This is a genomic window from Paraburkholderia suaedae (assembly GCF_040812055.1).
In the GTDB taxonomy this organism is placed as follows: Bacteria; Pseudomonadota; Gammaproteobacteria; order Burkholderiales; family Burkholderiaceae; genus Paraburkholderia.
In genome coordinates, this window is record NZ_JBFOAH010000036.1 from 1 (window position 1) to 57,671 (window position 57,671).

Annotated in this window: 48 protein-coding genes and 7 pseudogenes (1 of these 55 running past the window's edge); 20 read left to right on the top strand and 35 right to left on the bottom strand. The window is 60.7% G+C overall.

Annotated features, from left to right (window positions below):
* Positions 1-69: 69 nt before the first annotated feature.
* Both ABQJ48_RS32345 and ABQJ48_RS32350 read right to left on the bottom strand, forming a co-directional pair.
* Positions 70-363, bottom strand: coding sequence for a hypothetical protein (locus ABQJ48_RS32345; protein ID WP_367842008.1), 294 nt, complete (start codon positions 361-363; stop codon positions 70-72).
* Positions 364-386: 23 nt separating this feature from the next.
* Positions 387-1,478 (bottom strand): SUMF1/EgtB/PvdO family nonheme iron enzyme, encoded by a 1,092-nt coding sequence (locus tag ABQJ48_RS32350; protein ID WP_367842009.1) that lies wholly within the window; start codon positions 1,476-1,478, stop codon positions 387-389.
* A gap of 837 nt (positions 1,479-2,315) precedes the next feature.
* On the opposite strand from ABQJ48_RS32350, the gene ABQJ48_RS32355 reads away from it, so the two are divergent.
* Complete coding sequence (locus tag ABQJ48_RS32355) at positions 2,316-6,992, top strand: DEAD/DEAH box helicase (RefSeq protein WP_367842010.1); 4,677 nt, start codon at positions 2,316-2,318, stop codon at positions 6,990-6,992.
* A gap of 263 nt (positions 6,993-7,255) precedes the next feature.
* The gene (gene pdeR, locus ABQJ48_RS32360; RefSeq protein WP_367842011.1) at positions 7,256-9,271 is read left to right on the top strand and encodes a cyclic di-GMP phosphodiesterase; all 2,016 of its coding nucleotides are present in this window, start codon (positions 7,256-7,258) and stop codon (positions 9,269-9,271) included.
* A gap of 99 nt (positions 9,272-9,370) precedes the next feature.
* On the opposite strand, the gene ABQJ48_RS32365 is transcribed toward pdeR, so the two are convergent.
* On the bottom strand, positions 9,371-10,474 hold the full coding sequence (locus ABQJ48_RS32365) for a malate/lactate/ureidoglycolate dehydrogenase (protein ID WP_367842012.1): 1,104 nt from the start codon (positions 10,472-10,474) through the stop codon (positions 9,371-9,373).
* 84 nt (positions 10,475-10,558) lie between these two features.
* The gene (locus tag ABQJ48_RS32370; RefSeq protein WP_367842013.1) at positions 10,559-12,022 is read right to left on the bottom strand and encodes a M20 family metallopeptidase; all 1,464 of its coding nucleotides are present in this window, start codon (positions 12,020-12,022) and stop codon (positions 10,559-10,561) included.
* A 170-nt stretch (positions 12,023-12,192) separates the two neighbouring features.
* Here ABQJ48_RS32370 and ABQJ48_RS32375 point away from each other — a divergent pair, with 170 nt between their 5' ends.
* A complete protein-coding gene (locus ABQJ48_RS32375) occupies positions 12,193-12,507 on the top strand; it encodes a superinfection immunity protein (protein WP_367842053.1) in 315 nt (104 codons plus the stop codon).
* Between the two features lie 219 nt (positions 12,508-12,726).
* On the opposite strand, the gene ABQJ48_RS32380 is transcribed toward ABQJ48_RS32375, so the two are convergent.
* The 5 genes from ABQJ48_RS32380 to ABQJ48_RS32400 all read right to left on the bottom strand — a co-directional run bounded on the left by ABQJ48_RS32380 (position 12,727) and on the right by ABQJ48_RS32400 (position 17,283).
* Complete coding sequence (locus ABQJ48_RS32380; RefSeq protein WP_367842054.1) at positions 12,727-12,999, bottom strand: YodC family protein; 273 nt, start codon at positions 12,997-12,999, stop codon at positions 12,727-12,729.
* A 619-nt stretch (positions 13,000-13,618) separates the two neighbouring features.
* Positions 13,619-14,044 carry an OsmC family protein gene (locus tag ABQJ48_RS32385; protein ID WP_367842014.1) on the bottom strand — a complete coding sequence of 142 codons (426 nt, stop codon included), beginning with the start codon at positions 14,042-14,044 and terminating at the stop codon, positions 13,619-13,621.
* A 332-nt stretch (positions 14,045-14,376) separates the two neighbouring features.
* A complete protein-coding gene (locus ABQJ48_RS32390; protein WP_367842055.1) occupies positions 14,377-14,931 on the bottom strand; it encodes a carboxymuconolactone decarboxylase family protein in 555 nt (184 codons plus the stop codon).
* A 25-nt stretch (positions 14,932-14,956) separates the two neighbouring features.
* Positions 14,957-16,294, bottom strand: coding sequence for an aspartate aminotransferase family protein (locus tag ABQJ48_RS32395; protein WP_367842015.1), 1,338 nt, complete (start codon positions 16,292-16,294; stop codon positions 14,957-14,959).
* 134 nt (positions 16,295-16,428) lie between these two features.
* Complete coding sequence (locus ABQJ48_RS32400; RefSeq protein ID WP_367842016.1) at positions 16,429-17,283, bottom strand: MurR/RpiR family transcriptional regulator; 855 nt, start codon at positions 17,281-17,283, stop codon at positions 16,429-16,431.
* 331 nt (positions 17,284-17,614) lie between these two features.
* Here ABQJ48_RS32400 and ABQJ48_RS32405 point away from each other — a divergent pair.
* Positions 17,615-17,770: pseudogene (locus ABQJ48_RS32405) on the top strand (IS256 family transposase); the annotation flags it as partial.
* Between the two features lie 497 nt (positions 17,771-18,267).
* Here ABQJ48_RS32405 and ABQJ48_RS32410 read toward each other — a convergent pair.
* From ABQJ48_RS32410 to ABQJ48_RS37935, 10 genes and pseudogenes are all read right to left on the bottom strand, one after another.
* Complete coding sequence (locus tag ABQJ48_RS32410) at positions 18,268-19,371, bottom strand: porin (protein WP_473094222.1); 1,104 nt, start codon at positions 19,369-19,371, stop codon at positions 18,268-18,270.
* 351 nt (positions 19,372-19,722) lie between these two features.
* Positions 19,723-19,929, bottom strand: coding sequence for an SDR family oxidoreductase (locus tag ABQJ48_RS32415; protein WP_367842018.1), 207 nt, complete (start codon positions 19,927-19,929; stop codon positions 19,723-19,725).
* Positions 19,930-20,016: 87 nt separating this feature from the next.
* Positions 20,017-21,063, bottom strand: a complete 1,047-nt coding sequence (locus ABQJ48_RS32420; protein ID WP_367842019.1) for a PEP/pyruvate-binding domain-containing protein — start codon at positions 21,061-21,063, stop codon at positions 20,017-20,019.
* Between the two features lie 23 nt (positions 21,064-21,086).
* Positions 21,087-22,916, bottom strand: a complete 1,830-nt coding sequence (locus ABQJ48_RS32425) for a PEP-utilizing enzyme (RefSeq protein ID WP_367842020.1) — start codon at positions 22,914-22,916, stop codon at positions 21,087-21,089.
* A gap of 249 nt (positions 22,917-23,165) precedes the next feature.
* Entirely contained in the window at positions 23,166-24,047 is an 882-nt protein-coding gene (locus ABQJ48_RS32430) for an HAD hydrolase-like protein (protein WP_367842021.1), read from the bottom strand.
* Between the two features lie 8 nt (positions 24,048-24,055).
* Positions 24,056-25,549 (bottom strand): hypothetical protein, encoded by a 1,494-nt coding sequence (locus ABQJ48_RS32435; RefSeq protein ID WP_367842022.1) that lies wholly within the window; start codon positions 25,547-25,549, stop codon positions 24,056-24,058.
* Positions 25,546-26,907, bottom strand: coding sequence for an acetyl-CoA carboxylase biotin carboxylase subunit (locus tag ABQJ48_RS32440; protein ID WP_367842023.1), 1,362 nt, complete (start codon positions 26,905-26,907; stop codon positions 25,546-25,548). The genes ABQJ48_RS32435 and ABQJ48_RS32440 overlap by 4 nt, the downstream gene beginning before the upstream one ends.
* Entirely contained in the window at positions 26,904-27,419 is a 516-nt protein-coding gene (accB, locus tag ABQJ48_RS32445; protein ID WP_367842024.1) for an acetyl-CoA carboxylase biotin carboxyl carrier protein, read from the bottom strand. The genes ABQJ48_RS32440 and accB overlap by 4 nt, the downstream gene beginning before the upstream one ends.
* A 162-nt stretch (positions 27,420-27,581) precedes the next feature.
* Positions 27,582-27,961 (bottom strand): annotated as a pseudogene (locus ABQJ48_RS37930) (3-keto-5-aminohexanoate cleavage protein); the annotation flags it as partial.
* Between the two features lie 81 nt (positions 27,962-28,042).
* Positions 28,043-28,606 (bottom strand): annotated as a pseudogene (locus ABQJ48_RS37935) (MFS transporter); the annotation flags it as partial.
* Between the two features lie 369 nt (positions 28,607-28,975).
* Here ABQJ48_RS37935 and ABQJ48_RS32455 point away from each other — a divergent pair.
* The 6 genes from ABQJ48_RS32455 to ABQJ48_RS32480 all read left to right on the top strand — a co-directional run bounded on the left by ABQJ48_RS32455 (position 28,976) and on the right by ABQJ48_RS32480 (position 35,900).
* Positions 28,976-29,410 carry a hypothetical protein gene (locus ABQJ48_RS32455; RefSeq protein WP_367842025.1) on the top strand — a complete coding sequence of 145 codons (435 nt, stop codon included), beginning with the start codon at positions 28,976-28,978 and terminating at the stop codon, positions 29,408-29,410.
* 46 nt (positions 29,411-29,456) lie between these two features.
* Positions 29,457-30,347: a beta-keto acid cleavage family enzyme gene (locus ABQJ48_RS32460; protein WP_367842026.1), complete on the top strand. Its 891-nt coding sequence runs from the start codon at positions 29,457-29,459 to the stop codon at positions 30,345-30,347.
* A 181-nt stretch (positions 30,348-30,528) separates the two neighbouring features.
* Positions 30,529-31,905, top strand: coding sequence for an MFS transporter (locus ABQJ48_RS32465; protein WP_367842027.1), 1,377 nt, complete (start codon positions 30,529-30,531; stop codon positions 31,903-31,905).
* 703 nt (positions 31,906-32,608) lie between these two features.
* Complete coding sequence (locus ABQJ48_RS32470) at positions 32,609-33,370, top strand: SDR family oxidoreductase (protein ID WP_367842028.1); 762 nt, start codon at positions 32,609-32,611, stop codon at positions 33,368-33,370.
* 171 nt (positions 33,371-33,541) lie between these two features.
* A complete protein-coding gene (locus ABQJ48_RS32475) occupies positions 33,542-35,437 on the top strand; it encodes an FAD-binding monooxygenase (RefSeq protein WP_367842029.1) in 1,896 nt (631 codons plus the stop codon).
* 22 nt (positions 35,438-35,459) lie between these two features.
* A complete protein-coding gene (locus ABQJ48_RS32480; RefSeq protein WP_367842030.1) occupies positions 35,460-35,900 on the top strand; it encodes a MarR family winged helix-turn-helix transcriptional regulator in 441 nt (146 codons plus the stop codon).
* A 219-nt stretch (positions 35,901-36,119) separates the two neighbouring features.
* Here the strand turns inward: ABQJ48_RS32480 and ABQJ48_RS32485 are convergent, their stop codons facing one another.
* Entirely contained in the window at positions 36,120-36,533 is a 414-nt protein-coding gene (locus tag ABQJ48_RS32485) for an acyl-CoA thioesterase (protein ID WP_367842031.1), read from the bottom strand.
* 113 nt (positions 36,534-36,646) lie between these two features.
* Here ABQJ48_RS32485 and ABQJ48_RS32490 point away from each other — a divergent pair, with 113 nt between their 5' ends.
* Positions 36,647-37,399 (top strand): Crp/Fnr family transcriptional regulator, encoded by a 753-nt coding sequence (locus ABQJ48_RS32490; RefSeq protein WP_367842032.1) that lies wholly within the window; start codon positions 36,647-36,649, stop codon positions 37,397-37,399.
* On the opposite strand, the gene ABQJ48_RS32495 is transcribed toward ABQJ48_RS32490, so the two are convergent.
* From ABQJ48_RS32495 to ABQJ48_RS32540, 10 genes and pseudogenes are all read right to left on the bottom strand, one after another.
* On the bottom strand, positions 37,380-37,793 hold the full coding sequence (locus ABQJ48_RS32495; RefSeq protein WP_367842033.1) for a hypothetical protein: 414 nt from the start codon (positions 37,791-37,793) through the stop codon (positions 37,380-37,382). The genes ABQJ48_RS32490 and ABQJ48_RS32495 overlap by 20 nt on opposite strands.
* 86 nt (positions 37,794-37,879) lie before the next feature.
* Positions 37,880-38,125, bottom strand: a pseudogene (locus tag ABQJ48_RS32500) (IS6 family transposase); the annotation flags it as partial.
* Positions 38,126-38,589: 464 nt separating this feature from the next.
* Positions 38,590-38,902 (bottom strand): annotated as a pseudogene (locus ABQJ48_RS32505) (transposase); the annotation flags it as partial.
* A gap of 7 nt (positions 38,903-38,909) precedes the next feature.
* A complete protein-coding gene (locus ABQJ48_RS32510) occupies positions 38,910-39,233 on the bottom strand; it encodes an MmgE/PrpD family protein (protein ID WP_367842034.1) in 324 nt (107 codons plus the stop codon).
* A 313-nt stretch (positions 39,234-39,546) separates the two neighbouring features.
* On the bottom strand, positions 39,547-39,882 hold the full coding sequence (locus ABQJ48_RS32515; protein ID WP_367842035.1) for a cupin domain-containing protein: 336 nt from the start codon (positions 39,880-39,882) through the stop codon (positions 39,547-39,549).
* Positions 39,879-40,856 (bottom strand): quinone oxidoreductase family protein, encoded by a 978-nt coding sequence (locus tag ABQJ48_RS32520; RefSeq protein WP_367842036.1) that lies wholly within the window; start codon positions 40,854-40,856, stop codon positions 39,879-39,881. Before ABQJ48_RS32520 ends, ABQJ48_RS32515 begins: the two co-directional genes overlap by 4 nt.
* Positions 40,853-41,404: a gamma carbonic anhydrase family protein gene (locus ABQJ48_RS32525; RefSeq protein ID WP_367842037.1), complete on the bottom strand. Its 552-nt coding sequence runs from the start codon at positions 41,402-41,404 to the stop codon at positions 40,853-40,855. The genes ABQJ48_RS32520 and ABQJ48_RS32525 overlap by 4 nt, the downstream gene beginning before the upstream one ends.
* Positions 41,401-42,282 (bottom strand): beta-keto acid cleavage family enzyme, encoded by an 882-nt coding sequence (locus ABQJ48_RS32530; protein ID WP_367842038.1) that lies wholly within the window; start codon positions 42,280-42,282, stop codon positions 41,401-41,403. Before ABQJ48_RS32530 ends, ABQJ48_RS32525 begins: the two co-directional genes overlap by 4 nt.
* A 50-nt stretch (positions 42,283-42,332) precedes the next feature.
* Entirely contained in the window at positions 42,333-43,085 is a 753-nt protein-coding gene (locus ABQJ48_RS32535) for an SDR family NAD(P)-dependent oxidoreductase (RefSeq protein WP_367842039.1), read from the bottom strand.
* A 14-nt stretch (positions 43,086-43,099) separates the two neighbouring features.
* Complete coding sequence (locus ABQJ48_RS32540; RefSeq protein WP_367842040.1) at positions 43,100-44,014, bottom strand: dioxygenase family protein; 915 nt, start codon at positions 44,012-44,014, stop codon at positions 43,100-43,102.
* 209 nt (positions 44,015-44,223) lie between these two features.
* Between ABQJ48_RS32540 and ABQJ48_RS32545 the strand changes: the two genes are divergently transcribed.
* Entirely contained in the window at positions 44,224-45,174 is a 951-nt protein-coding gene (locus tag ABQJ48_RS32545; RefSeq protein WP_367842041.1) for an ABC transporter substrate-binding protein, read from the top strand.
* An 82-nt stretch (positions 45,175-45,256) separates the two neighbouring features.
* Here ABQJ48_RS32545 and ABQJ48_RS32550 read toward each other — a convergent pair whose 3' ends face one another.
* The gene (locus tag ABQJ48_RS32550; RefSeq protein WP_367842042.1) at positions 45,257-45,760 is read right to left on the bottom strand and encodes a RidA family protein; all 504 of its coding nucleotides are present in this window, start codon (positions 45,758-45,760) and stop codon (positions 45,257-45,259) included.
* Positions 45,761-46,113: 353 nt separating this feature from the next.
* Between ABQJ48_RS32550 and ABQJ48_RS32555 the strand changes: the two genes are divergently transcribed.
* Both ABQJ48_RS32555 and ABQJ48_RS32560 read left to right on the top strand, forming a co-directional pair.
* The gene (locus tag ABQJ48_RS32555; protein ID WP_367842043.1) at positions 46,114-47,412 is read left to right on the top strand and encodes an MFS transporter; all 1,299 of its coding nucleotides are present in this window, start codon (positions 46,114-46,116) and stop codon (positions 47,410-47,412) included.
* 154 nt (positions 47,413-47,566) lie between these two features.
* Positions 47,567-48,658 carry a porin gene (locus ABQJ48_RS32560; protein ID WP_367842044.1) on the top strand — a complete coding sequence of 364 codons (1,092 nt, stop codon included), beginning with the start codon at positions 47,567-47,569 and terminating at the stop codon, positions 48,656-48,658.
* Between the two features lie 102 nt (positions 48,659-48,760).
* Here ABQJ48_RS32560 and ABQJ48_RS32565 read toward each other — a convergent pair whose 3' ends face one another.
* Positions 48,761-49,831 carry a LacI family DNA-binding transcriptional regulator gene (locus ABQJ48_RS32565; RefSeq protein ID WP_367842045.1) on the bottom strand — a complete coding sequence of 357 codons (1,071 nt, stop codon included), beginning with the start codon at positions 49,829-49,831 and terminating at the stop codon, positions 48,761-48,763.
* A 596-nt stretch (positions 49,832-50,427) separates the two neighbouring features.
* Here ABQJ48_RS32565 and ABQJ48_RS32570 point away from each other — a divergent pair.
* On the top strand, positions 50,428-51,936 hold the full coding sequence (locus ABQJ48_RS32570; RefSeq protein ID WP_367842046.1) for an aldehyde dehydrogenase family protein: 1,509 nt from the start codon (positions 50,428-50,430) through the stop codon (positions 51,934-51,936).
* An 87-nt stretch (positions 51,937-52,023) separates the two neighbouring features.
* A complete protein-coding gene (locus tag ABQJ48_RS32575) occupies positions 52,024-53,442 on the top strand; it encodes an amidohydrolase family protein (protein WP_367842047.1) in 1,419 nt (472 codons plus the stop codon).
* A 42-nt stretch (positions 53,443-53,484) separates the two neighbouring features.
* On the opposite strand, the gene ABQJ48_RS32580 is transcribed toward ABQJ48_RS32575, so the two are convergent.
* Positions 53,485-54,396 (bottom strand): LysR substrate-binding domain-containing protein, encoded by a 912-nt coding sequence (locus tag ABQJ48_RS32580; protein ID WP_367842048.1) that lies wholly within the window; start codon positions 54,394-54,396, stop codon positions 53,485-53,487.
* A gap of 133 nt (positions 54,397-54,529) precedes the next feature.
* Between ABQJ48_RS32580 and ABQJ48_RS32585 the strand changes: the two genes are divergently transcribed.
* The 4 genes from ABQJ48_RS32585 (at position 54,530) to ABQJ48_RS32600 (ending at position 56,515) form a co-directional block, all read left to right on the top strand.
* Entirely contained in the window at positions 54,530-55,294 is a 765-nt protein-coding gene (locus ABQJ48_RS32585; protein ID WP_367842049.1) for an isochorismatase family protein, read from the top strand.
* A 140-nt stretch (positions 55,295-55,434) separates the two neighbouring features.
* Positions 55,435-55,644 carry a cysteine hydrolase family protein gene (locus tag ABQJ48_RS32590; RefSeq protein ID WP_367842050.1) on the top strand — a complete coding sequence of 70 codons (210 nt, stop codon included), beginning with the start codon at positions 55,435-55,437 and terminating at the stop codon, positions 55,642-55,644.
* On the top strand, positions 55,641-56,054 hold the full coding sequence (locus ABQJ48_RS32595; protein WP_367842051.1) for an isochorismatase family protein: 414 nt from the start codon (positions 55,641-55,643) through the stop codon (positions 56,052-56,054). Before ABQJ48_RS32590 ends, ABQJ48_RS32595 begins: the two co-directional genes overlap by 4 nt.
* A 128-nt stretch (positions 56,055-56,182) precedes the next feature.
* Entirely contained in the window at positions 56,183-56,515 is a 333-nt protein-coding gene (locus ABQJ48_RS32600) for a DoxX family protein (protein ID WP_367842052.1), read from the top strand.
* A 131-nt stretch (positions 56,516-56,646) separates the two neighbouring features.
* On the opposite strand, the pseudogene ABQJ48_RS32605 reads toward ABQJ48_RS32600, so the two are convergent.
* Positions 56,647-57,367: pseudogene (locus ABQJ48_RS32605) on the bottom strand (IS6 family transposase).
* 202 nt (positions 57,368-57,569) lie between these two features.
* Positions 57,570-57,671, bottom strand: a pseudogene (locus ABQJ48_RS32610) (ABC transporter ATP-binding protein); its annotated part runs 31 nt beyond the window's last position; the annotation flags it as partial.

Sequence of the window (57,671 nt, forward strand, 5' to 3'; positions counted from 1 at the left end):
AAACAGGGGGCGTCGCGGTTCAAAGGCCAGACGACCAACCTGTCGGCCGATTCTCCTGGCTGACTCAGTTCAAGTGGTAAAAGGTCGGCGATCTGAAAACGAGTTGTGCAGACCTTCCCTAGCTAAATCAGTGTTCCAATTCGCCATACTGGTTGCAAATCCGGCGATGCCTGAAAAGGTTTGCGCGAATTCTGATGATTTCAACGCGCTTGCCGCCGCAATGAATGTTGCCCCAGCCTGTTTGACGTCATCCTGACTTGCGTTGCCGCTACTGAATGACTTGATCGTTTGGACAAGAGTGTTCCATGAGCTCAGTGCAGCTGCAACGTTGGAAGTCGTCGCTATAACGGTAATTCCTGACATTTCAAATCTCCTTACGGCCAGTTTCAAAGGTTGGCTGCCAGACGAAAGCCGTAACTACTGTTTCGCGAAGCAGCGGGATTCCCGCTTCGGTATGCAACGCGAACGGCGACAGGAATTGAGGCCCAGCTAGCACCTCTAAGGATATGGCCACGACATGAGCCATCGGACTGCACGGCTGGCGCTAGGTAGACGCTTTCCGAACAATCGGTAACCCATTGCTCAGCATTACCCAGCATGTCGTACAGGCCCCAAAGATTCGGCCTGAAGGAACCGCCCGGCGAAGTCCAGAGGAAACGATCGTTGCAAGGCGCAAATGGGCCATCTGGATCAAATACCCTTGTAGACTCATCGCGCGTATTTTCGTGCTTGCATTGCTCCTGCCGGCTATCGCCCCAGTAGGTCGTCGTTGTTGTCCCGGCACGCGCGGCATACTCCCATTCTTCTTCGGTAGGCAACCGGTAATGATGGGCGTTCGTCCCGCTAAGTTTCGAGTTCAGCCACGCGATATATTGTTGTGCATCGTTCCACGACACACACACGACCGGATCGTTGTCTGTTTGTGCGAAACCGGGGTTCTGCCAGTCAGCATCAGGATCAAATTGCCAGTCTGTACCGTTGCTGAAAATCATCTGCTTGATCTTGTGGCTGCCCGGATAGTATTCGAGTTGCCCCGCATCGACATGTGCGTCTTCCAGCGCTACCCAGACAGCGATCAGGTGGTTGGCCGTGGTCGGCGTCATATAGATTGAGTCGACGTGAGGCGGTTGCTGACTTCCTTTCTCGAAATACAGGCTATTGCAGAGCGCTGGCTGGTACTCAAGCAATTGTTGAAGAATCGAAGCCAGCCGATCCGAGAGCGCAATCTCACGGACGTCGACCATATCGAGATATAGATCGTTGATCTTCATCGGTCGCGTTGCGATCTCATGCGGACTCAGCAGTCCCAGCAAGCTGCGCTCCCCTGTATCGAGCAGGTCCACAGTTACATTCAGAGGTCGTTCCAACTTGCGCAGAGCGATTGAATCGACAATCGCGTCCATCTGTTCCGGCGGGTAAAACTGCGGAAGAACGACAAAACCGTTCTCGTCAAAATTTTGTTTCAGGAGTGAATCCACAAATCGACCTTTCTATGTGCGACGTCTGTCTGGCAGGCAGCACGGCGGTTAATACGTTGTGCGCTGTCGCCTCTTTGCGCCGACTGTAATATCTGTTTAAAAGCTTCACTTTACCGGCGACCGGGAACTGTGCACAACTCGCGTCAATCGCTCTTGACAACATTTTTCAAAAATTACTCAATTCGCATCCGCGTCGCGGGTTATTCGATATCCTTAGGATCATCGCGTTGCGGAAGTGACTTGTCCGTTCCCGTCGCTTAACAAGAATCGCGGCAGTCACAACAGCGCAGAGCAGGATGGCGCGCACCACCGTCACATCAGGCAGGATCGCTCTCATGCCATCCATAGGATTCCTCTATTTTTTAGATGCGGAAACCCGTCGTGGCCAAACAGTATCTAGACATCATGTACGGGTCTGCCGCACCTCAAGGTACTCGGATCAAGCTCGAGGTGCGGCAGGTCCATACCTGATGTCTAGTGGCGCACGCTCGACGAAGCGTCGTTGGCGTTGGTACCCGAAGTTCCTCACGGTTCGCTGAGTGGGGGTGGCACTGGTTGTCAATGACCGCGAACCGCCTGCCTACGAGAAATCGCGATGCTGCCTTCCGGGCTGCCTGGCTCGTCCGGCGGCGCGAGGCTAACGCGGCACCACGCAGCACGAGACGAAACGCGAAACACGCCGCAGTCGCAATCCACTATTCGAAGCGGACAGTGGCGCTCGATCTCCTTGGGCAAAGCCCGCCAAAACCTGCCAGACTGAGTGCTGCCCTTTTTGCTGCCCTTTTTACTGCCCTATTGCTGCCCTTTTGCAACCGGCCGTTTTACCGCCCTCTGGATATGGCACGCCCCGCCCCCATCTACGCCAGCATGACTTCGGCCACGACTTCCGCTGCTCCCGATCCGGCGCCCGGCGCCGCGCCTGACGATCGCGCCGCGAGCCACGCGTTGCCTTCTTCGACACACTCCGCGCTGGACGACTTCCATCCGGCCGTCGCCGGCTGGTTCCTGAAGACCTTCCGCGCCCCCACGGACGCGCAGGCCGCCGCATGGCCCCAGATTCGTCGTGGCCGCTCGACGCTGGTGGCCGCGCCGACCGGTTCGGGCAAGACGCTCACCGCGTTCCTGTCGGCGCTCGACGATCTGGTCCAGCAAGGCCTCGCCAACGGCGGCGCGTTACCCGACGAAACGCTGGTGGTGTACGTGTCGCCGCTAAAGGCGCTGTCCAACGACATCCGCCTGAACCTGCAAATGCCGCTGCAAGGCATCGCCGCCGAACTGAACGCGCGCGGACTGCCGCCGCTCGATATCCGCACGGCGGTGCGCACCGGCGACACCACGCAGCAGGAGCGCAATGCGCTGAAAAAGCGCGCGCCGCATATCCTCGTGACCACGCCCGAATCGCTCTACGTGCTGCTCGGTTCGGACTCGGGCCGGCGCATGCTCTCGACGGTGCGCACCGTGATCGTCGACGAAATTCACGCGCTGGCCGGCAGCAAGCGCGGCAGCCATCTCACACTTAGCCTCGAACGCCTCGACGCGCTATGCGAGCGGCGCTTGCCGCGCATCGGCCTGTCCGCGACGCAAAAGCCGGTGAGCGCGGTGGCGCGGTTTCTGGTGGGCGGCGCGAGCATCGACAGCGCGATTCCCGCGGATTGCGCGGTCATCGACGTGGGCCACGCGCGCGAGCGCGATCTCGCGCTGGAAATCCCGCCGGTGCCGCTCGAAGCGGTCATGCCCAACGAGGTCTGGGAACGTGTGTACGACCGTCTCGCCGAACTCGTTGCGATGCACCGCACGACGCTGGTTTTCGTCAACACGCGGCGCATGGCCGAGCGGGTCGCGCGTCATCTGACCGAGCGACTCGGCAAGGAGGTCGTCGCCGCGCATCACGGCAGCCTCGCGAAGGAACATCGCTTCGACGCCGAACAACGGCTCAAGCGCGGCGAGTTGCGCGTGCTGATCGCGACGGCGTCGCTGGAGCTCGGCATCGACATCGGCGACGTCGATCTGGTGTGCCAGATGGGCTCGCCGCGCGCGATCGCGCCGTTTCTGCAACGCGTCGGGCGCTCGGGCCATCAGGTCGGCGGCATGCCTAAAGGCCGGCTGTTCCCGAACTCGCGCGACGATCTGATCGAATGCGCGGCGCTGCTCGACTGCGTGCAGCGCGGCGAACTCGACGCGCTGCGCATTCCCCGCGCGCCGCTCGACGTGCTCGCGCAACAGATCGTCGCCGAAGTGTCGAGCGTCGAATGGAACGAGGACGCGCTGTTCGCGATGATGCGGCGCGCCGCCCCTTACGCGGACCTGGAGCGCGAGCAGTACGACGCGGTGTTGCGCATGCTCGCCGAGGGCTATACGAGCCGCAACGGTCCGCGCGGCGCCTATGTGCATCGCGACGCGGTGAGCGGCACGCTGCGTGGCCGGCGCGGCGGCAAGCTGGTCGCCGTGACCTCGGGCGGCACGATTCCCGAGAACGCGGACTACGCAGTCGTGCTCGAACCGCAGGCAATCAACATCGGCACGGTCAATGAGGATTTCGCGGTCGAGAGTCTGGCCGGCGACGTGTTTCAGCTGGGCAATGCGTCGTACCGGATCTTGCGCATCGAGAGCGGCCGCGTGCGGGTCGAGGACGCGCAGGGGCAGCCGCCGAACATTCCGTTCTGGCTCGGCGAGGCGCCTGGCCGCAGCGATGAACTGTCGTTTGCGGTGTCGCGCTTGCGCGAGGCGCTTGAACGCGTGCTCGAAGGGCGCGATTGCGAGGCGGAGCAGCCCGCAATCGGGACAGCACATGGCGTGGAGGCGGGAACCAACGCGCCCGCACGAGCAAAGTCGAAGAGCAGAAGCAAAGCCAAAGCCGCAGTCCTGGGCGCGGGCGCGGTGGCGGACACTGCGAGCGGCGCCGTCACCGATGCGCGATGTGCACCCGCGCCCGAGGCGCAATCCCTCGCCGCGCGCATCGATCGCGCGATCGGCTGGCTTATCGACACGGTTCATCTCGACGAAGCCGCCGCGCGCCAGATAGTCGACTATCTCGCTCGCGCCCGCGCGGCGCTCGGCGTGCTCCCCACGCAGAATACGCTGGTCATGGAGCGCTTCTTCGACGAATCCGGCGGCACGCAGCTGGTGATCCACGCGCCCTTCGGCAGCCGCGTGAACCGCGCGTGGGGCCTTGCGTTGCGCAAGCGCTTCTGCCGCAGCTTCAACTTCGAACTGCAAGCCGCGGCCACCGAGGACGCGATCGTGCTGTCGCTGACCGGCAGCCATTCGTTCGTCCTGGACGACGTGTGGCGCTACCTGCATTCGAACAGCGCCGAGCATCTGCTGATCCAGGCATTGCTCGAGGCACCGCTGTTCGGCGTGCGCTGGCGCTGGAACGCGACCACCGCGCTCGGCTTGCCGCGCTACACCGGTGGACGCAAGACCGCGCCGCAAGTGCAGCGCATGCGCAGCGAAGACCTCCTCGCGAGCGTGTTTCCCGAGCAGGCCGCGTGTCTGGAGAACGTGGTCGGCGAACGCGAATTGCCGCGTCATCCGTTAGTGGATCAAACCGTCGACGACTGCTTGCACGACGCCATGGATAGCGAGCGCTGGCTCGCGCTGCTGCGCCGGATCGAACAGGGCGACGTGCGACTGGTGGCGCGCGATCTGCCGGCGCCCTCGCCGCTGGCCGCCGAAGTCCTCACCGCGAAGCCCTACGCCTATCTCGACGACGCGCCCATCGAGGAACGTCGCACGCAAGCCGTATTGAACCGCCGCTGGACCGATCCGACCAGCGCCGACGATCTCGGTGCGCTCGACGCCGACGCGATCGACAGTGTGCGCGACGAGGCGTGGCCAGAGGCGCGCAACGCGGACGAGATGCACGAGGCGCTGACCGGCCTCGCCTGTATCACGCAAGACGAAGCGCAGAGTCGCGAAGGCTGGCCAGCGTGGCTCGCGGCGCTGGCCGCGTCCGGCCGCGCGACCCGCCTGCAACTGACGGACGATGCCGCCCTCTGGTTGCCTGCCGAGCGCGTCACCTGCTTCGAGGCGCTCTACCCCGACGCGCCGCGCACCGCCTACACACCGCAACTCGTCGCACCCAAAGGCTATACCGACAGCTGGAACGCCGGCGACGCGCTGCTCGACGTGCTGCGCGCGCGCCTGACCGGCTTCGGTCCGCTGCCGGTCAGCGAAATCGCGCAAGCGCTGCGACTGCCGCCCGCGTCGGTCGAGCAGGCGCTCACGCGCCTCGAAGCAGAAGGCTACCTGATGCGCGGCCGCTTCACGCCCCAAACCGCCGAAGAACAATGGTGCGAACGCCACCTGCTTGCGCGGATTCACCGCTATACGGTCAAGCGTTTGCGACGCGAGATCGAACCCGTGGAGCGGCACGACTTCATGCGCTTTCTGTTCGAATGGCAGCATCTGAGCCCGGACACGCGCAGCGAGGGCCGCGACGCACTGGCCGCCGTGCTCGACCAGCTCGAAGGCTACCAGGCCGCCGCCGGCGCATGGGAAGAGGAGATCCTGCCCGCGCGCGTGAAGGCCTACACGAATACTTCGCTCGACGAACTGTGCCGCGCCGGCAAGATCGTCTGGACCCGGCTTACCGAGCGCGCGCGCGGCGCGGCGGGTCCGATCCGCAGCACGCCGATCGTGCTGCTGCCGCGCGCGCAGGTGCGCACCTGGCGCGCGTTGCTCGACAACGCCAGGCCGCCGGAATTGTCCGCTCTCGCGCAAAGCGTGTTCGACACGCTTTCGGAACACGGCGCGATGTTCTTCGACGAATTGCTCGCCGAAGTCCACGTGCTGAGGATGGAACTCGAAAGTGCGCTGGGCGAACTCGTCGCCGCCGGCCTCGCGAACTCGGACAGCTTCGCGGGCTTGCGCGCGTTGCTCAAGCCGGTCGCGAAGCGCAATGCGTTTGCGAGCAACCGGCGCGCACGAGCCAGCGCGCTGATCGGCGGGATGGACGACGCGGGCCGCTGGGCGCTCGTGAGCCGGCGCGCCGTTGCGACGCAACCCGAAACCGAAGCGCAGCGCGAGCCGCAGCGCCGCCGGCAGTGGCCGCCCGAGGTGCTGGAGCATGTCGCGATGACGTTGCTGCGCCGCTATGGTGTGGTGTTCTGGCGCCTGCTCGAACGGGAAGCCGAATGGCTGCCGCCTTGGCGCGATCTGCTGCGCGTGTTTCAGCGGCTCGAAGCGCGCGGCACGATTCGCGGCGGGCGCTTCGTGAATGGCCTGGCCGGCGAGCAGTTCGCGTTGCCCGAGGCCATCCCGGTGCTGCGCGAAGTTCGCCGGCATGCGAACGATCGTGCGTTAGTGTGTGTCGCCGCGACTGATCCGTTGAATCTCGCCGGCACGCTGCTGGTCGGCGAGCGGGTGCCGGCTGTCGCCGGAAACCGGCTGTTGTTCCGGGATGGCGTAGTGGTGGCCACGCTCGTCGCCGGAAAATTCTGGTTTGACGCATCGGTGGATGCCGAACCGACCGAAAGGGAACGCGCGCGCGCGTCGCTGGCGCGCAGGTTCTAGCCGGTATGCGCACATCGGCAGGTAAGTGAACGAAGCGTTGCATTGGCACGGCACGTCATGCTCGCGGCCCTCATGGCGCCGCGATCGGTGAGGAAAGCTGCTCGAGCGCCCCTAAAACCCCTAAAGCTATTGGGCAATCGACCGTTAATGTTTATAAGCCCGAATTCCGCGGCTTCGCTACAATGGGCCAGTCTTAAGTATGAAGACTGGATGCCGCCTCGCGCCTTGACGGGGACTACCGGCACACATCGCCCGGGGATCTCATGAACGACGACCAACGCGACCAGGTGCTTTATGCGCGGTTTGGCACAAGCAGGCCTTGCTGGCGTCTGTCGGCCGACAGCAACGCACTCGAACTCACGCCTGTCGCCGGCGCATTGCCTGCCCACGTAGCGCTGGATGCCGCCATTGCGCTCGATCCCCAGCAAGCATCGCAAATCCGCTGCCTCACCGGCGCAAGCTCGCATCTCGTCGTCGACGTACACGTCGCCGGCGAACCGCTGCGCCTGCATCTCGTCGGTAAAAAAATCGACAGCAACACGTGGAGCGGCACGGCGTCGGCTTACGAGGACACGGAGTCCGTCGTCCGCGATCTCGCACAGGCCCTGTCGTTCGCCGAGCAGGTCGTCTCGGAAGTCAATTCGGTCGTGGTCGTCGTCGACAGGCAGGGCCGGATACAGCGCTTTAACCGCGTTGCCGAAGAGTTGAGCGGCATCAAGGAAGAAACCATCATCGGCAGCCCTGCCTGGCCGCTCTTGTTGCCGTCCCGGGACGAGGCGAGCGCCAGCGCGAACTTCGCTCAGGTCTTCGATCGCGGCGTGCCCTACCAGATCGAACAGCGCATTAAAACGGTGCACGGCGAAAGGCTGTTTCTGTTTCGCAACGAGTTCGTCCGCAGCGGCAGCGACGGCGACAAGCAATTCCTGCTCTGCTCGGGCACCGACATCACCGAGCAAAGACTCGCGCAGCAACGGCTCAACGAACTCGCCAACACCGACGAGCTGACCGGCCTGTCCAACCGCAACGCGATTCACGACAAGATCCGCACGGCCATCCAGGAGGCCAGTCCACAGGAAGAAGTCGGCGTGCTGTTCCTCGACCTCGACAACTTCAAAAAGGTCAACGACCACTACGGCCATGTGTTCGGCGACAAGCTGATCCGCGACGTGTCCGCGGCCATCGGCGACTGCCTGAACGACGGCGATGCGCTTGCGCGGCTCGGCGGCGACGAGTTCATCGTGCTCGCGGCAAGCGGCACCTCGCAACAGCTGGAAACCACCGCCCAGCGCATTCTGGAGCGCATGCGTACGCCGTTCGCCGTCGGGCTCGTCGAGGTCTACACGGGTTGCTCGATCGGCATCGCGCGCTATCCGCAGCACGGCGACAGCCTCGAATCGCTGATTCGCTCGGCCGACACCGCGATGTACGTTGCCAAAGACGCGGGCAAGCGCACTCATCGCGTATTCTCGCCGGACATGAACCGCCGGGTCGCCGAGTACATGTGGCTCGACACCAATCTGCGACGCGGTCTCGAAGAGGGCCAACTGACGCTGCATTACCAGCCCAAGCTGTCGCTCGCGAGCGGCACGGTGCAGGGCGCCGAGGCGCTGGTGCGCTGGAATTCGCCGGAACGCGGCCAGATCATGCCGGCGGACTTCATCCGTTATGCGGAAGAGTCGGGGCTGATCGGCGTGCTAGGCCGCTGGGTCATGGACTCCGCCGCGAAGCAGGCCGCCCGCTGGAAAGCGGACGGCTATAACCTGCGCATCGCGATCAACATGTCGGCGCGGCAACTCTCCGACCCCGCCGTGGTCCAGCATTTCACCGAAGCGCTGCACAACGCGGAGCTCGACCCCTGCCTGCTCGACGTCGAACTCACCGAGAGCTGTCTGATCGAGGACGAAGCGGCCGCGATCGAACTCATCACGCAGTTCCGCCAACTCGGCGCCCAGGTGCATCTGGACGATTTCGGCACCGGCTACTCGTCGCTGTCGCAACTGGGCCGCATTCCGCTTGACGTCATCAAGCTCGACCGCAGCTTCGTGCGCTCCATCAACGCCGACAAGAAGGCGCAGGCGCTAGTGCGCTCGATGGTAGCGGTCGCGCAGGAACTCGACTTCGAGGTCGTCGCCGAAGGCATCGAAACCGAGTCGGAAGAACTGTTCATGAAGGGCCTTGGCGTGGACTACGTGCAAGGCTTTCTGTATGGCCGCGCGATGCCCGTCGCCGAATTCGAACGGTGGCTGCTGGACCGGCAGAAGCTCCGGCTGATCGCGTGAGCTCGTGCGCCGTTGCACCTGGCGCGATGGGTCTTGGATGACTTGATGGGCTCACGCGGGCGCAGCGGGCCAGCCGCGCCCGCGCATCGCAGACCGCCTTTATCGCAACAGCGCGCTCCAGCGGGCCGCGCTTTCCTCGCTCATGCCGACGGCCAGCGCAGCGTCGCGAATCTGCGTCCATGTGGCCGGGTCCACCGGAATGCCCTCGGCTTCGCGTTGAGCGCGCGTGACGCGTTCCGGTTCGCCCGGTTCGTAGATACGGTCTGCGCCGGCGGCAAGCGGCGAAGCCTTTACCCACGCGATAAACGCGTCGGCTTCGGCTTGCGCATCGGGCGCGTCGAATGCGGCGGGATCGATGATCACCGACAGCATGCAGTTGATGATCGCGTGCGTCGTGCCGAGCGTGTCCGCGTGCGTCGTGAAGCCGCCCGACAAAGCGCCGCCGAAAATCTCGCACATCGCCGCCAGCCCAAAACCCTTGTGCCCGCCGAATGGCGTGAGCGAGCCGAACGGCGCTTCGTGCATCACCTTCGGTTCGAGCGTGGGGAAGCCTTCGTGATCGATCAACGCACCCGGCGGCACATGTTTGCCCTGGTTGTACGCGACGCGCGTCTTGCCGTAGGCCACCGTGCTGGTCGCGAAGTCGAGCACGAGCGGCGGCTTGCCGGGCCGCGGATACGCCGCGCAAAACGGGTTCGTGCCGATGCGCCGGTCCGCACCGCCAAACGGCGCAACGAGCGGATCCCCCGCGACGTTGACGAAGTGAAACGACACCAGCCCAGCCCGCGCGCACTGTTCGGCCCAATGGCCGATGCGCCCGATGTGATGCGCGCCGCGCAGGCCGAGCGCGCAGATGCCGAGCCGTTTGGCGCGCTCGATGCCCTGCTCCATCGCCTCGAACGCGACCACCTGGCCGAAACCCTTGCCGCCTTCGATTGTCAGTACGGCACCCGCATCCTTGACGACTTCGGCATGCCGGTTCAGTTGGAGTTGCGCATCGGCGAGCGATGCGACATAGCGCGGGATCATCCCCACACCATGCGAATCGTGCCCGGTCAGATTCGACGCGACCAGATGATCCGCGACCAGTTCCGCTTCGCGCGCTGTGCTGCCGGCCTGCTCCCAGATCGCTCTCACGTAGGCATGCAGTGGGTCGGCTGGAATCCGGAGGATAGTGGGTCGGTCAGTCGCGTTATCGGTCATTCAGTGGTGTCCGTGTGTAAGTGACGGGTCTGAACAGCGCATCCGTTCAAGCCCGCGCGAGACATCACGCGCGGGCCATGAAGCTCAAGGCGCGGCGGCGATCACTTCGGCAACCGCGGCGGTGAGCTTTTTGCCGAACGGCACGTGCAGGAACTCGTTCGGTCCGTGCGCATTCGACTTCGGCCCCAGCACCCCGCACACCATGAACTGCGATTTGGGAAAGCCCGCCTGCAGCACGTTCATCAGCGGGATGGTGCCGCCCTGGCCGATGTACGCGACGTCGGCGCCGTAGTGGCGACGCGACGCGTCGTTGAGCGCCGCGCTGAGCCAGGGCGCGAGCTCGGGCGCGTTCCAGCCGTTCGCCGCGCCCGCGTCGGGCCTGAAGGTCACCTTTGCGTTGTATGGCGGATCGAGTTCGAGCAGCGCCTTCAGTTCGGCGACGGCCTTCTGCGCTTCGATAAGCGGCGGCAGACGCAGCGATAGCTTGAACGCGGTGCGCGGGCGCAGCACGTTGCCGGCGTCGGCGAGCGCGGGCAGCCCGGCCGCGCCGGTCACCGACAGCGAAGGACGCCACGTCGAACCGAGCAAGGCTTCCTGCGGATCGGTCGTGGTCGGCAGCACCTGGCGGCCGTCCTGACCGCACGCCCACGGCAGCTTCTTCCAGACGTCGTCGCCAAGAATCTGCGCGGTGGCTTGCGTTTCACGCAGGCGGTCGACGGGCACCGGGCAATGGAAACCCTTTGGCAACAGCGTGCCGTTTGCAGCGTCCTCGAGCCGGTCGAACAGCTGCCGCATGATGCGAAAGCTCGACGGCGCGATGCCGCCGTAGCTGCCTGAGTGAATGCCTTCGTCGAGCACCTGGACTTCGAGGTCGCCCGCGACCAGCCCGCGCAGCGACGTGGTAAGCCACAGTTGATCGTAATTGCCCGCGCCCGAATCCAGGCACACCACGAGGCCCACCGTGCCGAGCCGTTCGCGCAGCGCGTCGACGTAGGGCAGCAGATCGTAGCTGCCCGACTCCTCGCAGGTTTCGATCAGGCCGACGCAACGCGGACGCTCGACGCCTTGCGCGTCGAGCGCGGCGAGCGCCGTGAGGCTCGCGTAGATCGCGTAGCCGTCGTCGGCGCCGCCGCGGCCGTAGAGCTTGCCGTCCTCGAGCTTCGGCGTCCATGGGCCGAGGTCTTTGCGCCAGCCGTCGAATTCGGGCTGCTTGTCGAGGTGGCCGTACAGCACGATGGTTTCTTCGCTGCCGGAACGGGTCGCGGCCGTTTCGAAGAAGATCACCGGCGTGCGGCCGGGCAGACGGATCACTTCGAGTTTCAGGCCGCGCACGGGCTGCTGTTCGGCCCATTGCGCGGCGTCGGTGATGACGCGCTCCAGATAGCCGTGCTTGACCCAGTCGGGATCGAACGCGGGGCTTTTGGCCGGCACCGCGATGTAGTCCGTCAACGCGGGCACGATCTCGTCGTTCCACTTGCGGTCCACGAATTCGCGCAGCGTGTCGGGGTTAAGGCGTTGCGCCTGCTGGGTCGTATCGTCGGAGATCATGATGGCGGTCCTGGCTGTCCTGTTCTGGCGGAACGATCATGATAGTCCCGATGCGGGATCGGCTGAACCCTTTGGGGCCGGCATGCGCGCGGCATGCTTCGGATTGCTGATGCACCGATCCCGCATTCGCGCGACAATCGTGGCATGGATCGCGTATGGGGAGTGGTTTCATGGGTGGTGACGTGATCGCCCAGGTCATCGGCGCGGTGTGCGCGCTGGCGCTGTATTTTCTGCCCGCCATTGTCGCCGACCGCCGCAAGCGTCGCGACGTGCTGACGCTCGCGCTCTTCAATGCGTGCGTCGGCTGGACCGGGCTTGGCTGGCTGCTCGCGCTTTACTGGTCGTTGCAGCCCAACCCGCCGGAGAATATCGCCGGCGAGGTCGTGCAGACGCGCAAACTCGTGCGCATGCGGGCATTTTCGACCGCGTTGATGCTGCGCGTGCAGAAGCGCGCGTCGGCGCAGGACCACCGTCAGGAAAATTGATTGTGCTGGTGTGGCACGGTTGGGCGGTGGCTCGGCGCGCAGCGGTGGGCCAGCGTCAGGCCGGCTTGGGGCCGCTGGAGGCCGTGCGCGACGCCGGACGATTTTCCTTTTACCCCGCTCAAGTTCGATTCAGCCCAAGCGTTCGGCCGCGGCGGTTCGCCAGCAACGCTGGCCGAAGCTCCGGACCGCGTTTCGGCTCATTGCATCTATTCGATAAATTCAAGCGGCGCGGCCCACTCGCTGCCATTGCACGGAGCCGGCAGGAATCGAGCGCGGCTCGGCTCGCACGTTGGCGGGCGAGAACATCTCGCGGCGCAACTCTCCCTGCTCGTCGAACCACTCGCACATGAGCCAGTGTCCCGGATTCAGCGCGACCGGGCCCGCATAGGTCACGGTCATGCGTGGGCCGCCAGCCTTTAACGTAACGACGTCGCCGACGTTGAAGTGGGTCGCTGCGGGTGGGTGCAATGCGTCAATGGTGGCGGTCAGCATCATTATTCCCCTCGAACCGTTGGGCGTTATTTAAAGTCTCCGCGCCGGGTTTCTCGACATTCGACCTACTGGGAGGACTGCAAAGTTCGCAAAGATTAACAACCGAATTTAAATGCGGCAAGCGGTTTTTATTTCTTATTGTTTTGACCGGCAGTGGAATCGCTTTCAATGCCGCGGGGCGAAGTTTGAAACCAGGAATATCCCTGAAACCCGATTCGACGGCTAGGTGCGGCACCGCGAGATGGCACGATTTACTGCGAGCCGGTCCGGGTGCCAGTAAAAAAGCCTGCTGCGTTTCTTCTATCTATGCAGATCAAGGAACAGGCGTTATCTCGAGGCGTTGGGAACTTACCTGTGAACCAAGAACTCATCCGTGAATAACACACCTGCGTGATTTATTAATGCGCTGGGTTCTGTGCGGAAAGCAACAGTTTGGAAACGATTATCGTTGCGAGGCTTTTAAACCGTCTGGGCTCGACGGCCTGTCCCCAGCGCGAACGCACGGTTCCTAAACAGTCGCCGGTCCACCCACGGATGACCGCAGCGGCGCAAAGCCGTCGGCGGGATGGGCTCCCGCCGACGGCCTCATCACGTGGCGCTTGACAACACGCGAGCGCATTCAGCTTTCGAGTTTCGCGTCCATCGTAATTGTCGCGTTCAGGACCTTGGACACGGGACAGCCCGCCTTCGCGTCCGCGGTGGCTTTGTCGAACGCAGCTTTGTCACCGCCGGGGATTTTCACCGCCACGTCCAGATGCACGGCCGTGATCGTGAAGCCGCCGCCGTCCTTGTCGAGTGTCACGGTGGCGGTCGTGCCGATGCGCTCGGGCGTAATACCGGCCTTGCCCAGTTCCGCCGACAAGGCCATCGAGAAACATCCTGCATGCGCAGCGGCAATCAGCTCTTCGGGATTGGTCCCGATGCCGTCCGCGAAGCGCGTCGAAAACGAGTATTGGGTCTCCTTGAGGACGCCGCTGTCGGTGGAAATCGAGCCCTTGCCGTCCTGCAGGCCGCCTTGCCAGACTGCTGATGCCTTGCGCTTCATCGCTCTCTCCTGTGTGCCCTGCTTCGCGCGCTCGACGACCGAAGATGATGTCCGCCGCGACGGTCGCGCCCGGAGGTTCGCGGTTCAGGCATCGGTTCGGGGTCCCCAAGGGGCTTCCTTCGGGCGTCTGTCGCGCGGCGCCGCCGGGGCGGGCGTGGACCGAACTTCATCATAGGCGCTTCCGTGGGCCGGCGTCGTGACGACCCGGCACGCGGACGCCGGCAAAGTGGCGCGCCCGGATTACATCGAACCATTGCGCGCCGCGCGCGAGCGAAGTCGGTTCGTTCAGCAAAAAGCGCTTTCCGGCGCTATGCCCGAGCCACGCGACGCGGCTATTCCGCGAACGGCAAGCTCCGCTGCCCCACCGCGCGCATTTCAAACACGTTCAGCGTCATGGCCACCAGCGCATAGTAGCCAAGCAGGCCCACCAGGTTGATCACCACCTGATGCCCGAATCGCTCCACCGCCTTGGCATACAGCGCGTCCGACACGCGCTTCGTTTCGTAGAGCTCGCTTGCGAAGTCGTGAATCAGCGCGTCGTCGGCATCCGCGAAGGCCGGGCGCCGTCCCTGCCGGATCGCATCGGCGTCGGCTTCGGCCACGCCCGCATTGCGCGCGATCGGATAGTGGATGTACCACTCGGCCTGCGCCTGCCAACGCGCCGCAGTCACCAGAATCGCCAGCTCCGACAGACGTAACGGCAAGCCGGTCCGATAACGGCAGAACGCGCCCAGGCGCTGCGCCTGCTGCGCCAGTTCAGGGCTATGAATCCAGCCGAGAAACGGCCCATTCAGATTGCCGCGCGGGCCGGACAGAATTTCTTGCAGTACGGCTTTCTGTTCGGGCGTGGCGTCGGATGGGTCGAAGTGGGGCAAACGCTCGGTCATCATGGGTCTCGCAGACGGGGTTGGGTCAGCCGGCCTGGATGGCCTTCAGCGCGGCGTCGATCGCGTCGGCGAGCCGGCTGACGATCTCGTCGATATCGCGCTCGGTGCAGATGAACGGCGGCGCCAGCAGCACATGGTCGCCGATCTTGCCGTCGACCGTGCCGCCCATCGGATACACCATCAAGCCGCGCGCGAAGGCTTCGCGCCGAATCGCCGCGTGCAGCCTGAGCGCCGCGTCGAACGGCGATTTGCTCTCGCGATCCCGGACCAGTTCGACGCCGACAAACAGCCCCCGTCCGCGCACGTCGCCGATATGCGGGTGCTGCGCATACTGCTCGCGCAGCCGCCCGCGCAGCTGCTCGCCGCGCGCCAGCACGTTCGGCAACAGCCTGTCTTCCTCGATCACGCGCTGCACTTCGAGCGCGGCCGCGCACGCGGTGGCGTGACCGATATAGGTATGCCCGTGCTGAAAAAAGCCCGAGCCACCGACGATCGTCCGGTAGAGCCTGTCGCTGAGCAGCGTCGCGCCGATAGGCTGATAACCGGCGCCGAGCCCCTTGGCGATGGTCAGCAGGTCCGGCGCCACGCCGTCTTCTTCGCACGCGTACAGGAAGCCGGTGCGGCCCATGCCCGACATGATCTCGTCGAGAATCAACAGGACTCCGTAACGATCACAGACCGCGCGTATCTTGCGAAAGTACTCGCGCACCGGCGGCACGGCGCCCGCTGTCGCACCCACCACCGTTTCGGCGACGAACGCGGCCACCGTGTCCGCTCCGAGTTCGACGATCTTCTGTTCGAGTTCATCGGCAAGACGTTGGGCGAACGCTTCCTCCGTCTCGCCCGCGCACTGCTCGCGGTACGCGTAACACGGGCTGACGTGATGCGCGTCGATCAGGATCGGCAGGAACGGCTCGCGACGCCATGCATTGCCGCCGATCGCCAGCGCTCCCAAGGTGTTGCCGTGATAGCTCTGACGCCGCGCGATGAAGTGGCGGCGCTGCGTTTCGCCGTTCTCGACGAAGTATTGGCGCGCCAGTTTCAGCGCGGCCTCGATCGCCTCCGAACCGCCCGACACGAAGTACACATGTTGGAGTCCGGCCGGCGCGCGCGCCACCAGACGCTCGGCCAGTTCCTCGGCGGGGCCGGTCGTGAAGAACGACGTATGGGCATAGGGCAACTTTTTCGCCTGGCGCTCGATTGCCTCGATCACACGCCGGTTGCTGTGGCCCAGACACGAGACGGCCGCGCCGCCGCACGCGTCGATATAACGCTTGCCGGTGGAATCGATGATTTCGATTCCTTCTCCGCCGACCGCAACCGGCAGCGATTGCTTCGGTAAACGATGAAAAACCGCGGACATGATGTCAATTCCTGATGGTCACGCCGACGTGCTCAGGTGCCGGAGCGCTGCGGCGCTGAGCCGGCGACGACGGTGCGCGAATGCCAGGCATTTGCAGCGCCTGGTCCAGCAAGCCAGCGTCGAGAACGGCTTGCTCACGGCACATAAGCACCCTTCGCGTGCAACGACTGCTCGGCGATCGCAAGCTGTTCGACTGCACCCGCGCCTTCCAGCGCGAGCAGATGCGCGACCAGCGATTCCGCGATCGCGGTGGCCGCCACCAGCGAAGGAAAAAACGATGGACTTTCGTGCGAAAAGATCAGCACCTTGTCCGCGTGCAGCGCAATGGGCGACACCGCGCTGTCGGTGATCGCGATCAGCTTGCTGCCTTTTTCCAGCGCCGCCTCCGCCACGCGCGCCGCTTCGACCGAATACGGCGCGAAACTGATGACGATGGTCGCGCTGTCGCGCTCGACCGAGCGCAGCTGCATCTCCAGCGTGCCGGCCTCGCCGTTGAGCAGCGACACCGACGGCCGGAAAAACCGGTACCCATACACGAGGCCGAACGCCACTGAGTAGCACGAGCGAAAGCCCGCCACATGTACATGCGGCGCGCGCCGCAAAAGCCGTGCGGCTTCCACGATCGCGCGACCGTTATGCGCGGCGGTGACTTCGAGGTTGTGCTGTTGCGCGACGAGCAGATCGTTCGCGAGCGCGTCTTTCGATTTGACCAGTGAACGGGCGCGGCTCGCGAGCGGCTCCGGCCGCGTGCGCACGCGCGCGACGAACAGATTGCGCAATTCGTTCCAGCCGGGAAAACCGAGTTGTTGCGACAGACGCACGAGCGATGCCGGTTGCACTTGCGCGCGCTCAGCCACCTTGCGCATGGAGGACACCGCGACCTCGTCCGGATGATCGAGCAGAAAAGCGGCGCCCGTCTGGAACTGCGGGCTCAGTTCGGAGAAACGTGCGCGGATCAGGGCGGCGAGCTGGTCGAAGCTGTCTGGCATGCGAGGGTCCGGGCGAGCCGCCGATAACGATGACAACAAATGTTACCACCCGGCGCCTCGCATTCAACAGCGCCTGTCGCGCGCTGGTGATTGACAAACGAAACCTGTTCTGTGGCAAACAAACTTGTTCTCGCGATTCTTCGCAACTAAAACTGTTCTGGAAAATCGCGCTCGCCGTCCGACTCCTTACGCCATGAGGGTTTGCAGGCAGCGCCCGTTCCCACGCAAAGCGCGCTTTCACTGCATTGAAAAAATTACCAGCACCCGCCTAGACGACCTCCAAACGCCGGGCGCAAACGCCATCCACTAAGAATCAGACACTTAGCCAAGCGGTCACTTCCCGAGCGACGAAGCCGCCAGCAAACTGCTGTACCTGGCCTTGCGCAACATCGAAAAGGATTGGAAGATGCCACCTATCACCTGGCGGCAAGCCGTCAATCAGTTCGCCATCCTGTTCGGCGAGCGATTCACCGCCGCCATCAGCTGAGATTTCTAACCGACCTCAGCACACGAAATTCCTGACACCTCCGCGCCAGAGGTCGCACCCGCCTTCTCTTCCGCATCCTGAAGATGTTGAGGAAAATTCGGATCCCTCTGCGCGGGTTTGTATCCCGACCTTTCCAACTTTTTCAGATCAACGTTCCTCCTGGCCCTGGCTTCCTTGCGGGCGGCCTTATGTTGCGCCCGCCGCTCCACAGCAGTCGACGAGGCTGTGCCGTGACTCGAGCCGGTTGAAGCGGCGGTCGCTCCGCTTGCACTGTCACTGCCACTGCCACTGCCCTGCGCAGATACTGGTCGCGTAATGGCTAATGCGCCCGCTGTCACGAGGGACAGCACAACCTTGTTGCTTGAAAAGCCTGAATTCATTTTCGTCCTTTGCTTTCACGTGTCCGACACCGCGAGTGAGTGGCCGCTACCGGAATGTCGATGGATAGTGCTTCATCCCCCCGGTGTTCTCCGGCCCTCTTCAATTTGACCAGCTCCTTAGAAGCTCGTCTTAACGCCGATTCGGGCAATAAACTGGCTTGGACCGCTCGAAGTGCCTGTCGGGTCCAGGACTCCGCTAATGAGGGCCTGCGCTCCAGAGTTTGTACGTTGATAGACGCCCTCCACATACACCAGAGTTCGCTTGGAGAGGATGTGGTTCACAATTGCGTCAACCTGATGCGCATGATTGTTGTCAAGGACCTTGTCCCCCTTCATGTACATATAGTTAGCAGCAAGTACCCAGTCCGGAGCCAGTTGATAAGCCGCACCCGCCTCGGCCTGCGCGATGGCGCCACCATTAAAGGTATTTCGTACAGTGGTCACAAGTGCTGTCATCGTCCACTTGCCCAACTGATAATGTGCGCCGATACCCCAATTCCTGATACCGACCTGCGGTTGGCCTTCAGTGAAATATTTGACCTCTGTGTATGCAGCAGCAGCTCCGAAGGGACCATGGTCATAACTCAATCCCGCGCTGACGCTATTGCCAGACCCGAATGAACCAGCAATGCCCCCAAAACCGTATAAAGCACCGAATTTGAATCCGCCGTAATCGTTAGACTGGTACTTGATAGAACCAGGCACGGGATTTCCGCCCGCCATGCGATCCCAGTCGAAGCTCCCAGCGAACGGAGGGTTCCCGGGAATTGCAATCTTGTTGAATGGCCCCGCGCGGAAGTTGTAAAGGCCAACGTTAATCGCCGCATCGTTTTGCCCGAAAAACAGCGAATCAACCATGAAGTCGTATTGATTGCCCAATGTCAATGTACCGAGCTGGTCGCTGGACAACCCCACGTACGCGTTCCGACCGAAGAAGCCCTGACCTGTCAGGATCGTTCCGTTGCCCAGATTGAACTGATTGACCAGTTTGAACGTTGCACGAAGGCCGCCACCAAGATCCTCGGTCCCACTGATACCCCACAAGTTTGGAACGAATATCCCGTCATCAAATTTGACATTATGATGGCCGCCCTCGTTGCTAACATACGAAATTCCGGCGTCTATCAGACCATACAACGTTACGCTGCTTCCGCTTCCAGCCGATTGCGCATAGGCGGGAATTTGCGCCCCTATGAGGAAAAGAAGGACAGACCCAGACAGCACTCGACGTTTCATTCTATTGTCTCCAGAAACCAACAAATATGATTTATTTACGTTGTACTAACTGTATTGAGTTTGGCATTGAACATGAGATTTCCTTGGTGCGTGTACACGCGCTGCGGTACGTTTACTGCCTTCCATGTTGACATCAAAACCGCATCGACATCGGCCTCAGAATGAATCCAGCAGCGATGCCGGAATCTTTCTGACCGGTGGCCCAGGCTGGTACGAACCACCATCCCACGATCGGTCTGGTTTGGGATGCAGCATATTGCCCCGCCTCCATATGATCAAACCGCACCCGGGAGGATTCAGAACGATTCAGGACCTGGGTTACGGTGCAGGCGCGATTCAATGGGCTGTTTGGCCACCATCTACGATAAGAGTCTGGTTGGTAGCGCAGCTTGCCATCGGTGAACACAGAAAAAGCACCATGCCGGCGGTTTCCTCGGGCTGAGCGGCACGTCCCATCAGCGGTCCGGCAAGCACGACGGGCGCCATGAAGGGATCATCCAGCCAGCGTTGCGTCAAGGGCGTGCTGTCCAGGCCTTGGCGCATGTGCATTGATCCGGATGCCACTTTTGGCGTAATTATCTCCCGTAGACGCAGGGTGAGGCCCACCGTATTGGGTGGAGGAACGGGCCGTCAGCGTGCTGCCGACATTACGCTGGAAGCAAATTGCATCAAGGCATCACGCGGTGCGTTCGCTTGCGGGGCATGCGAGGGAAGCACGGTGATGGGCCGGCATTGCAGCAAGACGATGTTGTCACCGGACGGCAAATCCCGATCGATTGCAAATTCAACGTCCTGCGGCGATTGATGCATGCGCTCGAGACGTTTGCCGATCTTGGCTAACGCAAGAACTTCGGCATCGTCCATGCATAAGCACGCGCGGCGCGCGGCATCGACCGGCGTCGGAACATCGTTAGTCAAGTACTCCCTATGCTTATCCCCGACTACACGCTCCAGCACTTGCCCCTCAATCTTGGCAACAACAAACCTGTCGGGTGTCACGTCACCACCAACTACACCAAGACCCAAGCCATAGGACGCCTCGATCACGACGCGCGAACGGTCTCCGGTGACGGGGCTGACGGTGAACATCACTCCGGCGGCTCTGGCGTTGACAGTTTTCTGAACGGCTACCGCCATGTCCACGGCCATAGGATCGATGTGATTTTTCCACGCATAGGACAAAGCTCGGGGGGAAAATGCGCTGGCCCAACATCGACGCAGGTGCAACTCGACTTCCTGAATACCGCGCATGCCGACAAAAGTTTCATATTCGCCAGCGAAACTGGCACCCGCAGAGTCTTCAGCGGTAGCGCTCGAGCGTACCGCTACCGAAACATTCGGCACCCGAACCGCGGTGCACAGGCCGTTGTAGGCCTCGGTCACCGCCAGCATCAGGTCGTCGGACAAAATGACTTCGTCAAACCATGCTTCGATGCAACGCGCGGCTTCGTCCAACGCATCAATGGAGTTGCGGTCCACGGTCGCAAGCACCCCACGAATGCGGTTGTGCAAGCCGCTGTGCTCAAGATACTGTCTGTAAGTGTCGGTGGTTACCGCAAATCCCGGCGATACGGCAATCCCTGCCTGCGTCATGACCGCCAGACCATGCGCCTTGCCTCCCACCAATCGCTTTTCCAAAGCCAGTTGATGCTCAAACGACACTATCAACATGCTCATCTCTGTCTCCTAGCTTGCGCCGTTCAGGCATTCAGCACGATAACCGTGCCTTTATGGCCATCAATGCGGATACGCTGTCCATTTTCAAGGCGTGCGGTGGCAAAGCCTGTGCTGACCACCGCAGGCATACCGTATTCGCGACACACAATGGCCGCGTGGCTCATCATGCCGCCGATGTCGGTGACCACACCCGAAACCACAGAAAAAGCCGATGCCCAGGAAGGCGCTGTAATCGCCGCCACGAGAATCTCACCAGGCTGCAACTCGCTGAGCTCATTCTCATGACGGATCACGCGCACAAATCCTTCGACCACACCAGGAGACGCGGGGATACCTTGCAGGCGCCCATTGCCGCCATCGCCGCTGGCCTGGCTTAGCCATTCCTGCACCCGCTCGGTTGTCACACCGTAGTTCATGATGGCGAAGGGGTCCGTCACTTCTGCTGGTGGCAACCCGTACGCGGGCGTCGCTGTGCGCGCGCGTAGCGCACTCATGATCTTGCGGCGCCGGGCGATTTCCTTCCGCCAATGCTCTATACCGCGAGGCGGCACACCTATGGCCCAGGACTCCACCAGATCGTGCAACGCCTGATCGAGTTCAAAACGGTTCAGATAGTACAGATCGCTCTCCGCCTCGAAGAAGCCGGCCTTCACGAATACGTCTGCTAACTCGCGGACCTTCTCCCAAAGCACCGAATGGGTCCAGTGCTCCACGTAGATATTGTGTTCTTCGATGTACGGAAAGACGTTTCGTGACAGCGCCAGCGCCTCATCAAACCGGACAGCCTCGGATGGCTCCAGCAATGAGCGGTACTCGAAGGCGATCTCGTCACGTTCTTCATGCAGCTTGCTGACTGGCCGATCGATTTGCTGGCCGGCCATAAGCAGCTCGATGTAACGGGCAATGCCTCGCAGCGGAATCGACAGGTTCTGATTCCAGGTTTCCTGGTCATGCAAGAACCCGTATTCGGCAAAGTAGTTGAACCAAGGTTCACGGACCGCCTCAAACTCGGCGAGCCAGAGTTCGCCATCAGGCTGCGAGCGGACATGCGCGAGAATGTCATCGGCACTTGCGCGGGTGAAAAGCGCTTCATGCAATTTCAGTTCGACCGCCCGTTTAGCCAGACGACGCAGTTCGTCATCTGGGCGGAACGCGATACCCTCTACACCTGCCACCATGCGGGCGATCGTCTGGTCCTGGATCTCAGGAAAGGCACGCTTGCAGAGGTCGAAGAACACCAGATAGGCCCCGTACCCGAGACCCAGCATCTCGAAGTGGTACTGCCAGACGACGAAAAATTCGTTAATGAGGCGATGGTAGTTCTCCACCAGATCCCACGATACTGAACGGCCGCGGCCTTCCAGCACTACCGCGACCGGTTCCACTTCAGGCAGCGAGTTGAACTTCAGCGACTTCATGCATTGCACGCTGGCAGTCATCTTGTCCTTCCAATTTGCGTACAATTGGTCCCAGTTCTTGTAATAGAATCCGGCGCGCTCTTGAAACAGTTTCAGTCTTTTTTCAACTTCTCCCAGGTCCGTTACCGGCAATGGACAAATGTAGACGTAGCCATTCACGATGCGCACGTCCAGACCGAGTGCTGTCGGCAGGACGATGCCGCGTGTACTGTTGACGCCGACACCGTAATACACGGCTTCCGCCCCAACGCTATCGAAGGGATGCACTGCACGCGACCAGTGCATCGAGTCCACGAACCAGAAGCGCTCATCCTCCGAGGTGCGGCCTTCTGGCTGCGACGTCAGGAAATATGGATACATGTGTTCCCAGCCTTCGGCACCTTCGGGGGCATCGGCCTCGTGGAAAAACTCGAAACGGTTCGATTGATGATTCATGGCTTTGTCTCCTGATATTTTGCGATCCGCTTAAAACTTCAGACGGAGGTGCACCACCCAACTGGCGGTCGAACCTGTTTGATTCTGTGGCGAAGCTGGAGTCTCCTGTTGATCGATTGATGCTTTCGGTAGCCAGATCACAATCACAGATGTCGTGATCAATCCCAAGGCGCGTGGTTGCTCGTTCTCATTTGATGAGAGGTTCTGCTGCAACGGCGCGTACCATTGCTTTACTTACATTCGCTACCCTCACGGCTGGATGGATTTCAGTTGCCGTATCAGCGCCCCTACATCGCGGCCGAACCAGTCGGGGCGTTGCTCCTGCGGAAGATCAGGTAGCGCGGTTTCCGGGGTGCCTCCGCTCAATACCAATACGCCCAGCGCGTCCATTTGGTGAGCAAGCTGTATTTCGATCGACGCCATATCCCCCACCACGACAAGGCGACGACCGGCGCCGCCGAGTCGTCGGCGCAACACTTCACCAATAGCGAACGAAGGCTTGCCGCACACCTTAGGCGCGACGCCAGTGACATGGGCGATCGCAGCCGCGATGGCGGACGAAGAAGCAATGGAGCGTTTGATGCCGCCGTGGAACCAGGGCGTGTCGACCGATACATACAAGGGAGCCCCGTGATCCACAATCGACAGGCAGGCGCCGTTAAGGGTCGTTGACTGGTAGCTGTCGGCTGCACCCACAACCACCACATCGGCGTTGGTGGCATCGGATGCAGCGAGCGTCAAGCCTTTTTCTTGCAAAGCCTCTTGCAAACCCGTATCACCGACCGCCAAAACCTTTCCACCCGGGTGATGCGTTGCGATATAGTCGGCGGCGGCGGTGGCCGCAGTCATCATTTCGTGATCACTGATGTCGAGTCCAATCTCACGCAGGTGACCGGCATAGGTACGTACAGGGCGCTGCGATGCATTGGTGCAGACCACAAAGCCCTTGCCATGACGACGCAGCCAGGCTAGTAGCTCGGCTGCGCCTTCGATGGCCTCGCCACCCGCGCCACCGGCCGTGCCGGTGCGCACCAGGCAGCCATCCACATCGAGTACCCAGCCGTCGGCCTGAACGAGTTGCTGGACCACGTTACGCGATGAAACAGGGGAGCTCTGCATATCCATCTTCATATTTCCTCTTATCGAGTTTCAACACGGCGGCCCGTCATCTCAAACGTGGCGCCCCCACAGTGGATGGAAATGGACAAGGGACCCTGTGGCGCGCTGAGAGCCGTCGCCAGTTCGCGTAGTCCGGATGAGCCGCCCGCTGAGACTGCGCGTTTCGCGCTAGCGCGTTCCGCCACCATCGCGGCGACCTGATCAGCCGGCATAAGCGCGCGCAGAAGCAGATCCTCATCACTGATGTCGCCACCAAAGCGGCGGCGCAATTCATCAAGCGAAGGCGGCTCACTCTCAGCGCTGGACTGACGATTACGCGCACGTGGCAATTGATGCACGCGGTCCAGCAATTGCGCGTTCACGATGCCAGGCATTGGGCCCCAGGCACCCAATAACATGTCGACCACTTCGTCGCTGATCTGTTTGTAGCGTTCGCCCGACATGACATTGAGCGCTGCCTGCGTGACGATGTACTGCGCGAACGGCGTAACGACGATAGGCCAGCCCAGATCGGCGCGGACTTGCTGCGCCTCCTCGATCACGGCTGGCATCAGATGAGCTTTACCCATCTCGGACAGCTGCCGCTTCGTCGTACTCAGTACACCACCGGGTATCGTGTTCCGATAATAGCTCTCGTCATAGACAGCAGGCTTTCCGGCAGGCAAGCCACGTAACGTCGCCTCGCGCTGCAGGCAATCGGAGGCTCGCTGCATCGCCTCCAGATCGACGTCGACCCGGTGACCGCGGGAACGCAGATTGGTCACCAGCTGAATGCCTGACGCATGCGATGGGCCGTCTGCTAGCGGCGGGAGCGCGCAATGCAGATGGGTGATGCCCATATCCGCCGCGCTCAGCAGGGTTAACGGCGCCAGACCGGTGTTGCAATGGGTATGCAGTTCACAGATCGGCTTGTGCCGGAGCCGCCCGCGTAGGGTGGGCACAAGCGTTTGCAAACGCTCCGGTGTCAGCAGACCGGCCGGATCCTTGATATAGATCGAATCGATCGCATCGCATTTGTCGAACTGCGCCACCTTTTCAGCGAAGTACGCATCGGTGTGCACGGGGCTTACCGTGTAGCAAATTCCGCCTATGACCTCTTCAAAGCCTGCGCGCTTCGCCATGCGCGCAGTCTCCATCGCCGACTCCATGTCGTGCATCGGATCAATGATCCACATGCGCGTGACGCCGTGACGACGCAGCAGGTCAAATGCCAGCTGGAACAGGTTAGCCGGGGTGCGCGAGAAGCTGATGAAGCGTTTGCCGGTGGTGAGAAAGCCCAGCCGGGTATCGGGCGCGCCGGCCCGCATCGCATCGAGTCGCACCCACGGATCCTCCTTCTGGTACCGCACCGCCGTCGCCAGCAAAGTGCTGGTAGCCACCTCGGCGGTGTGGTAGCCCACTGCGTTCATGAGCGGTGCGATGCGCTGAACCGTACTGGTACGTACACCTACTGCACCCCATAAGCTCTGGTTGCCATCGCGCAGGCTCACGTCGATCAGCTGAATCGCAGTCATGACTCACTCCCACAAAGTCGCGGCAAAGCATCTTCCAGCCACCGGGTCGTCACACGGTTGTTCACCACTTCTGGTGCGCTCAGGAGGGCCTTGAGCAAAGGCACGTTAGTTATTGGGCCTTCCACTTCGAGCCGCTCCAACGTGCGGCGCAGGCGTTCAAGGGCGGCAATGCGATCAGGCCCATAAGCGATCACCTTGGCCATCAGCGCGTCGTAGTACGGTGGGAACAGGTAGCCCTCGTACAGGTGGGTGTCCCAGCGCACGCCGCCCAAGGCCGGGGGACGCCATCTTGTCAGTCGTCCAGGCGACGGGCGTAGATACCGGGTCGGATCCTGCGCGGTGATCCGCAATTCCACCGCATGCCCGTCAATCGACACATCTTCCTGGCGAAGCCTCAGGGGCTCACCAAAGGCAATCAGCAGTTGTTCCCGCACCAGGTCCACGCCAGTGACCGCTTCCGTGACCGGGTGTTCGACCTGTACCCGCGGGTTCACTTCCAGGAAACACATGTCGCCCCGTTCGACGTCGTAGAGAAACTCCACCGTACCGAGGCTCACATAGCCAATCTGCCCGGCAATGCGCACTGCGTAGCCATGTAGTCGAGCCCGCGCATCGTCGGACAGGGCAGTACAAGGTGCCTCTTCGATCACTTTTTGGTAGCGATACTGGACCGAACACTCGCGCTCGCCCAGATGAATGCAGTGGCCGTGCGTATCACCGAGAATCTGGACTTCGACGTGCTTGGCGTTTTCCACGAAACGCTCGATGAACACCGTGCCGTCGCCAAAGGAGGATGCAGCTTCAGACGAGGCCAGTTCCCACGCCGCCATTAATTCAGAGGCGGCTTGCACGAGTTTCATACCGCGCCCGCCGCCGCCAAAGGCGGCTTTCACCAGTACCGGATAGCCGATGCGCGCGGCCAGTTCCAGCGCCTGCGCGCCGCTAGTCGTTTCTCCCCCGGGAGAAACCGGTACACCAGCGAGTTCGGCGACTCGACGGGCGCTCAATTTGTCGCCCAGAATCTCCAGATGCTCCGGGCGCGGGCCTACGAAAATCAAGCCATTCTCGCTGCACAGGCGTGCAAAATCCGCCCGCTCGGAGAGGAACCCGTAGCCCGGATGAACCGCGGTACACCCAGTGGCGACCGCCGCGTGCACCACGGATTCGGTGCACAGATAGCTCTCTGGCGCACGCGCAGGACCCAAAACTACTGTGCGCCCGGCACGGCGGGTTGCCAAGGTGTCGCGATCGGCCTCGGACACGCCTAGCACGGTATCGACGCTCAGCCGATCGCACGCCTCGATGATGCGCAAGGCAATTTCGCCCCGGTTTGCCACGAATACCTTGTGGCGGCTCATCGCGCCGCCTCTTCGCGAATGCTAAAAAGCAGCTGACCGAATTCGACCAGTTCCCCATCGTTGGCATGCACCCCCACGACGACGCCGTGTACACCCGCATGGACGGAGTTCATCAGCTTCATGACCTCGACGATACACAAGACCGTGTCGGGCTCTACCCGGTCGCCGACGCTTACGAATGCCCGTTCGCCCGGCTTGGGTGTGGTGTAGAACGTGCCCAGCATGGGTGCCTTGATCGCCACGGCGCCAGCGACAGGCGTCTGTGCGATGCTCTCCTCTGAGCGCGTTGTCGCCGGAGCCGCAGCGACGGTCGGAAGGGTAGCTGTCGCTGCGGCAGGCGGTACAGGCGCATTGGATAGGGTCGACGACATCGGCTGTGCGGATGCGTCCGGGCCAACGCCGCCACGGCGCACGTCAATGCGCACATCGCCCTTTTCGTAGCGGAACTGGGTGAAGTCCGCTTCTTTCAGAAGAGTCACTAGTGCGGCCAGCTCTGCAAAATCTATGTCCATGTATCGCCTCTGAATATCAACTCGGCAACTTACCGATGTGGTTTGCTTTATTCTTTCGGGGCAGTTTTGCCAGGAGGCGCAGTCGAGGCGAGTATGTGTCTCAACCCTCGCCAACGACGCCCCGCCGACAACTGCAGTGCCTACGCCCGCTTTGCTCCTGGTTTAGCCCGCCAGGCAGGCAGCGCTGACCTCTTCCCGCAGCGGGCGCAGCCCGATGATCTCCCGCGCCTCGGCCGGGGTGGCTGGTTCGTAGCCCATCTCACGCACCAGGCGGACGAGCCGCTCGACGAGTTGCACGTTGGTAGCCAGTTGCCCCTGCCTGTAGTACAGGTTGTCTTCCGGCCCCACGCGCACATGCCCCCCAGCAACAGCGAATTCATCGCGGCCGGTAGCTGTGCCGCGCCGATTGCGCTGACGTTGAAGACTGTGCGTGGCGGAAGGTGGTCGCCCATGGTCTGCAGCAGGCGTGGCGTATATGGCAATGCGCCCTGAAAGGCGTTCGCGCCTACGACAATATTGATGAAGTGTGAGTTGTCCGGAAGCATCCGGTAGAGAAAAGATCCCAGCAAAACGGTCGACAGTCCTTCGACGATGAGCATCTGCTGGCAGCCATGCATGACGTCGAGGCCTTCCATGTCGCTCATGATCATCCCCGACGGTTGACCTCCCAGAAGACACGTGGTCGGCATGCCGAACAGGAACAATTCCGTCACGCGGGTGCGACGCTGGCTCGGATAACAGTACGTGAGGTACAGGATGATTGCGGGGAAGAAGCCTCCCTCGAAGAGGCCCAGCATCAGTCGGATTCCCCTGACCTGCCAGGCTTCAGTGAGGAAAGCAGTCGCGGCGGACGTGAGACCCCAAAGCGCTATGGTCCTCAAGAAAGTGGGCCGCGCACCAAACTTTTCCAGCAACAGGTTGCCGGGCACCTCGAACTTCAGATAGGTGACGAAGAAGATACCGGCAACCAGCCCATACACAGTATCGGAGAACGTCAGGTCCTGCTTCATCTGGTGATGCGCGTACCCGATATTAATGCGGTCGAGAGACGCGAAGACGCAGGCGATCGGCCCGACCGGTATCACGTGCCAGCTGATTTCTTTGCAAACGCCGCTTTGCGCCGATCGGTGTGGCGAACTGCCGATGCCTGCGGTGGCGACTGCAGGCACCGTACGAGCAGGATTCATCGCGTGTCTCCTCGTCTTGTATGACACGCATTATTTCGGGTGCCCGCGTACACGACTGTCGCTAGAACGACAATTAGTGTCAGCGTAAACGCCAAGTCGTGGCCGCCCCTCCCGCAAGGGTGCAATACGGAGGCACCGTTGCGCCTGTTTCCCGTCACTGCGGGAGCCCGTATCACAGGCTGTCAGCGACCTCCTGGCGTTGGCTTGCTGGCCGTTCGGTGATTGCGCCTCTGGCGCAGTCGCCCGGACTCGCCACGGATTGCCCAAACGCCATGATGTTTACCCTGACCCCAACTGTCGGCCTATCGACAGTGACTTCCGTGGCGTCCAGAAATAATGTAGCCATGGCCATCACGACAGAGCCGCCCGATGAACCGCGCTCGCAGCGCTGCCCGCAAAGGCGGAAGGCACACGCTGTCCGCCGGCTCGTTTTGCAGAAGACACCGTCATCGCAAGATCAGCTGGCGTGCGCTGCCTGTCGTGCTGGGCGCATACGTGTTTGTACAGCTTGAACGCATCAATTTCGGCGATGCGCAAGCGCAGATGAGGGAGGATCTGGCCGTCTCAAATGCCATCTGTGAGTTCGGAGGCAGCATCCTCTTCTCAATCTGTTTCCCGTTCAGGCAAACCAGCAAGCCGCTGCCCGGCGAAGCAGCGCCGCAGGTTGGGGATTTGGCCTGGACCGTACGGACCATAGGCGGTATGCAGATGCTCCTTGCCCGGTCGAAGGGCGTAGTTTGGTTTGCCCACGAGAGGGGGCTGCCGCACACTAGCCGGAATACCGTAGCCGATTGTCCTACTTGAAGACACCACACTTTCTTGCTTCTTTCCTCCGCTGGAGATTGCAATCATGAGCACACCAAAAGTCATTGTGACCGTCGCCCCGACCGGCGGCATGGCCAACAAGAAGATGAATCCGAACCTGCCGACTCAACCGCAGGAGATCGCCGACGATACCTACCGTTGTTACAACGCTGGTGCCAGTGTTGTTGCAGTCCACGCGCGGCGCCCCGACGACGAAGCCACCTGCGAACCCGCAATTTACAGCCGCATCAACCGCCTGATCCGCGAGAAGTGCGACATTATCCTGAACAATTCCACTGGCGGCGGCATCAACGGCGACATGGTGCGCGAGTTAGATAACGGCCTGTGGGAGATCCAGTGGGAAGAGCGCCTGAAAGGCATGCAGGGTGATGGCGTCGAAATGTGCACACTCGATGCCCAGACGGTGATCGCCAGCTTCGGGGGCAAGGAGATTCTGGTAGCGACCCCACCCTCGCGCATTCGTCAGATTGCCGAAATGATGAAGACGCGAGGCATTAAGCCAGAGTGGGAAGTGTTTGGCCTCGCCGACATCGTCCAGGATGTTCAGCGGGCGATTAATGAGGGGCTCGACGACGCGCCGCACTTCATCAATATCGTCATAGGTGCCAACGCCTTTCAGGGCGCGTTGCCCTACACACCTCGCCTGTTACAGACAATGGTGGACCACCTGCCGCGCAACACGGTTTTCAATGTGAGCGCAATCGGCGCGGCGCAGCTCCCGGCCGCGATGAATTCGCTCCTTCTGGGCGGCCATGTGCGCGTCGGTCTCGAAGACAATCTGTATTACAGGCAGGGTGAACTGGCCACCAATGTTCAACTGGTCGAGCGGCTCGTTCGCCTGGTACGCGAGATGGGCTACGAGCCGGCAACCGCTACCGAGGCGCGCGAGATCATCGGGCTGCCGCAGTTGCGATAACCGTGCACTGTACATGAAGGAATGCTGCCCGGTGCGCTCCCTGCATAGACGCAGATTCGTCGCGTAAGGCAGACAAGATCAGTGTTGGCCCCTAAAAAACAAACAATGCATCGGGGCAAACATCCTATGGAGATAAAGTGGAGCGCGTGCCGGCCCGGACGGGCTCCCTGGAGGACTAGACATGAACGAAACTACCCTGCGTTCAGGCGGCCCTGCCTGCCCGATCGCGAAAATTGAAGACGCAACGTTTGCACGGATCACACGGCGGATCATCCCGCTCGTCTTTATTGCGTATCTGCTCGCCTATCTGGACCGGATCAACATCGGTTACGCCCAGTTGCAGATGAAAAGCGCACTCGACTTTTCGGACGCGGTGTACGGCTTTGGCGCAGGCGTGTTCTTCATCAGCTATCTGTTGCTCGAAATTCCCAGCAATCTGCTGTTCGAGCGGATCGGTGCCCGGCTCTCTTTCCTGCGCATCATGGTGCTCTGGGGCGCAGCATCCGTGGCGATGATGTTTGTACGCACGCCAATGCATTTCTATATCCTGCGCTTTCTTCTCGGCGTATTCGAAGCCGGGTTTTTCCCCGGCGTCATTCTTTACCTGAGCTACTGGTATCCAAGCGCCCAGCGCGCAAAGGTAACCGGTCTCTTCCTCTTCTCGCTGCCAGTCGCCGGTGTGCTGGGCGGCCCATTGTCCGGCTGGGTCCTCGGAAATATGAATGGCCTCGGGGGACTGGGTGGCTGGCAGTGGTTGTTTCTGCTTGAGGGGCTGCCCTCCATCGTATTTGGCATCGTCTGGTACTACCTGTCGTCGAATGGTCCCAACGACGCGCGCTGGCTGAGCGCCGAAGAGAAGCAGATCGTCACTGCATCGCTTTCAGCCGATGAAGCCGCATCGACTGGTCACGGTCGCCTGAAAGACGCATTTGCGGATAAGCGCGTTTATGTTCTCGGTATGATCTTCTTCACCAACTTTTGCGGCGTGTACACGTTCAGCTTCTGGTTACCCACCATCATCAAATCGATGGGCGTGAGCGACGTGGCACATATCGGTGCACTGTCGCTGATTCCTTACGCATTCGGTGCGCTGGGCATGCTGCTGATCTCTCGCAGTTCCGACGTATCTCGCGAGCGCCGCCTGCACATCGCGCTTCCGAGCATTGTTGGCGCACTTGCGCTATCGGGCAGCACCGTCATTTCAACATCATTGACGCTTTCATTGATCATGCTGTGCGTCGCAGCGTTTAGCATCATGGGCGCAGCCACCGCGTTCTGGGCGGTACCGCCGACCTATCTCACGAACAAGGCCCGTGCGCCGGGCATTGCGCTCATCAGCTCGCTCGGCGCGCTCGGTGGCTTCGTCAGCCCGACGCTGATTGGCATTGTCAGGACCTATACCGGCAGCCTGACTAACGGCCTGTATTTCATGAGTTTTCTGCTTTGCGTCGGCGCGCTGATGGCGCTGGTTGCATTGCCGGCGGACGCGCTGCGCGTTGGACGGCTTCCGGACAGCAAAGGCGAACCGCTCCCGCATACCGACGGACTGGCCGGATAGTGGCGACCTATTACCACAACGGATCGTGAACCCTACGTGCTCTTGCACATCGCGACGACACTCAAAGACAGGATCTTTCGACATGACGACCGGCTAGTTGTCGGCTATGCGCGGTTCGCCGCAATCGCAAACCTGGTCGACGAGGCGTTCTGGTGGCGCGGCCGGGTGTGAGCGAGCTTGCGCTGCTACCTGCAAGCAGGCGGGTGGCCGCGGAGCGACGGTCGCACTGTGCAACTTGAAAAACACGGGAGCCCGCCTCCGGGCGCGCTCGAAGGAGACATCATGAACGCTGGATCCACGCTTCACTTTCCCCCCGCAATTCGCATCGTCGAGCGTGGCAAGATCGTTTCGGCCCGTGAGGCAGTCCGCCTGGTCCGCCCGGCACGCGTATTCGGAGATGGTCACCTGGCTGGTGAACAACCTGTATGCCGGCGTCACCCGATACGCGACAAGCAGCTTCCTCAGACTGAAGCTTGGCGACGCGGTCTTTCGCCACATATCTACGACAGTCCGAAGGAAGCATGCGAACACGCCGGGCGTCAGCGGCCTTCGAACGACGATATACCGGGCAAACGCGAACAGTAGCGTGGCGAGTCCGGCAAGAACGTATGAGCAGCGTGCCCCGTTGCCACTCACGGCGAAGGTCGGGCAACTACATTCACACGGCAGCTCATTGACGACCATTAACTAAGGAAACGACGAAATGATCAAGCAACGGGTTTTGGTTACGGCCGGCGCCGGAGGCATTGGGAGAGCCGTCACTCATGCGTTCGCATCGAGGGGGGCCGAGGTGTTCGTTTGCGATATTGACGCGACCGGTCTTGATGCGCTTGCGCTAGAGATCAATGGCGTAAGGACCGCAGTGTGCGATATGTCCATCCGCGAGGACATCGAGAAGATGATGTCCGTGGCCACCCAGGCGCTGGGTGGACTCGACGTGCTGGTCAATAACGCCGGGATCTCTGGGCCGACGGCATCAACAGACTCGCTCAGCCCCGAAGACTGGGACCGCGTCTTGCGCGTGAATCTCACCGGCACTTTCGAAGTGACTCGCCTGGCCATTCCTCATCTGAAGAAGTCGTCGGCAGGAGCGATCATCAACATGTCGTCCGCGGCAGGCCGGTTCGGCTACCCGAACCGGATCGCCTATTCGACGACGAAGTGGGGGCTCATCGGTTTTACCAAAACGCTTTCGATGGAATTGGGCGCTGACGGCATTTGCGTCAACGCAATCCTGCCGGGTGCGGTGGACGGCCCACGCTTTCAGCAAGTCCTCGCAGGCCGTGCGCAACAGGCGGGCCAAACGCTCGCGGAAGCGACGACCGCCGCATTGTCAAAGCAGTCGATCAAGCGCCTTGTCAATCCTGAACACATTGCCGATCTGGCGGTGTTTCTAGCCTCCGAAAGCGGGCGATCAATTTCGGGTCAAACGCTGCCGATCGATTGTGATCTGCAAAGTAACTGAAGGAAAGCAGGCGTGAGGAGGGTCGGCTGCCTCACACGTACTACCGCATCCAATACGAACCGTAAGCACCCCAGGGTAAACAGCCACACGCCCTCTAAACTCTTCATAATAGTTGGTGTACGGAGTATATTTGTACTCAAGCTGACATGACCCAGAACGGAGGAAGACATCATGCAATTTCATCTCAACGGTTTCCGCGCCGGTGACCCCTCGATCGATCCTGTTGCCGACCGCGTGCACGGCCCGGAGATGCCTGAAACGGTCGACGTCCTGATCGCCGGCAGCGGTCCCGCGGGACTCGTGCTTGCCGCCCAGTTATCGCAATTCCCGGCAATCACGACCCGCATCGTGGAGCGCCGCGCCGGGCCACTCCTGATGGGGCAGGCAGATGGAGTCGCATGCCGCACCGTCGAGATGTTCAACGCGTTCGGACTCAGCGAGCGTTTGCTGCGCGAAGCATACTGGGTCAACGAGACCGTCTTCTGGCGACCGGACGCTGACGATCGCGGCGCGATCAAGCGTACAGGACGTGTTCAGGATACCGAAACGGGTCTTTCAGAATTCCCGCATGTCATCGTCAATCAGGCACGTATCCAGGACTATCTGCTGGATGTGATGCGTCAGTCCGCTCGCCGGCTCGAGCCGGATTATGACCTTGAAGTCGTGGCCGTCGAACGCGACGATGTAGGCGAGTATCCTGTGCGGGTCACATTGCGCCGCACCGATGCGCCGCAGCTCGGCGAAGAAGTCACCCTGCGCGCCCGCTACGTAGTGGGTTGCGACGGCGCCCGCAGTCAGGTACGGACCGCCATCGGGCAAACGTTGCGCGGCGATGCAGCCAATCATGCATGGGGCGTGATGGACGTGCTTGCCGTCACCAACTTCCCTGATATTCGACTCAAAGCGGCCATTCAGTCTGCCAGCGAGGGCAATCTGCTCATCATTCCTCGCGAGGGCGGGCATCTCGTGCGCTTCTACGTCGATCTGGGAGACGTGACGCCGAACAACCGCGACACCCTCAAGCAGATCACTGTCGATCGCATCATCGACACCGCGCAGCGGATACTGCATCCCTATTCGCTGGACGTGAAGGAAGTCGCGTGGTTCTCGGTGTACGAGGTGGGACAGCGTTTGACCGACCGCTTCGACGATGCTCTCGCGGCCGACGCAAGCGAGCGCGATCCCCGCGTGTTCATCGCCGGCGACGCCTGCCATACGCACAGTGCAAAAGCTGGCCAGGGAATGAACGTCTCAATGCAGGACGGGTTCAATCTGGGCTGGAAACTGGGTGCGGTCTTGCAGGGGCGCGGTGACGCCACGCTGCTGCGCACCTATTCCAACGAACGCCAGCCCGTCGCGCAGGAACTGATCGATTTCGACAAGGAGTGGTCGGCCATGATGGCCGCGCCGCCCAAAGATCACAGCCGGCCCGAGGCGGGCGGAGTCGATCCTGCCGAGTTGCAGGCGTACTTCGTGCGCGCCGGCCGGTACACGGCGGGGGTCGCCACCCGTTACCGCCCGGGCATGCTCACGGGCGAGGCGACGCACCAGGCGCTCGCCCGCGGCTTCACGATCGGTACGCGATTCCATTCGTCGCCGGTGATCCGCGTGGCCGATGCCAAGCCGGTCCATCTCGGGCACGCTGCGCGGGCGGACGGTCGCTGGCGGCTGTACGCCTTCGCTGACGCCGATCGGAGCGCGTTGCATGCGCTGTGCGAACATCTGACAGCCGCGCCGGATTCCATTTTGCGGCGCATCACGCCCAAGGACGCCGACCCTGACAGCGTACTGGATCTGCGCGCGGTGCTGCAGCAAGCCCATGAGGAAGTACGCCTGGAAGAATTGCCCGGCCTGTTGCTGCCGCGCAAGGGCCGCTACGGACTCGTCGACTACGAGAAGGCATTTACTAGCGACGCAGCGACTGATATCTTCAACGAGCGCGGCATCGACCGCGAACGGGGCGCGCTGATCGTGGTCCGTCCAGACCAGTTCGTCGCGCATGTTGTGCCGCTGGACGCCTACGCCGAGCTGACTGCGTTCCTGCAGCCAATTTTCCGGACGAAGTAATACTGCGCGGAACACCACGAAATTGCGGACCCCATTCGACGACTCCGATTCGCTTGCCCGCTACACGGGAAGTCTGGTACGCCGTGCCCAGCAGCGACACATGGCGGTATGGCTCAGTGAGGTTTCGGCTGAGGTGACGAGCGTGCAGTACGCGGCGCTCGTCATGCTGAAGCAGATGCCCGGGGTCAACCAGCGGCAGCTCGGCGATGAACTGGACCTGGACCGCTCCACCATCGCCGACCTGGTTGCCCGGATGGTGCGCAATGGCCTGATTGAGCGGACGGACGACCCGGCCGACAAGCGCAGCTACGTTCTGTTCCTTACCCCGGAAGGAAGAAAGCAGCTCGCGACGCTGCGTCCGCGCGTGGAAGCGGTCGAGCGCATCCTCACCGCTGCGCTGACTCCGCAGGAGAGTTCGGAACTGCGACGCCTGCTCTCGGCCTTGCTGTCGGAGCGCGCGTAGCGCGCCTGCCCGTGGTCGCGTTCGGGAGGGCCGGCTCAACTCGATACTTCCAGCGCGATGTTTGAATGGATCCGGGTCGCGGCCTGGACATCGAGCGCTCAGCATTCGAGGCAAGATAGACGGGGGCGGCGACGCATGTGCGATCGCCGACCCCTTCTGATTGACTGGTTGACCAGGGCTGCAACTTCTTTCTGCGCGAATCAGACTTGCGATTGCAGATCAGGCGCAGGCGGCACGGATGAACTCAGGCACCGGGACCGCTTTTAGCCGACCATCTGCTTCCCGAATGCACAGCGCGCGTGTTTCCCGGCCCTCGCAGACAAGGGTCTCGCCACGCATGATGCGGTGACGCTGGATGAATACCTTGCCGCGCCACTCTTCGATTTCCGTATGGACTTCGAGACTCTCGCCATGGGTAGCCGACGTATGGAAGCGGGTATGAATTTCCAGCAGCGGCGCACCAATGCACTGCGGCAACTCCTTCAACGCATGCCACGCCGCCAGACCGCACTGCCTGAAATAGTGGTGTGAGGCTGCGTCCATCCAACGTGAGAAATTTGGGAAGAAGACAATGCCTGCCGGATCGCAATCGCCGAAGTGAACCTCGACGTGTAAGATGATTTCCTTGCTCATGATCCCATGCTCCAGTTTCCATTTCGATCATTATTCAGGTGGTGCGCCAGTGGCACTGTCAATCCGACGACACTCGGTGTCAGTGTTTATACGCACATAGTCAGGAGACGAGGATGACTCGACCACTGCAGTTAGTAGCCCCGTCGCTCACGCTTGACCAATTGTTGGCCGAGTCGCCCTGGTTCATGTCGTTGGACGAGTCGGCGCGGCGTCAGGTACGCGCTGACGCTTCGGAGCGCTCCATCGCCATGGGCCAGTCGCTGGGCCATCACGGCGATCAACAGCACGTATGGTTCGGGATGCTCGAGGGGCTGATCAAGTGGTCGATCACCGCACACGACGGACGCGCAGTGACACTGGGTGGCCAGTCGGTAGGCAGCTGGTTTGGAGAGGGCACGCTGATTCGCAAAACGCCGCGTCAGTCCGACCTTATTGCACTGCGAGACAGCCGGGTCGCACAGATCCCTCTGGGAACCTTCGACTGGCTGCGCCGCCATCAACCGTCCTTCAACGAATTCCTGCTGATGCAGGTGAATGAACGCCTGCACTGGTTCATGGGTAACGTCGCCGCGCACGGACTGCTTGATACCGACAGTCTCGTGGCGAGAGCGCTAGTGGGCATGGTGCATCCGCTGCTAAACCCTCGTGGCGAGCGCCACTTGCAACTGTCGCAGGAAGAACTCGCCAACCTGGCTGCGGTGTCTCGCCAGACCTGCAATAAGGCCATAATGCGTTTCAAGGATGGCGGCCTCGTGCGCACCGAATACGGCGGACTTGTCGTACTCGATCTATCAGGGCTGCAGGCGCTTGCGCAGCAGCTTACTTCCGTGGAACGCAAGCTTTCTGTCAATCCGGATGCGCGATAGCATCGGGACGGGCCGGCGTGAATGGATAATCATGCCGTTGCTGAACATCAACAAGACGCGTCGAGAGATCAAGCGTAGTCGCAACCGTACCGAACTGCGTCACCATACGATCCAGAGCCACACACACAGTTCGATAGATCCACACCCCGAAAACAATTGCTGCCCCCCCTGCACCCAAGGTCGCGACAACCTGCACCGTCGTCACTAAACGATCGATAGGACGCGCATGGGATCCCACGCTCAGAAGGCCGTATCCACCTGCACTACCAAGGAGTAGCATGAGGATGGCACATGAGCCAAAGGCAAACGCCAGCTTGAATCTGACAGTGAGAACGATATCTTGCATTTGCATTTGCAATTGCAATTGCAATTGCAATTGCAATTGCAATTGCAATTTTTGCTCTTATAGGTTTGGAAACTGCCTTTCAAACACGAAGAAGGTCAGGGAGTGAGCGTCTCAAAACAACGTCTTTGCGCGGCCGTCGCCAACACTTCGTCCGGATGCCACGCGGTGCCGGGCTTACGACGCGCAGCCTTGGCGCGATGCGCAAAGCCCGCGCCGAATTTATCGCACCAGCGCCGAATCGTTTCGTAGCTCACGACGACCCCACGCTCGAACAGCAACTTTTCGATATCCCGAGGGCTCAACTGAAACCGGAAGGCAGTATGACTTTGCGTGAGGCAAGGGCTGACCCACCGTGGGGAAACTGAACGCGGGTTAGTCAGTATTACTTCGTGAGGCAAGGGCTGGCCTGCCGAGGGAAACAAACGCGGGTTAGCATCGCTGCCAGAGCCTCACGGTGTGGACGGTGCCACACCCGGCGATTTTCACCGCGGAGATGGTATGGACGCCTCCCTCCCGCGTCGAGACCGAGGGGCCGCAAGAACGACGGAGCCCTCGCTGTACCCGACGGCATCAGAGTGCCAAATCTATGGTCCACCCCATTTTTGCAACCCTGATCTTCGATGGCGAGTTGGCTTGCTTAAATCTATTCGGCGTCATTGTGGAGATTGCTTCCCGCGCCACGATGAGATTCGCGCCTGACGATCCTTAACAGTGGATCGGCCTCGAAAAGCCTCTTTGGCACTCAGGGTCTTCGTCAGGCCGCTGCGCCGTTCACGTCATCAATTCTCAGTCGTCGCAAAACCAGTTAGGTGATTGTAGTAAGCAAAGATGAAGCTGTGCTCGTTCAGATCGTGCGAGTTGCGAAGCCGGCGTCGAATGTGCTTTGGCGTGCAACAATGGCCCAGGCCGTTCGGGCCAGTTTTTTGGCCAGCGCACATGCCACCACATTTAAATGTCGTTGCGCGAGCATTGCGCGAACCCAGTCTGCCAGACGACCGGTCGTTTCTCCAAGCCTCGCATGTAGGCTCGGGCGCACAGGACGAGCAGGTGCCTGACATTTTGTCGCCGCACCGGCTGATCCCGAGAAGATTGGTCTTGCCACCCGTACTGAATTGCCGGGGAACGAGCCCAACGGATGCCGCAAAATCGCGACTGCATAGGCGATCAACTGTCCCACATCACTTCGAGCGCGCGCCGAGCAGACATCTCCCCTCCCCACGGCGCGTAAAACTCCACAAACTTGCTTTCGAGTTCGGCGTCCGAAAGCGGGTTCGACGCATTCCCCTTCGGGTTCTCCTGGAAATGGCTATGAACTGTACCGTTCTTGACCAAGATGCTAACCCTCGCCTGGGCGAACTCCGGAAATTCACCGGACATCCGCGTGGAGCTCGACACCCTGACCTTGTCCATCAGGTGCTTGGTCCCCGCATCGCAAAGCCGTTGCTCAGCATATGCGCTGGGCGTGAGCCGTCCCTCCCCCAACGCCACTGTCTGGCTGATCAGCCTGGAGTCGTGACGGTGCTTGCAATCAATTACAGCAAGACCACGTCCGCAACATTGCAGATACCATTTTCTGCACAGCGTTACACATTGAGCGCGTCGAATCTACTCGATACGAATGTACGACCCAATGGTCGCGTACTGAAACTCGGCATTGACGATTCGTTGCCACCGCGGTCTGGCCCTGGCTCGTTTCGATCTCCGCACTGCCCAGCGATGGGTGGGTAATCCTGACCTGATAGCGGCCGGAAACAACCTCAGTTGCGTGGACAACTTCATTTTTATCTTCGCCAGGAGTAGCCTACGCAAACGGCATTGCGAGCAATACCGAAACGGGTTCGGAAGAGCGATTCTTTAGCGCCCGTTGTTCATTCGGGGCCACCCTGCAAGAATCGTTGGCGCGCAGCACGACCACGCCCTCTTCCGTCTCCACCGTCAGTTCACCCGCAAGAACGACATAGTGCTTCTCGACTGCCGAAGCGGACATGGTCGTATATCCGCCCGGCTCGATGGTCGAAACGCCGAGCCACAGCGACTCCGCGGGGCCTGCTTCATGCCCCTGCAGCCTCACGCAGTGCATGGAGAAATGGTTGTCCGGGAAGTACTGCGGCGCCTTGTCGAAGCGGGTCACGTTCATGGCTTGAGCAACACCCGGTTCGTGGTGCCGCGCAAAACGGCCTGGTACGCGAGCGCCGCGTTGTCGATCGAGAAGACGAAATCCTGGTTGATCGGAAACGGCTTCAGCGCGCCGCTTTCGAACGAGGGCAGCAGCTGATCCAGGATCTGCGCGCCTTCGATGCTGTCGATCGCCAGCGTATCGATGCCGGCATAGGTATGCTGGCCGCGATAGAACGCGAAGATATCGAACGGAACGGCCCGGTCGAGGGTCGAAATGAAGATCTGGGTGCCGCGCTTGGCGAGTGCCTTGTTGGCCTGCTCGAAATAGGGGCTTCCGACCGTGTTGTAGACGATATCGGCGCCATGTCCGTTCGTCTTCTCGCGCACGACTTCGTCGATGGATTGCAATGATGCATCGATCATGATCACCTCGGCGCTCGCGTGGCCGACATACGGCTGCGCGGTGCGCTCGACCCCGAACACCTTCGCGCCGGCCTTGGTGGCAAGCTGGATTGCGGCCTGCCCCACTTTGCCGTTGGCACCCAGTACCAGGACCACATCGTCTTTCTTGACGCCCCCTGCGCGCCGCAAACCTTCAGTCGCCGTAATGAACGGCACGCCGATCGAGCCGGCCTCATCCATGGTCAGGTTTGACGGTTTTTCCCGCACGCCTTCAGCCGGCACGGCAAGAAAGTGCCCATGCGAACCGTTGCGGCGAATGCCGAGCTCGCCGCCACTTCCCCACACCGCTTTCCCAATTAGCGCCTGAGGGCCCTTGACCACCACACCGGCATAGTCCCGTCCCGGCGTGCGCGGCCAGATTGCATGAGGCATCGCACCTAGAACAGCCTTGACATCGCTCGGATTGACACCGGCGCTGACCACCTCGATCAGGTATTCACCTGCTGCAACCTGGAGTTCGCCTTGCTTAACGAAATCGAGTTCGAGAGCATCGATGCTGGTACTCGGCTTGGTTACATAAACTGCGTTCATTGTTGATTGTCCTGATAGCTGAAGATAACTGGATTCGTACTTTTGTAATGGCTGGCGAGCGCTACGTAACGCGCAGACGTGGCAACCATGTCGTCGCGCTCCTTATCGGTTAGCGGCCGCAACAGGCGCGCGGGATGCCCGGCCCACAGCTCACCGGAGCCCACTACCTTGCCCGGCGACAGCAACGCGCCAGCGGCAAGCATTCCGCCTGATTTCACAACGGCCCCGTCCAGCACACGGGCACCGAAGCCGACAAAACCGCCGTCCTCGATCGTGCATGCGTGCAGGATGGCGCCGTGCCCCACGGTCACGTCATTCCCGATCAGGACTGGCAGCCCGTTTGTCGTGCCGTGGACAATCGTGCCGTCCTGAATGTTGGTGCGAGCGCCGATCACGATCTTCTGCACGTCCGCGCGTAGCACGCAGTTGAACCAGATGGAGCTTTGCGCGCCGATTGTCACCTCGCCGATCAGATGGGTCCCGCTCGCCACATAGGCTTCAGAGTCGACTGATGGCTCGATGCTCGTAGAAAGGTTCGACTTACTCATCGATTCAACCCCAGCATGTCACGTGCTTCCTGGGCCGTCGCCAGTTCGCCGCCGAGCGACAACACGATGTCCCGGGCACGCTCCACTAGTGCGGCATTGCTCGGCGCGAGCACGCCCTTTGAGATGTAGATGTTGTCTTCGAGGCCAACGCGAACGTGCCCACCGGCAAGCCACGCCTGCGCGAGCATCGGAAACTCGAAGCGACCGACACCGAACGCCGCCCACGTGGCCCCCGCCGGCAACAGGCTGCGCGCATAGAGCAGAGTTTCTGGCGTAGCCGAAAAGCCGTATTTGACGCCCATTACGAAGGTCCACAAGCCAGGACCGTCGAGCACGCCTTCGTCGATCAGATCCCGCGCGAGGTGCATATCGCCGGAATCGAAAATCTCCAGTTCCGGTTTAACGCCTGCTTCGCGAATCACCGCGGCCATCCGCTTGACGTTTTTCGGCGTATTGATGACGACGTCACCGCCGGAGTTCATCGTATTAAGGTCGAGGCTGCAGATGTCGGGACGCAACACGAGGATGTGCTCGACGCGATCCTCGGGGCGCATCAACGTCGTGCCGGGCGCCGCTTCGCGAGGATTGTCGTCGCTGGGGATAAAGCGCCCACCGGGCCCCGTCGTCAAATTGATGATGAGATCCTTGTTCTCGTCCCGGATGCGCTTGATCACCTCGTCATAAAGACCGATATCCATCGACGGCCGGCCGGTGCGGGGATCGCGAACATGAATATGAATGACGGCGGCGCCCGCACGCGCCGCATCGAGCGACGCAGTCGCGATCTGCTCCGGCGTAATGGGCAGGCCGGGATGCTGCTCCGGCTTCGTCAGGTTTCCGGTCACCGCGCAGGTGATGATGGTTTTACGTGCATGCATGTTTTTGCCTCAATCTCTTGCCTCTGTCTTTTGCCTCAGACCCGGTCTCATCAGTTCAGCCGTCGGCCGCCGTCGACCACCAGTGTCGTGCCGGTAGTGAAGGTCAGGTGGGTAGCGCAAGCCTCGATCGCAGCGGCGATATCGTCCGGCGTCCCAATCCGCCCAAGAGGCGTGGTGCCGGCGACTTTGTCGTTAAAGTCGGCGCCGCGGCCGGGCACGAAAGCGGTATCGACTACACCCGGCGACACGTTCACTACGCGTATATGAGGCGCCAGCGCGCGCCCGAGCGATGCCGCCATGACGTCAATTCCGGCTTTGACGGCGCAGTACGCGACATTGCTGCCAACGCCCGTGGTGGCGGAGATGGACGACACGTTGACGACGAGGCCATTACCGGATGCAGCCAGCAACTCCCTGAACGCGCGGATAGCGGCGAATTGCCCACGCCAGTTGACCTTGAACATGTCATCGATCAACTCGTCGGTCAGCGCGTCGAGGTCCGCGTGGTTGATGGGTTTGGTAAAGCCTGCCGCGTTAACCAGGATATCGGCTCTCCCGTATTGGCTCCTGACGCTGTGCGCCAGCGCGGTCAATGTTGCGCTATCGGTAATCGACGCGAGGGCCGCTGTGTGCCCCTCGCCCTGGAGGCTTGCGGCAATCTCCTGAACGGGTTTGAGATCGTTCATTCCAACCACGACGACGCGCGCACCCGACGCAGCCAGCCGGCTCGCTGTTGCCTTGCCAATGCCACCGCCGCCTCCGATCACCACGGCGACCTTACCTTCAAGAATATTGTTGGCCATGTCATCTACCTCGGTCATTTGATGGGCGGCGTCGGATACGTTGAGACGCCCTCCCCAAGAACAAAAGAACATTCCAGCGTGTAGTACGGCTCCTGTGCATCTGCGTTTGGTCCTGTGCCGGACTCATGGCGTTCGAACTTGCCGACCAGATCGCGCGTGACGCCAAATACCACGTCCGAATCCAGATACTCCGCATCGTCAGCAAAAATCTGTGAAATGAGCGTGGAGTAACCTTGCGCGACGACCACGAAGTGAAGATGCGCCGGGCGATATGGATGGCGTCTCTGAATGCGCAGGAGATCGCCAACGGGCCCGTGTGTAGGAACCGGATATCCAGCCGGCCGCACGCTTCTGAAATTGAAGTTCCCTTGTGCGTCGGTCAGGAAGTGCCCGCGCAAATTCATTTCAGGCTGCTCGGGATCCTGGTTTTCATAGAGGCCGACCGGCGACGCTTGCCAGACGTCGACGCGTGCGTTGCGTATCGGCTCCCGGTTTGTATCCAGCACCTGGCCGCTCACATAAAGCGGGGATCCCAACGCCGTGCGCTGCACGATGGAATCGCCATGCTCATAGCGTGGTGAGCCCTCACGGTAGAACGGCCCTAGCAATGCACCGCCGGTTCGCTCTTCGTGTGCGCTGTTGTTCAAAACCTTCACTAGCGTCGACAGGCCAAGCACATCCGCCAGCAGCACGACCTCGTTATGACTGTCCGTGCAGGTCAACCCCACCTGCCGGATGAAATCCAGCCCCTCCTCGAATTCGTCGTCCGTCAGCTTCACTTCATTCAGGAACGCATGGGCGTGCCTGACCAACGCTTGCACAATTTCCTTCAACCGCGGATTCGCTGTGTTTTCCATCGCAGCAAGGACAATCCCGGTTACCGACGCGGCGTCAGTCACGATGCTGCTGGGTTCAATTTGCCTGGTCACACTTCACCTCCTTCTGCAATCGATTGCAATATACAACCGAAAATCGCGTATGTCAAAGTCGTTTAGAGGGTGCACCGCAAGCTTTCTCTACGGGTATCGCGCCCTTTTTGCCCTAACTTCAAGGGAAGCCGCGACCCGCACGGGAATCTTGACGTGGGAATAATCTGCATCGTACGATGCAATCGATTGCGACGCACAAGGAGATACGATTGCACCCCCGTCTAACGAATCTAAAGATTCTCGGCTTTGAAGGCGCGTTCAACCTGCCGTTGTGGGTTGGCGAGAATCAGCACCTGTTCGAGAAATACGGCTTGAGCGCGAGCCTCCAATACGTCAAAGGCTCGATCGACATGATCAACCGGATGAATGCCGGTGAGGCTCACATCGCGCTGACCAGCGTCGACAACGTGATTGCCTACACGGACGGACAAGGCGAAGCCGCGAATGGCAGCGCCCCCGATCTCGTCGCGTTCATGGGCGGGGATCACGGCTTCCTGTCGCTCGTCGCTCGACCGGAATTGGCGTCTGTGTCCGAATTGAAAGGGAAGACCCTCGCCGTCGACGCCATGACGACCGGTTTCGCCTTTGTTTTGCGCGAAATTCTTTTGCTTAACGAAATGACCGCCGACTCGGTGAAGTTCGATGCTGCGGGAGGCACGGGCAATCGATATCGAGCGCTGGTAGCCGGCAAATTCGACGCAACGCTGGTTCGAACACCGTTCGAAAAGCTCGCCGAACGGCAGGGCTTCAGAACACTGGCCTCGGGCGCGGCGCTCTTTCCGGGCTATCTCGGCACAGTCGGGGCCGTGCTCGCGTCATGGGCAAGTGCGAACCGCGCTCAGATGATCGGTTTCATTCTTGCGTACCGGGAGGCTTTGAACTGGATCTTCGACCCGCTCAATGCGGCTGCTTGCTGCGCCTTGCTACGCGCCCAGTTCCCCGGACTGTGCGACACCGATGCACGTGCAGTGCTCGATGATCTCGTTCATCCCACGCATGGCTTGATCCGGAATATGGAAATCGAAGATGCAGGACTTGCGCTGGTGTCGCGCATTCGTGATGCCCACGCGATAGTGCCGCTCGGCCGGCCGCGAACGCCTTGTGTCGATCGGCAGTATCTCGACGAAGCGCGCTCGTCCAAGGCATGGGCCTCGCGCTAGATGCCCAATGAAGCGGCAGATGGAACTGAATCACAGCCCACCTGCCCTCCGTGCGTTTCCCTGCCTACGCACGCGCAAGCGATCAGTCAACAACCGCGATGGCCTGCACCTCGACGAGCATTTCCGGCTTGGCCAGACCCGCCACGGTAATCAGCGCGCTCGCGGGAAAATTGTCGCCGAAGAGTTCCTTGCGAAATTTCGTAAACTGATCGCCGAACCGTGCGTCAGTGATCGACACCGTCATCGTCACGATGTCGGCCAGGGTCCCACCGGCTTGTTCGAGCGTCTTTGCAATTCGCGCAAAGATCTCCTTCACCTGTCCGTTGAAATCACCCGCAAGCGACTTGCCGTTCGAATCTTCGACCACAGTCTGTCCAGCCAGCCAGACGATCCTGCCGCCCTGCGTAATCACGGCAGGCGAATACGCCCGCTCCTGTGCGGCATCTCGCTTGATGTATTGGCGTGCCTGCTTTGACGGTTGCTGCTTTTCCATGCTTGCCTCACTGATCAGTTCATTAAAAAAACACTTCAAGTCCTGGCCATGGGCTTGGGTCTCCTCCGCCCGCGGCGACTTCTGACGATGCATTAGCCACGGGAGACCTTTTGCAGGCTCCCGGGCGCCTGGCGGTGATACTCGACCAGTTGCAATCGATTGCATTATGCGACTGAAAAAGTCATGTTGTCAAAGACTTGATATGCCGGCCAACTTCACCGAGATGCGTCGGAATCCTCCGCATGCAGCCATTTTTCTTACAAATCTCCCATTCCAACCCCTCCCGGTAAACCCCAGTTTTCATCTGCAATCGATTGCAATACATTCCAAACCGTCCAGTTACGTCTCCACAACGACGGAACTGATCGAATGCTTTACAGAACAGGAGCATCAGCATGGTGGTACGGCAATCAACAACGGTCCGCACATTTATCAACGAGAGAAGCATGTCCGGGTTTCAGATCCGCACGTTTCTTCTCTGCTTTCTGATACTGATCATCGACGGTTACGACACGGTCGTGCTCGGCTTTATCGCACCGGCGCTCAAGTCTCACTTCGCCGCCAGCGCGGCGCAGCTGGCGCCCGTGTTTGGCGCCGGATTCTTCGGCCTCGCCGTGGGATCCTTCATTTTTGGCCCGCTGGCAGACCGCTTCGGAAGAAAGCTCACGCTGATCGTCGCCGTGATTCTTTTCGGCTTACTGAGCATCGTCTCGTCGTGGTCCACGTCGATCGAAATGCTGGTTGTGTTGCGCTTCCTGACTGGCCTCGGACTCGGCGGCGCCATGCCGAATGCGTATACGGTCGCAGTCGAGTACAGTCCCGATCGCCTGCGCTCGACGCTCGTCGCTCCGCTCGGCTGCGGCATCTCCGCGGGTGGCGTTTTCGGCGGCCTTGTTGCCTCGCATCTGATTGGCATGTTCGGTTGGCAGTCCATGCTGATCCTGGGTGGCGTCCTGCCGCTGCTGCTCGCGATCGTGCTGCTTATCTGGTTGCCCGAGTCGATGAGCTACCTCGTCACACACAATCGGCAACGCGAGGCGCTAGCGATCATGTCAAGCATCGCACCAGACATCTCGACGACCGAAACGCATCTCACGCCGGACGAAGAGCGTGTGCAGGATTCGCCGGTGACTTACCTGCTAAAACCAGGCTTGCGTGGTGGCACGTTGTTCCTGTGGGTCACAGGGTTTATGGCCTTGCTCGTGGTCTACTTCTTGGGTAACTGGCTGACGCTTCTCATTCAGGAGAGCGGGGTGCCTTTCAGCCACGCTTCATTGATGACTGCGCTTTACCTGACGGGCAACGCACTCGGCGCTGTCCTGCTCGGCTTCCTCATGGATCGCACGAATCCGCAATATGTGGTGGCTGGTGCGTTCCTGTGCGCCGCCATTAGCCTGGCCTCGCTCGGCCATATAACAGGAATGCCGGTGCTCGCTCTCGCTGCGCTATTCGTCACCGGCGTCGGAACGGGTGGCGCGATGACAGGCACCAGCATTCTGTCGGCCGGATTCTATCCCACTGCAGCGCGTGCCACCGGCGTGGCGTGGACGCTGGGCATGGGCCGCGTTGGCTCGATTGTCGGCTCGATGATCGGTGGCTTGATGTTGTCTGCCCATTGGCCGACCACTGTCATGTTCGCGGTAGTATCCGTTCCGGTTGCCATCGCCGCGATCTGTGTCTATGGGCTGAGCGTCTACCGCCGGCACAATCCCGAGCCGACCCGCGTGGTGCTCTCCTCTTCGTAGGTAGTGTCTGTAATCCAGATCGACCATACGCTTCTACTTTGATAAGGATACCGAATTGACTATTTAAGCATCAATTTTGCAGCAACTCTTCCCGCACCATGCTTTACACCAAAAGAACCAGATATTGCGCCATAAAGATTGGAGATAGATCGTTATGAAAATGAAATGGAGCGCGCTGCTGCTCGTCGCGGCATCAGGACTCGCCCGCGCCCAAAGCAGCGTCACTCTGTATGGAATTATCGACAATGGCATATCGTATTACAACCACGCCACGAGCCACGGCGGGTCGGTATACGGCATGCCCTTTCTAACCGGCGAATTGCCCTCGCGCTGGGGCTTGAAGGGTGTCGAGGATCTCGGTGGAGGCTACAAGGCATTCTTCGTGCTGGAAAACGGCTTTCAGCCAGCCACCGGTCAGCTGAACTATGGCGGGCGTCTCTTCGGTCGTCAGGCGAACGTGGGCGTGAGCAGCGACTATGGTTCGATCACGCTCGGCCGGCAGATGAACATGACGATGTACGCGCTGTCGAACGCTGACGTGATCGGCGCGTCAATTCATTCGCTGAACAACTTCGACTCGTATCTGCCGAATGCACGCAGCGATAACGCCATCGGCTACCTCGGCAAATTCCGCGGCATCACGCTTGGTGCGACATACAGCTTCGGCCGCGACGCCGCCGGCCCGGCCGGTCCAGCGGCAACCAACTGCGGAGGCGAGGTGGCGGGCAATTTCATCGCGTGCCGACAATACACCGCAATGCTTGCCTATGATTCGGCGAGCTTCGGCGTGGCGGCGTCCTACGATGTAATGCGCGGCGGCGCCGGCGCTTCTGCGCCGCTGAACAACAGCGCTTATACGGATACGCACAATGTCGTCGACGGCTACGTGATATTCGGTCCAGCCAAGTTCGGTGCCGGCTGGATCAGAAACAACGTGGCGGCCGCAACCCACCTGCAAACCGACATTTTCTTTGCGGGCGCAACGTACTTTGTCACGCCCGCCTTTTCCGTCGATGCAGAGGGCGTGCGTTATTTGCAACGCGGACCGGCGGGGAAGAACGACGCGAGTTCGACATTGCTGGTGGCGCGCGCGAATTACCTGCTATCCAAGCGCACGACGTTGTACACGTCGGTGGGCTACATGTTCAATAGCGCACTGGCTGCAAACCCGGTTGCGGCCGGTGGCACTGTCGGCGCCGGCCTGGACCAGCTCGGCGTGATGGTCGGCCTGCAACAGCGGTTCTGATAAATTGCTGCGAGACGAGAACCCGCAGCAAAGTTGAACGTCCACCGTAGTACTCACTAGCGCGGAATCCATAGGGATTCCGCGCCAGATGTCGTTTGGAACTCAAATCTCGCTCGAAATCTGCGCCGATTTGCTCGAGGCAACTGCCTTCGCCGACTTTTTCCCGGCACCCTTGCGGGGTGCAGCCGTCGAACCGCGCACAATAAGCTTGGGCGGCAATACCACGTTGCGGGCCGGATGATCGAGGGTCTCAATGGCTTGCTGAAGGAGATCGGCAGCCTGACGGCCCATCTCCTTGTGGCTGATACGGATAGTGGTCAGCGGCGGCTCGACCATGTCGACCAGCGGCATGTCGTTATGCCCCACGACGGAAATGTCTCGCGGACAATTCAATCCCGATTCGCGGATGACATCGTACGCGCCGAGGGCCAGCAGATCGTTCGCTGCAACGATCGCAGTGATATCCGGCCGCGCGCTCAATAGCCGGCGTGCCGCTGCCGCGCCTTCCTCACGCGTATAGTTATCGGCAAATTCGCAGGGAGCCGCGGCCACGTCGAGATCGTTCGCGGACAGCGCGTGGGTAAAGCCGCGATGCCGCAAATAGCCGGTGGAATGTTCGCGTGGCCCACCAAGATGAGCGATGCGTCTGTGCCCCAATTCCACCAGATGGTCGACCGCGAGCTGTGCGCCGAGCAGGTCATCCGACACCACGCCGGATAGCCGGGTGTCCTTCTCCGCACGATTGACCAGCACGCTCGGCACGCCCCGCTCGATGCAGAAAGACACCAGCGGATCGTCGCGGCTCGCCGTTGCAAGGATGAGGCCATCCACACGCCGGGCGATCAATCCCTGGGCCAGATCCAACTGCTTGTTGCTGTCGCTGCCGACGTAGGCGACGATGACGAAATAGCCGTGCTCGGACAGACGCTCTGTCGCACCGGTCAAAATGGGCGTGAAAACATTGGTTGCGATGTCCGGTACCAGAATGCCGACCAGCTTGGAGCGACCGGTTCGAAGGCTGGCCGCAACCGGATCGAGCCGGTAGCCCAGTTCTTCGGCCGCCTTCATGACCCGGGCCACCGCCTCGGGCACCACCATCGAGCGCGTTTCAGGATTGAGTGCGCGCGAAACCGTCGAGACGTGCACCCCGGCCCTTTCCGCGACCTGCTTCATCGTCACGGTTCGCCGGGTATTGCCTGCTTGAGACGTGTTTGCTTTCACGACAGATCTACCTCTTCGCTTTTCCTATAGAAGGCCTCGAGCCATCGCGACCTCGATGTGGCCGCTTGCTGGTGGATGTTGGCACACAACCTCCACGCAGGTTCCTCGTGCCACGGCCAAGCCTGCATTATAAGTTGGACGCTACAAATTTTGCGCAATCGATTGTATAAATATACGGCAGACAAGGACGCTCTAGAGCACCATTTGATCATTCATCTGAACTTCCCTGTCGTGCCTGCGCGCTCCGGTGAACCCGCACGATTCGATCCGCTAAGCCCTTATTTCATGCCGGTTTCACTCCTACGAACCGTACACAACGGCCGTAAATCCACCCAATCTTATCGCTGCAAAACGGTCCCAAAGCAAACCGCTTGATTTCTGCAATCGATTGCAGTATAGTTTGCCTCAACGGGTCCACGATCCGCGCTAAGCGGCCGAATCCGTCCCTGTCGTGTACCGCAATATCGTCGCGTCGAAGGAACCGTCAGACCGGCGCTAGCCGAAAACGACGCATTTTCATGCATTCGAATGTAAAGGAGTTGTTTGATATGGCCCTGGCATCTCTGGATAGATCCAACCTGAGCCGTCCGTACTGGAGCGCCATCCTCGGTGGAAAGGCAGTAGAAGTCGAAGCGAACCCGTCTGTCTTCACGGTTGAAGAAGCGGCTACCGGCACGCAGCTCGCCAACGTCGTCTCTGCGGATGAACGGCTCGTAGACCGTGTTGTGCGCGATTCCCGGCAAGCTTACGAGACCGATTGGAGAAACCGTTCGCCGCGCGAGCGTGCGCAGCTGCTGCGCCAGGTTGCCGCCAAGATTCGCGATCACGCGGATGAACTCGCTGAACTCGAAGCCCGCGAAGTCGGCAAGCCCAAGCGCGATGCATTGCGTTTCGACGTTTCGTACTGCCACGCATGCTTCGACTATTTTGCGGGTCTGGCGGATACGCTTCACGGTGAAATCCTGGATCAAGGTCCGATTGAAGCGCGTGTGCTGTTCGAACCGTACGGCGTCGTTGCTGCGATTCTGCCGTTCAACTGGCCGCCCATTCACTTTGCCAAGAAGTCGGCGCCAGCGCTTGCCGCCGGCAACACAGTGATCGTCAAACCCGGCGAGCAGGCACCGCTTACCGTCCTGCGTCTCGTCGAACTGGCCAATCAGGTGCTGCCCCCAGGCGTCCTGAATGTGGTTCCCGGCATCAAGGCAGGTCCGGCACTCGCATCGCACCCGAAGGTCGAGCGCATCAGCTTTACCGGCGCAACGGCAACCGGCCGCCGCGTATTGCAGAGCGCCGCCGAGAACATCACGTATGCCACCATGGAGCTTGGCGGCAAAAACGCGCTGATCGTCCTCGAGGACGCCGACATGGAAGTTGCGCTCAACGTCGCCATTGAAGGCATGTTCTATAACCAGGGTGAAGCGTGCACTTCCACCGCGCGCATTCTGGTTCACGAATCGCGCTACGCCGAATTCGAAGAGAAATTCGCGCGCGCCGCCGAAAAGCTCGTGGTCGGCAACGGTCTCGACGCCAGGACCGATATCGGACCGATGGTCGACGCCAAACAGCGCGACCGCGTGATGGGCTATATCGACGTCGCGATTCGCGAAGGGGCACGCGTGGTCACGCAAGGCAAGCTCCCCACCAGCGATGAATACAAGCACGGATACTGGGTGCCGCCTACGGTGCTCGCCGACATTACGCCGAACATGACCGTCGCGCAGGAGGAGATTTTTGGCCCGGTAGCGTGCCTGATGCGGTTCAAGACCGAGGAAGAGGCCATCGAGATTGCAAACGGCACGGCTTACGGTCTGACGGCGGCGATCTGCACGACTGACGAAAACCGTGCATGGAAAATGGCGCCGAAACTGGACGCAGGCATGATCTTCGTGAACAACTATATGCGTCGCGCCTTCCTCGGATCGCCTTTCGGCGGCGTGAAAGGCAGTGGTTTTGGCCGGGAGAACGCCACGGAGACCCTGAAGGAATTCGTGCGTTCAAAGAACGTCCGCTTCCCGTCCGGCAAAGAACCGGTCCCGACCTGGCCGCCGAAAGACTGATTTATCGATGTCATAGACAGCGGCAAAACCCAGGGGCGCCAGTGCACCGGCGCACCGAATCGATTAAGTGATGATGGAAGAGAGACGATGAAGAAGACTCTGATCAAGAACGGCTATGTGGTAACCGTCAATAAACAGCGCGAGATTTTCGAGCGCGGCGCGGTTGCCGTCACCGGCAAGCATATTTCGGGTGTCTATTCGCATGAAGACACGCCAACCGAGGGATTCGACGAGATCATCGACGCGCGCGGCTGCCTCGTGATTCCCGGACTGATCAATCTTCATCAGCATACGTGGTATTCGATGTTCAAGGGCATCGCCGACGGCTTGCTGCTCGAAGACTGGATCACCGACATTGTCTTTCCAATCGTCGCCAATCTTTCGGACGAGGCCATGCGGCTCGGCAGCTATCAGTGCGGGCTGGAAATGCTCGCCACCGGCACGACCACATCCTTCAATCACTCGGTCACCGTCACGGATGCCAAAACAGCGCGAGCGATTGTCGAGCCGCAGGCCGAAATCGGCATCCGCCAGTTTTTTGGCAAGGAACTGCGCTGCAGGAACGATCGCTTTGCCGGCCACCCGCTCTCGCTGGAAGAATCGCTCGCGGCAGTGGAAGAAGACATCCGTTACTGGGACGGCAAGCACGACGGCCTGGTGCGCATGGGCATGGTCATCGAGGCGAACGCCCATTGGACTTCATCCGGCATGAGCACGGAAGAACTGATCGTGCGTGGTACGGAAGTGGCACGCAAGCTTGGCGTGAGAATTAGCAGCCACATCGCCGCAGGGACGTTCTCGACGGAAAAGGGCTTCCTCAAGCACCTTCGCGAAACCGGGCGAACCGACGTGCGCTATCTGATGCAACTCGGCGTGCTCGACGAACAGTGGATGCTGATCCACGGCATCCATTGCACGGAGCTCGACCTCGAGCAGATGGCCCTTGTCGGTGCAGGTCTCGTCTACACGCCCACGAGCGAAGCCATCCGCGGAGGCGGCATTGCCCCTGCCGCGAATGCATTGCGCGCAGGTGTCCGTACCGCCCTCGGCACGGACGGCGCAATGGTCGACTACACCAACGACATGCTCGAACAGGTGAAAGCCTGCGTGCTTTTCCAGCACCAGCGTCATCTGGATCCCACCCGCATGCCTTTCGAACGCAGCCTGGAAATGGCCACGATCAACGGTGCGCAAGTACTGGGCGTCGCCGAACAGTTAGGATCGCTCGAGCCCGGCAAGCTCGCCGACATCGCCGTTTTCGATATGCGCAAACAGCATATCGGCTCGTTGCAGCGTCCGCTTTCTGCGTTTATCGGCGCGGGCAAAGGCACGGACGCGAAATACGTCATGGTCAACGGCGAAATCAGCTATCGCGAGGGCGAATTCACGCGTTGCAGCAACACTCGCGACATTCTCGATAGCGTGGAACGTCTTGCCCCCGAAATCGTTCGCAAAGCAGGACTTTCATCCCGGCTCGATCCGCGATGGAAAACGCTCGCGCACTGAGGTCAAGGCGACGTTCCGAACCTGTCTGCAGGCGCGCGAATCTCAGCACTGGACAGCGATAGGAACGCGCTCTACAAGAAAATCGACGAACGCCCGCACGGAGGGAAGCAGGCCCCTCCGCGACGGCATCAGCAGGCTGATATTGGCCACACCCGCCGTCCACCGAGGCAGCACACGTACGAGCTGCCTGGTTTTTACTTCGGATTGCCCTACATAGCCCGGCAACGCAACAATGCCGACGCGCTGGCAGGCCGCGACTTTCAGCGTGGCCATGTCGTCGCTCAGCAGCTTCGGCTCGAAGGGAATCACTTCCTCCTTTTCCGAATCCCTGGCACTGCATAAGCGCCACGCGTGCGTGTCGTGGCCTCCACCGAGAGCGACGGCGTCGTGGGCCGCCAGATCGGCCGGCGATCTGGGCACGCCTTTGCGCTTTAAATACGCCGGTGCTGCAAACAGATGCCAGGGCGTCGTCGCAAGATAGCGCTGTACCAGCGTCGAGTCCGGCAGCGGCGTGGAATGCGCGCGAAGACACAAGTCGAAACCCTCTTGAACCGGATCGACATGCCGGTTCGTTGCGTGCTGAACGATATGCACGCTCGGATACTCCGCCATGAACTGCGGGATCAACTCGGCCAGCGCCAGTTGCGCAAACGCCACCGAGCACGTCATGCGTATCGTCCCGGTTGGTTCTGCCGTACGTTGGCGCACAACGCTCTCGGCAGCTTCCGCCTCAACCAGCATCGCAACCGCGTGCTTGTAGAACGCCTCGCCAACGTCCGTCACGACGAAGCGGCGCGACGTGCGCTGGATCAGCCTCGCATCGAGCGCCGCCTCGAGCGCGAGCATGCGCCGGCTCAAACTCGACTTCGGCACATCAAGCGCGTTAGACGCCGCGGTGATGCCTTTGTGATCGACCACCTGTACGAAGTAATACATGTCGTTCAGATCGAGCATCGCCCCCCCCCTTTTTCACCAAAGTCTCACGGATGGGATGATAAGTCCATTTTCCCTGGATTGTTAGCCGTTTGTCCCATGAGTAAAGTGTTTCCAAGCCCGAGACGTTGATCGACCGACAGCGTGGCCGGGCATGGAGCCCACCATGGATCGCCGCCAATTCCTGAACCAGTCGAACGCTGTCGCAGCCACCGTGCTGGCCGCCGGCACAAGCCTCTTTGGCGCAACTCAAGCCGTAGCCGCTACCAACCCTTCCAACGGAAACAAGATCATGAACTCGACCTCGTCTCACGTCCTCGAACGCCTGACCCGCGAAAACGCGGTTCTTCTTCTCGTTGATCACCAGGTGGGGCTGTACACCGGCGTGCGCGACATCGATACCCTGCAGCTCAAGCACAATGTTGTCGGACTCGCAAAGGCGGCGCTTGCGCTCAAGGTGCCCGTGATCGTCACCACCACCACGGAAAAAATGTGGGGGCCAATGATCCCCGAACTGGCCGAAGCGCTTCCGGGCATCCGCCATATCGAACGGACCACGGTGAACGCCTGGGACGATCGCCGTGTGGTCGATGCGATCAAGGCCACCGGCCGCAAGAAGCTCATCATCACCGGCATCTCCACGGACGTCTGTCTCGCGTTCCCGGCTATCTCGGCAATCGCCGAGGGCTACTCGAGTTATGCGGTGATCGACGCATCGGGTGGCTTCAGCCGGACGCAGGTCGATATGGGTGTGCTGCGCATGCAGCAGGCCGGCGTGATACCGGTCGGCTACTCCAATGTCGCGGTCGAGATGCTGGCCGACAACGCCGCGCCTGAAGCGCAAGCCGTGTATACCGCGTTGGGGATTCCATTTGCGGGTCTCGTCTTCGATCTCAAGCAGGCCTTCTCCAAGGGCTAAGGATGGTTGTGGCGGAGAGCCGTGTTCGCATCGTTTGTTCGTCGTTCTGGACTTTGAATCCAATACGTTAGACGACCGAATCAGACGCAGGCTAAGTTGCGGTGTCAGAATAGTTTTCCCGACAACTTACGGAGTATGAAATGACTGGACCGCTCGCCTCAGTAGAAAGGCTCACCAGGCACAACGCTGTTTTGTTGCACGTCGACCATCAGGAAGGTCTCTACACTGGCGTGAGAGACATCGCAACGCTTGAGTTGAAGCATGACGTTGTCGGCCTTACCAAGGCGGCACTCGCGCTCGGTGTTCCTGTCGTGCTGACAACGACCACTGAAAGCATGTGGGGCCCATGATCCCTGAACTGGCTGCCGTGCTGGCAACTCGTCAAGTCATTGAGCGAACCACTGTCAATGCGTGGGAGGAGCCCCGAGTCGTGCTGGCAGTTCAGGCGACGGGCCGCAAACACATCATCGTGACCGGCGTCTCGACTGACGTATGTCTGGCGCTCCCCGCCCCTGCTGCACTGCGCGACGGATATACGTCATACGCAGTTGTCGATGCCTCGGGAAGCTTCACGCAGACTCAGGTGGACCTAGGCGTCGCCCGTATGGTGCAGGCTGGCGTCATCCCGGTTGGCTACTCGACGGCCTCCGCTGAACTGCTTTCCGACAATGCCGCACCAGAGGCACAAGCGGTGTACGAAGGCTTGAACATCCCGTTCAGCAACATGGTGTTTGGGCTGAAACAATACTGGCACTTGTAGACGCTGGCCCACCGAGCAGCCAGCAGCGCCTGGCATTGGGCCACACGCCGGCTGGGCCCTTCGTGCAACAGCCCCGCCGGCACCGCGAGGCGTCGAGTTGCCGGCCAGGACAAGCAAAGTTGTGAAACATGAAATACGTAATCTTTATTGTCTCGTGTGCTTTCCTCTCAGCAGGAATCGTAAACCTGATTGGACCTTCTGTCATCCGCGCGGAGTTTAAAAAATGGGGATATCCCAACTGGCTGAGACTCGTCGTCGCGCTCGTTGAGTTGATCGGCGCGCTGTCTCTCCTCCTGCCAGCGACGCGATTCATCGGTGCCTCAATACTGCTTGTCGTTATTCTGGGCGTGATCATTTCATTCGTTCGCTCCAGGGAGTGGATGAAGATGCAGTATCCACTCGTCTTGCTGTTTCTATTGGTCGTTACGCTGACGCTAGGAGGCCAGTTCAAAAGCCCCTGAGGGGGCTGCTTACTTTCCCGGCAAGCTGTAATGGGATGGTCACCCCCGCCTCTCAGCGAGTACGCTGGAGCTAATTTCGGCTGCGGTGCAAATTTCGGGCGCGAGCAAAAAACGGCGCATCGGCCATTGCATCATCGTGCTGCAAGGACTGCCTTCCAAACAGAAGGCGCGGTGGTATCTTTGAGGCGCAACCGTGCGAGGTTGAACTGACCTTTGCGAATGCGATGTATCAACTCGACGCCCGATAGCGTAATGGCCGCATCCCGGAAGCGTTTGAAGCCGAGCATTGTGTTGACCCTGGACTTGATATTGCGATGATCCTGCTCGATCAAATTGTTCAAATACTTCGACGATCGCAACGTCGTGTCCGCGGGCAGAAACTGGTCCACCTTCATTTCTCGCACCGCGCGGTGAGACGCAGCGTGACCGTCCAGTGTGATTGTCTGCCGGAGCGAGCCCTTGACTCCTGATCGCTTTCGCGAAGAAAGCCTTGGCCGCTGCGACATCGCGCCTGGCGCTGAGCCGGAAATCGACCGTCTTTCCCGCGCGGTCAACTGCACGGTAAAGATAGATCCATTTGCCACGGACTTCCACATAAGTCTCATCGACTCTCCATGAACGACCGGCGGATTTTGCAAACCGGTCCCAGCGCTTGAGGAACTCCGGCGTGAAGCGTTCGACCCGGCGCATGATCGTCGTGTGCGCGAGCGACAGCCCGCGCTCGGCCATTATTTCAACGAGGTCTCGAAAGCTGAGCTTGTACCGTAGGTACCAACGCACACACAGGACGATGACTTCGCGGTCAAAGTGACGGCCGTTGAACAGCCTGTCGATGTCTGTCAGCTTACTCATAGCCTGCTCGCGCTCGTCAAATCCCCAGCTTAACCTATCAGCTCCTCCGATTTGCACCGGAGCCCCTTCACGGACCCACAGATTAAGGAGGTGGATGTCCGATTTGTCGTTCCTACCGCCTGTCGCTCGTACAACACTCGACGATGAATCACCTACCTCTTCAAGTTTGCCGAGATAGCGGCCCGCAGGACGCGCGCACACGCTATTCGCCCAGATAAGCCGCGCGCACCTTAGGATCGTCCAGCATCTGCTTCGCGTCGCCGGACATCGTGACCAGACCCGAGTCCATCACATAGCCGCGGTT

What these genes read in the sequence shown, in the direction of transcription:
- ABQJ48_RS32475 (WP_367842029.1), top strand. Translation starts at nt 33,542, where the DNA reads ATGCAATTTCATCTCAACGGTTTCCGCGCCGGTGACCCCTCGATCGAT.
- ABQJ48_RS32570 (WP_367842046.1), top strand. Translation starts at nt 50,428, where the DNA reads ATGGCCCTGGCATCTCTGGATAGATCCAACCTGAGCCGTCCGTACTGG.
- ABQJ48_RS32515 (WP_367842035.1), bottom strand. Translation starts at nt 39,882, where the DNA reads ATGAACGTGACCCGCTTCGACAAGGCGCCGCAGTACTTCCCGGACAAC.
- ABQJ48_RS32370 (WP_367842013.1), bottom strand. Translation starts at nt 12,022, where the DNA reads ATGATCTCCGACGATACGACCCAGCAGGCGCAACGCCTTAACCCCGAC.
- ABQJ48_RS32420 (WP_367842019.1), bottom strand. Translation starts at nt 21,063, where the DNA reads ATGAGCATGTTGATAGTGTCGTTTGAGCATCAACTGGCTTTGGAAAAG.
- ABQJ48_RS32575 (WP_367842047.1), top strand. Translation starts at nt 52,024, where the DNA reads ATGAAGAAGACTCTGATCAAGAACGGCTATGTGGTAACCGTCAATAAA.
- ABQJ48_RS32380 (WP_367842054.1), bottom strand. Translation starts at nt 12,999, where the DNA reads ATGCTGACCGCCACCATTGACGCATTGCACCCACCCGCAGCGACCCAC.
- ABQJ48_RS32465 (WP_367842027.1), top strand. Translation starts at nt 30,529, where the DNA reads ATGAACGAAACTACCCTGCGTTCAGGCGGCCCTGCCTGCCCGATCGCG.
- ABQJ48_RS32535 (WP_367842039.1), bottom strand. Translation starts at nt 43,085, where the DNA reads ATGGCCAACAATATTCTTGAAGGTAAGGTCGCCGTGGTGATCGGAGGC.
- pdeR (WP_367842011.1), top strand. Translation starts at nt 7,256, where the DNA reads ATGAACGACGACCAACGCGACCAGGTGCTTTATGCGCGGTTTGGCACA.
- ABQJ48_RS32415 (WP_367842018.1), bottom strand. Translation starts at nt 19,929, where the DNA reads ATGCGCCAAGGCCTGGACAGCACGCCCTTGACGCAACGCTGGCTGGAT.
- ABQJ48_RS32490 (WP_367842032.1), top strand. Translation starts at nt 36,647, where the DNA reads ATGACTCGACCACTGCAGTTAGTAGCCCCGTCGCTCACGCTTGACCAA.
- ABQJ48_RS32365 (WP_367842012.1), bottom strand. Translation starts at nt 10,474, where the DNA reads ATGACCGATAACGCGACTGACCGACCCACTATCCTCCGGATTCCAGCC.
- ABQJ48_RS32525 (WP_367842037.1), bottom strand. Translation starts at nt 41,404, where the DNA reads ATGAGTAAGTCGAACCTTTCTACGAGCATCGAGCCATCAGTCGACTCT.
- ABQJ48_RS32375 (WP_367842053.1), top strand. Translation starts at nt 12,193, where the DNA reads ATGGGTGGTGACGTGATCGCCCAGGTCATCGGCGCGGTGTGCGCGCTG.
- ABQJ48_RS32560 (WP_367842044.1), top strand. Translation starts at nt 47,567, where the DNA reads ATGAAAATGAAATGGAGCGCGCTGCTGCTCGTCGCGGCATCAGGACTC.
- ABQJ48_RS32460 (WP_367842026.1), top strand. Translation starts at nt 29,457, where the DNA reads ATGAGCACACCAAAAGTCATTGTGACCGTCGCCCCGACCGGCGGCATG.
- ABQJ48_RS32585 (WP_367842049.1), top strand. Translation starts at nt 54,530, where the DNA reads ATGGAGCCCACCATGGATCGCCGCCAATTCCTGAACCAGTCGAACGCT.
- ABQJ48_RS32390 (WP_367842055.1), bottom strand. Translation starts at nt 14,931, where the DNA reads ATGACCGAGCGTTTGCCCCACTTCGACCCATCCGACGCCACGCCCGAA.
- accB (WP_367842024.1), bottom strand. Translation starts at nt 27,419, where the DNA reads ATGGACATAGATTTTGCAGAGCTGGCCGCACTAGTGACTCTTCTGAAA.
- ABQJ48_RS32565 (WP_367842045.1), bottom strand. Translation starts at nt 49,831, where the DNA reads ATGAAGCAGGTCGCGGAAAGGGCCGGGGTGCACGTCTCGACGGTTTCG.
- ABQJ48_RS32395 (WP_367842015.1), bottom strand. Translation starts at nt 16,294, where the DNA reads ATGTCCGCGGTTTTTCATCGTTTACCGAAGCAATCGCTGCCGGTTGCG.
- ABQJ48_RS32550 (WP_367842042.1), bottom strand. Translation starts at nt 45,760, where the DNA reads ATGCATCGTCAGAAGTCGCCGCGGGCGGAGGAGACCCAAGCCCATGGC.
- ABQJ48_RS32455 (WP_367842025.1), top strand. Translation starts at nt 28,976, where the DNA reads ATGAACCGCGCTCGCAGCGCTGCCCGCAAAGGCGGAAGGCACACGCTG.
- ABQJ48_RS32595 (WP_367842051.1), top strand. Translation starts at nt 55,641, where the DNA reads ATGATCCCTGAACTGGCTGCCGTGCTGGCAACTCGTCAAGTCATTGAG.
- ABQJ48_RS32440 (WP_367842023.1), bottom strand. Translation starts at nt 26,907, where the DNA reads ATGAGCCGCCACAAGGTATTCGTGGCAAACCGGGGCGAAATTGCCTTG.
- ABQJ48_RS32435 (WP_367842022.1), bottom strand. Translation starts at nt 25,549, where the DNA reads ATGACTGCGATTCAGCTGATCGACGTGAGCCTGCGCGATGGCAACCAG.
- ABQJ48_RS32470 (WP_367842028.1), top strand. Translation starts at nt 32,609, where the DNA reads ATGATCAAGCAACGGGTTTTGGTTACGGCCGGCGCCGGAGGCATTGGG.
- ABQJ48_RS32485 (WP_367842031.1), bottom strand. Translation starts at nt 36,533, where the DNA reads ATGAGCAAGGAAATCATCTTACACGTCGAGGTTCACTTCGGCGATTGC.
- ABQJ48_RS32385 (WP_367842014.1), bottom strand. Translation starts at nt 14,044, where the DNA reads ATGAAGCGCAAGGCATCAGCAGTCTGGCAAGGCGGCCTGCAGGACGGC.
- ABQJ48_RS32430 (WP_367842021.1), bottom strand. Translation starts at nt 24,047, where the DNA reads ATGAAGATGGATATGCAGAGCTCCCCTGTTTCATCGCGTAACGTGGTC.
- ABQJ48_RS32530 (WP_367842038.1), bottom strand. Translation starts at nt 42,282, where the DNA reads ATGCATGCACGTAAAACCATCATCACCTGCGCGGTGACCGGAAACCTG.
- ABQJ48_RS32355 (WP_367842010.1), top strand. Translation starts at nt 2,316, where the DNA reads ATGGCACGCCCCGCCCCCATCTACGCCAGCATGACTTCGGCCACGACT.
- ABQJ48_RS32555 (WP_367842043.1), top strand. Translation starts at nt 46,114, where the DNA reads ATGTCCGGGTTTCAGATCCGCACGTTTCTTCTCTGCTTTCTGATACTG.
- ABQJ48_RS32590 (WP_367842050.1), top strand. Translation starts at nt 55,435, where the DNA reads ATGACTGGACCGCTCGCCTCAGTAGAAAGGCTCACCAGGCACAACGCT.
- ABQJ48_RS32580 (WP_367842048.1), bottom strand. Translation starts at nt 54,396, where the DNA reads ATGCTCGATCTGAACGACATGTATTACTTCGTACAGGTGGTCGATCAC.
- ABQJ48_RS32345 (WP_367842008.1), bottom strand. Translation starts at nt 363, where the DNA reads ATGTCAGGAATTACCGTTATAGCGACGACTTCCAACGTTGCAGCTGCA.
- ABQJ48_RS32600 (WP_367842052.1), top strand. Translation starts at nt 56,183, where the DNA reads ATGAAATACGTAATCTTTATTGTCTCGTGTGCTTTCCTCTCAGCAGGA.
- ABQJ48_RS32425 (WP_367842020.1), bottom strand. Translation starts at nt 22,916, where the DNA reads ATGAATCATCAATCGAACCGTTTCGAGTTTTTCCACGAGGCCGATGCC.
- ABQJ48_RS32520 (WP_367842036.1), bottom strand. Translation starts at nt 40,856, where the DNA reads ATGAACGCAGTTTATGTAACCAAGCCGAGTACCAGCATCGATGCTCTC.
- ABQJ48_RS32400 (WP_367842016.1), bottom strand. Translation starts at nt 17,283, where the DNA reads ATGCCAGACAGCTTCGACCAGCTCGCCGCCCTGATCCGCGCACGTTTC.